Here is a 57671-nt window from a genome sequence, read left to right as displayed (position 1 = left end):
GCCTGCGGCCACGATGCGGGTGCCGCTCCCCTCTGCCATCGACACCAAGGCGCGCCGCAGCCTCCGCACCGCCTCCGCCGCCTCGTGGATGTCCGCGCAGACCGGAGTCCCCACTTCGACCACGCTCTTGTGGAGCTCGGGCTTGATCTGTTCCCCCAGATGGGCCCCCGCGGCCAGCATTTCCTCGATGTGGCTCTTCAGCAGGCGCGTCCCGGGGTCGATGATCTGGAACTCCTCTTCGATCCCGAGCGTGAACCGGTTGGGCATGGCGGGAAGGCTCTTCGTGATTGTATCAGCCGGGCTCGGACCGGTCATGAAGAGCTGCGGCGGGGAGGTGCTTGCAGGCACTCTCCTCCCCGAGGTATTGAGGAGGAGGAGGTGCGGCCATGACCCTGTCTCTGACCTCCCCCAGCTTCGCCCCCGGGGGCTCCATCCCGTCTCGCTTCACGTGCGAGGGCAAGGACGCTTCACCGCGCCTGGTTTGGTCGGGGGTGCCCCCCGATGCCAGGAGCCTCGCCCTCGTCGTCGACGACCCGGACGCCCCCGATCCCCGCGCCCCGAAGATGACCTGGGTGCACTGGATCCTCTACAACCTGCCCCCCGGGGCCACCGGTCTGCCGGAGGGGGTGCGGCCAGGGGACCTCCCGGGCGGAACGCGGGAGGGGGTCAACGACTGGGGACGGACCGGCTACGGCGGGCCCTGCCCGCCCGTCGGCCGTCACCGGTACTTCCACAAGCTCTACGCACTCGATCTGGTCCTGCCCGACCTTGTCCGCCCCACCAAGCCCAAGCTCGAAAAGGCGATGGAGGGCCACATCCTGGCCCGGGTCGAGCTCATGGGCACCTACGAGAAGAGCGGCGGCTAGGGGGGCTGTGCAGCCGACCGGCGAGCGCGTGGTGGGGGCCGCTCAGGCCGCGCCGTAGACCTCGGCGGGCAGGCCGAGGGCGCGCACGCGCTCCGCGATCTCCTCCAGCCTGTCATCGCCAAGGGCGCCCACCCGGGGGTCCGCCGGCCGGCGGGCTACCGTGTAGACCTGCACCCTATCGATGCGGCCCCCCGCCCCCATGAGCGCGCGCAGCCGATCGCAGTAGGCCACGATCTCCCCCGCCTCCGGCCCCCGCCCCTCAAAGGTCAGGAACAGGCTCTGGATCACGATCGGGCGCGCCCGGGCCACGAGGAGCAGGTTGTCCAGGATCCTTTGCAGGGGGAGGCGCGTGCCGTCCACCAGGTGGAAGTAGCCCTCCGTGCCCGCATCCAGCTTGCACCAGACCTCGTCGAAGTGAGCGAGGGCCGTACGGACGCGCTCTTTCTGGAAGAGGGTGGCGTTGGTGAGCAAGCGGAGGGGGACAGAGAGCCCCCGACGGTCGCGCGCGACCCTCACCGCCCGCGCGGCCTCCGGGAATTCGGGGGGGGTGGTGGGCTCGCCGTCTCCCGCGAAGGCGATGTCGGCCACGCGCCGGAGGGCGGGCAGGACGCGGTCGAAGGGGGCCGCGTCCCAGAGGACACCGCCCGTGACGCGCTCGAGCAGGTCATCCAGCTCGGCCACGAGGTCCTCCACCCCGACCGCCGAGGGCCCCCCCGGCGTCGTGCGGTCCACCTGACAATAGGGGCAGTCGAAGTTGCAGACCTTGTCCGGGTTCAAGTTCACGCCGATGGAGAGGCCGCGCGCCCGCCGCGACACCACCGCGTAGACGTACCGGTTTGCGCCCAGGTCGCGCCGATGGTCCTTGAAATCGAGAGTCCGGAGCATCACGCCATCGTAACCGATGGGGTGCCCGACATCCTGGGGCGGGACCGGGTTCAGGCCGGACGGGTTCGGGGTCGGGCCAGGCGGGTGAGACCGAGGCCCATAAGCACCGCGCCCCCCGCGACCAGCACCTCGCGCAGGGTGGCGCCGAAGGCCACGAGGGCGATGCCCAGGGCCAGCGTGGGCAAGGCGAGCCAGGCGTGTCCGGGCCGGAGACCGCGGTCCCCGCGCCGGGCCAGCACCACGAGGGAGGCTGCCGTCACCCCGTACTGCATGAGCACCGCGATGCTGGAGAGCGCGAAAAGCTCCCCCAGGTCTCCGGCCTGGACGAAGGCCGTGACCAGGGCCCAAGTCACGATCAGGGCCCGCATGGGCACGCCGTTCGGGGCCAGCCGGTCGAGGTCGAAGAGCACGCGCTCGCCGCTGGCCAGGGCGGACAGGTAGCGTGGGGTCGTGACCATCATCCCGAGGGCGATACCGAGGGCAGACACGCTCGTACCCACGCCGACCAGCCGCGAGAAGTCGGGCCCCCCGTAGACCCCTGCCGCCTCCGCCAGGGGCGCTCCCGCCCCGGCGAGGTTGGGAAGGGCCGTGACACACACCCAAACCAAGCCCACGTAGAGAGCCATGGACAGGATGAGGGAGCCCACGGTGGCGACGGGTATGGCCTTCGCCGAGGACCGAACCTGGCCCGCAATGACGGGCACGATCTCGAAGCCCTGGTAGGCGAACATGACGGTCAGGCCGGCGCGCAGCCAGGAGACCTCGGAGCCTCCAAGCGCCGAGGGTGAAGCCGGGGCGCCCCGGAAGGCCAGGAAAACGGCCAGCAGGGCCAGGAGGGGGAGGAGCTTGAGGACGGTCAGCGTCGTCCAGACCCGGGCGGAGATGGAGATTCCGGAGGCCACGACCAAGGCGAGGATGGTGACGAGGGCGGTGGCGGCGAGGCGCAAGGCGAGCGGGCTCGTGAGACCGAAGGAGGGGGCGGTCGCATTCGTGAGGCCCACCATCACCGCGGAGGCGGAAAGGAACGCGCTCACGTATGCCACCCAGCCCACTAGGAAGGAAGCGAAGTCGCCAAAGGCGGCCCGCGCGAACACCACCGGCCCTCCGTCCTCGTCGAAGCGCCGGCCCAGAACCGCAAAAGCCAGGGCCACCGGCAGCAAGGCCAGGCCCGTGAACGCGAAGACGAGGACGTTGGCCAGCCCGGGAGCCTGCTTGGCGACGGTGGCGGGGGCGAAGAAGATCCCCACCCCCACGATGCCATTCACGCCCAGGGCCAGGAGCTGGAGGGCCCCCACCGGGCGCTTTTGATTGAGGCCGGGGGCTCCCGTCACGAGCTCACCTCGGCTCCACGAGGAAGGAAGGGACTTGGCCTCCGCCCGAGGTCACGTTGGCGAGCGAGGTGCCGGAGAGGCGGGTCAGGAAACCCTCGACCTCGCCGTTGAAGACGTAAGGGTCCAGGTCCACCACGAGGTCGCGGAATCGAAGCTCCGGGGCCAGCTCGGGGAAGCTCTGCCGCCGCAACTCCACCCTGTCCTGCACCACGTAGGAGGACTTGAGGGCCTCCGCGAGCGCGGCCTCCCACTCCGTGGCCGAGAGCTCCCAGCCGATGAAGACCCCCTTGCCCCCGTACTCGTCGTTGGGCTTCATGACCAGCTGGTCCCGTTGATCTCGGATGAAAGCAGGAAGATCCACGGCCTGGCCGTGGCGGAGCGTCCGCCCCTCGCGCACGCGCCGTGTCCAGGGGATGTGGGCCTTGATCGCGGCCCGCTCATCGTCCGTGAAGAGCGGCTGCAGCTCGTCGTCGGTGAGGACCGCGAAGATCGACTTCTTGTGGAGGGGCTTGCATCGAAAGGGATTGACCATGATCACCGCCCGGTCTTTCACGGCCTGGACCAGGGCGGGGAGCTCCTGGATCCGTTCCAGGAGCTCGTTGACGAGGAGCCGCTTGTAGACGATGTCCACGGCTTGACCCTGCCACCGCAGGACTCCTCCCTCATAGGTGAGCTGGCGGGGGTCACACACGAGCGCGGAATGGCCGCGGCTCGCGAAGAACTCTCTGGCCATGTGGTGCTCGGTGCGGGTGGGCACATCGTCGTAGTCCACGATCGCGATGGTGGGGCACTCTTTCCCGCCCCCCGCCTCCCGATAGCAGGCGAGGAGGGTCTCGAGCAGCCGTTGCTGGGTGTCAAAGCGGCGGAGCCGGTAACGCTCCTGGAACTTGCGGAGGATGGGCAGCTCCAGGAAGACATCGGCCAGGACCTCCGCGTAGCCGGCCCCGGCTGGGGTCTCCGCGTTCAGCTCCACGAACTGGTAAGCGGAGGTGGTGAGGAAGGAGTCGAGGCGGGAGGTGGGAGAGGAGCGTCGGTAGCCGGGGTCGAGAGCGACCAGCGCGCGCTCCTCGGCGGTGAGATCCACGCGGTCCCAGAGGTCGCGCCCGAGCGCGGCCTCCACCTTTTCGATGGCCCGGAAGATCCCGCGGCAGACCCCCCGGATCTGGTCATAGACGGCGGGAGAGACGAAGTTCGGCCGCGGGAACGAGCAGAGCATGCGCCCGCCAAAGGTCAGATTGGCGTCGCGCATCCGGTCGAAGAAGCGCTCCTCCAGCTCCTGACCCAGGCCCTTCTCGTCGCGAAGGAGGGAGTGGTAGTCGCGGATGGCCTGGTCGGCAGCAGAGTCCATCTACCAGCCGGCGATGGCCCGCTCTCCCCGTACGTCCGCGCCCCCGAAGAGGGTGCCCGTCTGCGGATCGATTCCCACCGCCGTGACCGCGGTGGGCATGCGGAAGGGGCCCACGATCCGCAGGTCGTGGCCGCGCCGGCGCAGCTCCTCCAGCACATCCCAGGGCACCCGGCTCTCGATGGTGAGCACCCCGGGCTGCTCTCGATGGTCCCGGAAGGACTGGCGCATGTGCTCGGAGTTGATGCGGGGCGCCTCGATCGCCTCCTGGATGCGGAGGCCAAAGTCGATGTGGGCCAGGAGCACGTTCAAGTTCTGCTGGTCTTGGCTGTCGCCCCCGGGCGTGGCGAGGGCGAGGTAGGGTCGGTTGTCCTTGAGGAGGATGGTGGGGGTGAGGGTGATGCGTGGCCGCTTCTTGGGGGCCACCACGTTCGGGCTCTTGGGGTCCAGGCTGAACTGCTGCATGCGCTGGGACAGGGGCACACCGGTGTCGCCGGCGATGAAGGCCCCGTCCAGCACCCAGGCCCCGGAGACCACTGCGGAGAAGAGGTTGCCCGCGGCGTCCACCGCGTTGACGGCCGTGGTGTCGCCGGTGGCGCCCGAGGGGGGGCCGGTGAGCGTGGACCCCAGGGCGGGCGGGTTCGCCCCCCCCGGGCTGCCCGGCCGGTGGGCATGCGAGGCCACCCGGGGATCGATCAGGTTTCGCCGCGACGCCGCGTATTCCGTAGAGAGCAGCCCCTCGGTGGGCACGGGTACGAAGTCGGTGTCCGCGTAGTAAGCGTCGCGGTCATCGAAGGCGAGCTTCATGGCCTCGGTCACCGTGTGGAGGTAGTCCGCGGATTGGAAGCCCATGGCCCGGAGGTCAAATCCCGAGAGCAGATTGAGGGTCTCGAGCATCACCGGCCCCTGCGTCCAGAAGCCGGCCTTGTAAACGTCGTAGCCCCGGTAGGTGGCCTTGGCCGGCGGCTCCACCCGACCCCGGAAGGTGGCGAGGTCCTCGGCGGAGAGGAGGCCGCCCCCCTCCCGGGTCGCGTTCACCAGCCGCCGGGCGACGTCGCCCTGGTAGAAAACGGCGCGTCCCGCCTCCATGGCCTTGGCCCGGTCCTTCGAGCGCTTGAACGCCGCCTCCTCCGCGGAGGCAATGGCGCGCAGCGTGCGGGCCAGGTCGGGCTGGCGAAAGATCTCGCCGATCTCGGGGACCCGGCCTTTCGGGTAGTAAACGGCCATGGTCGACGGATAGCGCTCGCAGTTCTTGCGTTCGCGGACCAGGGCGTCATGGAGGATGCCGTACATGGGAAAGCCGTCCGCGAGTTCGATGGCGGGGGCCAGAACCTCGGAGAGGCGCTTGGTGCCGAACTGGGTGAGGACGATGGTTACCGAATCCAGCACCGCGGGCACGGTGGCGGCGCGAGGGCCGTGGAAGTCAATGTAGGGCTGACCGGCCCAGACCTCGGGTTTGGCCTCGGCGGGGGCCACTCCCTGGCCGTTCACGACCAGGACCCGCCGGCTGCGAGCATCGTAGAGCACGACCGGGGCCTCGCCCCCGAACCCGAAAAGCTGGATCTCGCTCACGCTCGCCGCCAACACCGCCGCTACCCCCGCGTCGAAGGCGTTGCCACCTTCGCGGAACATCCGCATCCCCGCTTCCACCGCGAAGTGGCGTCCGGCCGCGATGGCGTAGGACTTGGCGTTCACCTCCGCCCGCATGGTCTGGGCGGCAGGGGCCGGCGAGGTACTGGCCAGAAGCAAGACAAGGGAGGCGGGGGGGGCGCAGCGGGAAATGGTCACGGGCAATCCCTCCGAGGTGACGGGGACGGTATCACGGCGCCCCGGCCTGGTCCAGCCCGCGCCGGCCCCGGTGGTGGACGTCAATCGGGCATCGGCGATGCTGTCGGGGTGTCCGCGTCGGCCTCGACGATATCGACGCGACTCCCCATCGCGAGATGCTCCTCGGCAAGCTCACAGAAGCAAAATGGCATCTCGACCGCGCCCTCAAGCATGGTTTGTCGCCGGCCCAGCAGGTCCTGGCCGAAGACCCTGGCTTCGCGCTCCGAGGGAGCTACCCGGCGCGGGACCCCTAGTCTGAGTTCGCCCGCGATACTTGTTAGCCCTATCGGTGAGCGGATCGTCCGGTCGGCGGCCGTCGGCGTTGGGGAACCTCGATCAGGCCAGTCGGGGAGATCCGGGTGCGCAGGCGGCCGCGCGTTCGAGGAGGAGGGTGCGCTCGCGGGCATTGCGCGTAAGCGATGCCGCCCGCTCGAACTCCGCCCGGGCCTCGTCGAAGCGGCCGAGCTTGGCCAGGAGGTCTCCGCGCACGCTCGGCAGGAGGTGGTAGTTCTCGAGGGAGGGCTCGGAGGTGAGGGCATCGACCCGCGCGAGGCCCGCGGCGGGACCGAGCGACATTGCGACCGCAACCGCCCGATTCAACTCCACAACCGGGGACGGCTTGAGCGCGGCGAGCGAATCGTAGAGGGCCACGATGCGCGCCCAGTCCGTCTCCGCCGGGGTACGGGCCCGAGCGTGACAGGCGGCGATCGCGGCCTGCAGAGTGTAGGGGCCGGGGGCTCCGCGGAGCGCCTCCGCGCGCTCGAGGGCGGCGAGACCGCGGCCGATCAGGACGTGATCCCAGCGTGCGCGGTCTTGATCGAGCAACAGAACGGGCTCCCCCGACGGGCCGACGCGAGCGGCTGAGCGCGACGCCTGGATCTCCATCAGGGCGACGAGGCCTTGGACCTCCGGCTCCTGGGGAGCGAGCTGGGCCAGGATGCGCCCGAGACGGAGGGCGTCCTCGCAGAGGGCGGGTCGCATCCAGTCGTCGCCGGCGGTCGCCGCATAGCCTTCGTTGAAGACGAGGTAAATGACTTCGAGCACCGAGGACAGCCGGGCGGCGCGATCTGCCCCCCGGGGGATCTCGAAGGGGACGCGGGCCGCGGCCAGGGTCCGCTTGGCGCGGACGATGCGCTGGGCGACGGTCGGCTCCGGCAGCAGGAATGCGCGGGCGATCTCCGCGGTGGTCAGGCCGCCGAGCAGGCGCAGAGTGAGGGCGACGCGCACCTCCGTCGAAAGGACCGGATGACAAGCCGTAAACATGAGGCGCAGGAGGTCGTCGCCCATGTCGTCGTCGACGGCGACCTCGAAGTCGGCGACGGCCAGCTCCTGCCGGGAGTCGAACTCCCGAGCCAGCTCCTCGTGCTTGCGCGCGAGCCGCTTGTTTCGACGAAGCTGGTCAAGGGCGCGATTCTTGGCGGTGGCCATGAGCCAGGCCCCCGGGTTGTCCGGGACGCCCGACTCCGGCCACCGCTCGAGCGCGACGACGAGGGCGTCTTGGGCGAGCTCCTCGGCGAGGCCGATGTCGCGCACGATCCTCGCCAAGCCGGCAATGAGCCGGGCGGACTCGATCCTCCAGACTGCATCGATCGCGCGATGGGCGTCGGTGGCCGTCACCGCCACCGATCACATCATTTTGAAACCGTCACCGCAAGGCGGAGTCAGGCGCGGTGACGCCCCGGGGATTCGCGGAGCCATCCCGAGCGATCGCGCTACCCCTCCCTGACCGCCCGAATCAGCGCGTCCGCAGCGGGATGAGAGCCTTCAGACGAGGCTCGCGGAGGTAGAGGCCGAGCCAAACGAAGAGTCCCACCATGATTTGGGCGAAGAACGGATCGCCCACCCGCCAATGGGTGCAGATCGCGCCCCCCATGTAGCCGGCCAGGAGAATGGCACCCAAGACCGACGTCGCGGGAATCACGTAGATAAGGGTGCACGAGATTTCCAGAATGGCGAGGGGCACGATCATCGACTCCGGCAAACCCAGATGCGCCAGCCCTTGCCGCAACTCGGGCCCGCCCTTGAGCTTCATGAAGGCACTCATGAGAAGGACGAGAACCGGCAGAGCCGAGATCACCCGCCCGACCCATACGATCTTTCCGCTCGCTGCCGCCATTCCATTTCTCCTTCGGATAAGGTAACGAACTTTGGTGTGTGTCGTCGCCTCGGGCGAGCCTAGAGCGGCGCGCCCGAGGCGCTCCAGGGTTAACGCTTCGCGTTTTTCGCCATCTGGGCGGACACGCGTTCCTCCGCCTCTCTAAGCCCGGGCGTGAGCACGGGTCCGAAGTCCGACGCCTCGAACACTTGGCGAATCTCAACCTCGGACTCGCCGGGGAAGGGATTGGGGGCGCGCTTGACCCATTCGATCGCTTCTTCCTTGGATCTCACTTGGATCAGCCAGAAGCCGGCGATTAGCTCTTTCGCCTCCGTGAAGGGCCCGTCGATCACGGTCCGCTTCGTTCCCGAGAACCTCACGCGCGCGCCCTTCGAGCTCGCCTGTAGCCCCTCCGCCGCGAGCAACACCCCTGCTTTCGCAAGGTCCTCATTGTACTTGCCCATTTCGGCGAGGAGCTTCTCCTCCGGGAGAACTCCCGCTTCCGAGTTCTTGTCGGCCTTGACCAGGATCATGAATCGCATCGTCCCATCTCCTTGTGGCTTGGGGTTCGGAGCCGGGCTTCCGGAAGGTCTCGCCCGCGCGCGAACCCACCTCTACTGTTGCGACGAGCGGCGGCCGGCCAGATCGACATGGGCAGACATCTTTTCTTCTGAGCCTCGACGTCGGGGAGAGTGATCCAGGCCGACCGTAACGTCTTTGCTTGCAATAGAGTGAAGGGTAACTAATGGGTGAGTTTCAAGACCTTCGTGCTTCCAGGGAGAGTCGTGGCCGCAGCTACGTACCCGATGGCTCCGGGGTTTTCCGCGACGAAGGCCGTGACCTCCTGATCCGAGGCCTTCACCGGTGGAGGTCCTTCTCGACCCTTGGCAATCTCTTCCTGCCAGTAGGCCTGGATCGCCACCACGGGCTGATCGAACACTTCTTTCGAGAAGGCTATTCTCGCGGGAGAGGTCAGCGACTGATCCACGGGCAGCGCGGGAGTTCCGTTGTCCCACTTGGTCACATTCTTCAAGAAGATGCTCGACAGCCGCTCGGTGGAAATAGTTGTTTCTGGATTCGCGGCGTTGACGATGACCTTGCAGGTCGGCTTGTCCGTGGCCGCCCGGAGTCCCGGGGTGAACAGGCCTCCGAGCCCAAACGCCAGAATTCCCACCGCACTTATGGGGGGCCTTTCCATAAGAAGACAGCGGTATCCTACCAGAACCGCCCCCGCTCGAACGTTCATTCTCTCGGGGAACGCGACCGAGATCAGCGGAGGCCGAGGGTGCGGATCCCCGGCGGAACAGGTGCGATGGCCGTGGTCGCATCCCGGCTACGCCCCGGGGTCGACCCCACCGGTCGCTGTCCAGCGAGGCTTCTCAAGAAGGCGATGAGGTCAGACTTCTCCTGTTGGCTGAGGCCAAGCTCGAAGATCAGGGGTGATTTCTGGGGGTCCGAATCGCCCCCACGATCATAGAAGTCAACGACCTCCTCGAGAGTCTTGAAGGCCCCGTCGTGCATGTAGGGCGCGGTCAGGCAAACATTCCGTAGGGTTGGCGTCTTGAAGGCTCCGCGGTCCTGATCGTGACCGCTGACCGCGAATCGCGGGACATCCTCGGGGCCCGGGGTCCTTCCCTGCACACCGAGCCGATGGAAGCGGCTGTCCGTGAAGGTGGGGCCGTTGTGGCACTGGACGCAAGCCGCCTTGCCGATGAACAGGGTCAGGCCACGCTTCTCGTTGAAGGTGAGCGCGTCCTTCTTGCCGCGGGCATACGCATCGAAGGGGGCGTTGGGGGTGATGAGGGTTCGCTCGAAGGCGGCGATGGCCCTCGCCGCGTTCTTCAGGGTCGGGCTCCCCCCAAAGACGCCTTGAAACGATCGGTTGTATTCCGGAATGGCCCCGAGGCGGGCGCCCAGAAGGTCTGCGGACATATTCATCTCCGCCGCCGCCAACAGCGGACCCTCGGCTTGCTGTTCGAGACTGGAGGCCCGGCCGTCCCAGAACTGGTGGTTGTTGTACGCGGCGTTCAGAACACTCGGAGACCGGCGGGCCAATTGCCTCCCCTCAAATCCCACCGCGCGCGGCCTCCCATCAGAAAAGCCCTTCTCCGGGTCGTGACAGGACGCACAGCTCTGGGCGCGGTCCCGCGAGAGGCGGGCGTCGAAGAAGAGCCTCCGACCCAATTCGACCTTGGCTTCGTCTTGAGGGTTGTCCGCGGAAACCGGGACGGGCGGAAGCGGACCCAGGTCGCCCGGAAGCCGCGTCATCCCATCCAGCATGTCGATGGTGATTGCGACCGGCACCGGTGGCGGGGATTCGCTGGAGCCGACGGGGCGGACGAGTGCCTGGGCGCCGGTCACACAGGCGAGCAGGGCCCACCGCCCGATCCGCCACGCGTGCGGAGTAGGAGTAGCCGCTCCGTCCCCTCCCGCGCTCATTGCGCTCTGGCCAAGGAGAGCCCGAGGATGAGGTCTCCATTCTGGGGGACGCTGATCCACTGCTCGAGCTCCGGAAAGCCCTGCGCCCAGGCATGCAGGCGGTAGGCGCCCGCGGGGACGTTCGCAATCTGGTAGCGGCTCCCGATCGCGGTGAGCGCATAGTAGAAGTTCGGGACGACCACGATTCTCGCCGTCATCCGGCGGTGGATCGAGCAGCGGATGTCGACCGTGCCCACCTGATCGAAAGTGACCTGCCTTGTCCCGCCCTTGGGGTAGATGCCGAGGTTGAACGGCTTGGCCGAAGAGGAAGAGTAGACGTTGTGGGCCACGTCGTCCTCGTTGGGCATGTCCACCGTCTGGCCGACCACGACGACGATCAGGGGCGAGGAAAACTGGACGTTGCTTTGCGAGAGTACCGGTCTCTCCGGGGGGAGGGCGGAGGCCCTGGGCCCGTCAATCCACACGGCCGCGGGGAGGGGGGGGTGGAGCTCGGACGAGCCTTGCTTGGCCGACGGCGCCTCCACCGTGACGAGCCCTTTGATGGTTCCGGCCCCCGCGGGGCCGGCCATACCCACGAGAATCGCCGCTGAAATGGAGCACAAAGTCCGCCGGCGCCTGCCCGGCCGGTGACCCTCAGATCGAAAGTGCATCGCCTACTCCCCGTGGCTGGGTGCCTCACGGAGCGCCCCCGCTCTCGCGCCCCAAGGAGCAAGCGATATGCCAACCAGGAAGCCTCTTTCTAAAGGCTTTAGCTCAGCGCTTGAGCGCGGGGACGGGCGGAATTCCTGCCCCTGGACCGGCGTTTTGCCCTGCCCGGAGCGACGGTGGGGGGGCCAGGGCCGAAGGGGTGGGCGTGCCACCCTCGGGGAGGACCGTCGGCTCCGACCACACCTGATTTACTGGCGCCGCGGGCTAGCGGGCGGGATCCCACCGACGCGAGGGGGCAGGGGTGGACGAATGCTCCGGGCGGTGGGAGCACCGATGGGTAGGTTTGATATCATCGAAACTAGGAGGTCTCTCGCCACGATGGTGGAAACGCGCGAACCCCTGGACCAGTTGATCACGTCTCCCCGGCGCTTCACCGCCGAGACCACGTTCCCGCGGGCGGGGGAGATCCGGCTCTACGACACGACCCTCCGGGACGGGGAGCAGACCCCGGGGGTTGCCTTCACTCCCGAGCAGAAGTACGAGCTGGCGGGCATGCTCTCCGACGCGGGCATCCACATCATCGACATGGGCTTCCCCTCCGCCGCTCCCTCCGAGCGGCGGGCGCTGGAGCTGATCCTGGAGGGGAAGAAGAGGGGGCGGATCCGGCCCGACCTCGAGATCATCGTGATGTGCCGGTCCAACGCCCGCGACATCGACGTCACCCTCGACACTCTCAAGAGGATGGGGGCCCGGCCCTCCGACTGCACGTTTTTCATCTTCACCTCCGGCTCCGACCTGCACCTGAAGTACAAGATCGGCAAGACCCTGCTCCAGCTCGAGGGCCGGCGGCCGGAGGAGTGGCTGGACCTCCCCGTCTCCTTCTACCGCGAGGCCAACATCAAGATGGCCTGCGCGGCCATCGCCCACGCTCGGGACCGAGGGGTAACGGAGATCGAATTCGGGGGCGAAGACGGGTCGCGCGCCGACGTCAACTACTTGATCGAGCTGGCCCGGACCTGCTACCGGGCGGGGGGCACGCGCTACTCATTCCCGGACACGGTGGGATTCTTCGCTCCTGAGGGTGTGGACTACTACATTCCGAGGCTGGTGGCCGCCTTCCCCGACAAGCCCCTGGTCGTCCACTTCCACAACGACTTCGGGCTGGGGGCCTACAACACCGTGCGCGCCCTCCACCATGGGGCCACCGTACCCACCTGCACCGTGAACGGCCTCGGGGAGCGGGCGGGAAACGCCCCCCTCCACACCACGGTGATGATCCTGAAGGAACTGTACGGCATCACCATTCCCGGGTTTCACTACGACATGCTCTGGGCCCTCCGGCGGAAGGTGGAGGAGTTCAGCGGCCTGCCCGTGGCCGCGGGCGAGCCCATCATCGGCCACAACGTGTTCAGCCACGAGACCGGCATCCACACGGCGGGGATCACCATCCACCCCGCCATCTACCAGGTGATCGAGCCGGAGTCCGTGGGGGGGCACCTCCGATTCCTCTTCGGGAAGCACTCGGGGGCCCTGGCCATCGAGGCGATCCTGGAACGGCACAAGGATGAGCTGCAGGCGGGGGGGGTGCAGATAACTCCCCGCCTGGTGCAGGTGCTGCTGCGACTGGTCAAGGGGGTCCGGGAGAAGAAGGCCCTGGTCTCTCAGCACCTGGACGGTGTCCGCAACTATTACTCTCACCTCGAGCGTCTGGGCCTGACCGAGCAGGACCTGCTGGCCTACGCCCTCGTGCTCGGTCGGGAGTCGGAGCCGGGCGCCTGACTTCCGGGAAAGCGAAGCAGGACGCGTCCCCAGACACGCCGAGCGGAGGTCCGATCGTGGACATCCGCGTGCGCTGGAGGGCGGGCCAAGTGGCCTTGGCCCTGGCCGGGATCATGACGGCGGCGGCCCTCCTGCGCCCCCTGGGGCCCCACGCCTCCCCAAGGCTCCGGCTGGCCGTCAGCCTGGGTCTCGGGCTGGGGGTCGCGGGCACCGCGCTCCTGGCCAGCCTGCGCGGCCACGGCAAGTCGGAACCGCTCGCCTTCTACGCCTTCCTCACCCTCTGCACGGACGCCCTCGGCCAGCTGTTGGCTCCGCTCGGCTGGCCGGTGTGGCCCCTGCTGGTCCTGCTCGTGGGCGCGGTGGCGGTCGCGGAAACCCTGCCGGTGGCCCTGGGCGTGGCCGCTCTCGCTACGCTCCTGACCGCCGCCGACGCGGCCACGACGCACTTCGCGGTCTGGCGACCCGCGGCCGCCGCCGGCCTTGGCTACGCCGCGTTGGTGCTGGCCCTGAACCGGGCCCTCCTCGGGGAGAAGCGGCGGCTCTCCGCCACCCAGGCCGAGCTGGCCCGGCTCAAGCACGGCATCGACCAGCTGGACGACCTCGAGCCGGGGGCGGCCGCGGTGCGCCCCCACACCGCCGCCCACGCCCTCCGCCAGGTGTCGGAGGAGGGGCGGCGGGCCCGTCAGATGGACCGGGCCGTGGAGCTCGACGAGGCCCTGGCCCGAGTGGTGCGGGTAGCCCACGAGGCCTTGGGCGCCCACGCCGTTCTCTACTTCGACGTGGACCGGGAGCGCGAGGTGGCCTACCTGCGGGCCGCGCAGGGGCCGCCCTCTTTGGTGACGGACAGCGCCCTCCCCCTTTCCACCGACCCCTTCTCCTTCATCTTGGAGCGTGGTCAGGCTTTCTACGCCACCGACTTCAAGCGGCTGCTCTGGGCTCTCCCCTACTATCGGGGCGAGGTGAGAATCGGCTCCCTCTTGGCGGTGCCGGTGCGGATGGCGGAGGTGGTGGCGGGGGTGCTCATCGCGGATCGGCTGGAGGTCCAGTGCTTCACGGGAGGGGAGCCCGGGCTGCTGGAGTCGTTCGCGGGGATGGCCGCGGAGGCCATCGTTCGCACCCGGGCCTCGCTCCGCCGCGAGGAGCTGGACGCGGAGTTCAAAGCCGTGTACCCAATCTCGCAGAAGCTGGCCACCATCAGCAACGAGTCCGAGGTCCGCGAGCTGCTCCTGCGCTCGGCGCGGCACCTGGTCGCCCTGGAGGGAGCGGCGGTGGTGATGTCCGACGAGCTGCAGACCCGGTACGTCGTGGAGGAGTGCTTCGGCTGGGCCACCGAGTTTGCCCAGCGGGAGGTGGGGCTCTCCGAGCGCACGTGGGCGGCCTGGGTCCTGCGCAGCGCGGAGGATCCCTACCTCCTCGACGACCTGGCGGACCATGGGGAGCGCATGCCGATATTGGTCCTGGACGAGGGAGCGGTCCGGGCGGCCTCCCTCCTGGCTGTCCCCCTCAAGGCCCGCAACCGCACCCTGGGCGCCCTCATCCTGACCGGGGCCCGCGGCTCCTTCGACGCCACCTCCCACCGCGTGCTCGGGATCCTGGCCAACCAAGCTGCGGCCACCCTCTCCCTCATCCGAGACCGCGAGCAACAGAAGGAGCTCGCGGTCCGGGACGGGCTCACCAACCTCTACAACCGGAGGGCCTTCAACGAGTTGCTCGTCCAGGCCCTGGCCCGGGAAGAGCGGCAGGGGGGCCGCCTCGCCCTCATCCTGCTCGACCTCGACCACTTCAAGAAGCTCAACGACACCTATGGCCATCCCGCCGGGGACGCGGCTCTCCGGGGCACCGCCCGGGTCCTCGTGCAGCACCTGCGGAAAGGCGACCAGGCGGCGCGCTACGGCGGCGAGGAGTTCGTGGTCATCCTCCCCGGCACCGACGAGGCGGGTGCCCTTCATCTGGCGGAGCGGGCCCGGGACGCGATCCAGCAGCACCGCCTGGTGTTCGAGGGGGCGAGGATCTCCTTGACCGCGAGCTTCGGGGCCGCGGTCTGGCCCACGGATGGGCAGAATGCGGAGGCCCTCATCTCCGCCGCGGATCGCGCGCTCTACGCCGCCAAGCAAGCGGGCCGGAACCGGGTGATCGCGGCCAGCTCGATCACGCCCGCGGCGCCGGCGATATAGGGGGAGCGCCGACTCTTCCCAGGCCCCCCAGCAGACCCAAGGCGAGGGCCGCGAACAGCGCGCTGTCAATCCAATAGATCCCGAGGAGATTCCAGTGGGCCAGGAGCCCCGCCACGGAGGGGGAGACCGCGCCTCCGAAGAGGGCGGCGCCGGAGAAAAAGCCGAAGGCGGTGGCTTTGGCTTCCCCCGGCACCATGAGGCCGCCCATCGTGTAGCAGAGGGTGAGGGCCCCCCCCGAGGCGAGACCTAGCAGGACGGCTAGGACCAGGAACCCGCGGAAAGAAGGCACCATAACCATGGGCGCCACGGCCAGGGCGCCGCCGGCGAGGCTGGCCAGGAGCAACTGGCGGGGAGAGAGCCGGCGCGTGGCCCGGCCGAGGAGGGTCGCGGAGAGCGCGGCCGCCAGGGAATAGACCGCGATCAAGGCTCCGGTAGAGGACGCGAGCCGGGCTGCGGGCACCCCCAGCCGCTCCAGATGCAACGGCAGGATGGGGGTGAACGAGCGGCCCACAAAGCTGACGAGAAACAGCACGAAGATGAGGGCGGGCACGCCCGGCAGCTTGAGGAGGCTGAAGAACGCGGGGCCGGCCACGGGATCGACCCCGGAGGGCGCGGGCAGGGGGGGATTCCGGTAGTAGAGAGCGACGAGGCCGACCGCGACGGCGCAGAGCATCGCCGTGACCAGGAAGGTGCGGCGCACGCCGATGGTGTCGGCCAGGAAGCCGCCGGCAAAGGGTCCGAAGGCGGCGGAGAGGATCTGGGCCGCCTGGACCAGACCCACCGCCCGGCCCGTCTGCTCGCGGGGCGCGAGAGCGGTGGCCATGGCCAACCCCAAGGGGCCGATGCCCCCAAAGAGGCCGATCCCGACGCGACAGAGGAACAGCTCCCAGACGTTGCCGACCGCGGCCGACAAGGCAAGAAGGACGACGTAGGAAAGCAGGGCCCGCAGCGCCATCTGCTTCTGGCCGTAGCGGTCAGCCAGCCGGCCCCAGAGGGGGGCGAGGAGGCCGGCGAGAAGCGGTGCAATTCCGATCAGAACTCCGGCCCAGAGAGCCGCCCGCTCCCGGTCGGGGACCCCGAGCTCCCGCACAAAAAGGGGAAGAAAGGGGAGAACGAAGGCGAAGGCGGTGTAGACCACGAAGACCGTGGCGGTCATCACGTACAGATTGCGCCGCCAGGCGGGGTTCGGCGGGGGGCCGGTCACGAGAGCAGCTGGACCTGACCGACGGCGAGGGGGCCGCGGACCTCCAGGCTGGTGCGGGTGCGACCGCTGCCGCCCAGGCTCCGGGCCACGTCTGCCGCTCGGCCCTGGAGGTCGACCGAAGGCGGGGGTCCGAGGTTCACCACCACGTCCCGCCACCGTACCCCCCGGCTCCAGCCTGTGCCGATCGCTTTGCTGGCTGCCTCCTTGCCGGCAATGGCAAGGGCCAACGCTCGCGCGCGGTCCGGACCCGCCGGGAGGCGCGCCGCTTCCTCGGGGGTCATGAGCTTACGGACCAGGCGGTCCCCCCAACGCTGGAGAGACCGCGCCACGCGGGCGGTCTCTACCAGGTCCACTCCGAGGCCGACGACCAGAGGCCCCCCTCCCCGTGAGGCGGTGGTAGCTCGCCTCCCCTCCCCCGACGAGGACGATAGCACACGGGCGTCCTCAGGCACCCCGCTTCGCCCGAACGACCACCGCCAGCCAAAGTGATCCCGGGCACTACACGCATCCCGCCCGGCTCTCCCCTGGGCTATAATCCGTAAGGTTTTCTGTAGGAGGTCGTCATGCGCGTCTTTTACGCTGTGGCCCTAGCGACGATCGCGCTTCTCCTTGTTCCCCCGCCGTCTCCCGGGCAGAGCCTGACCGAGGCCGCGGCCAAGGAAAAAGAGAGGCGGAAGGCCGCCCAGAAGGGCAAGAGCTTCTCGGACGACGACCTGCGTGGGGGCGGTGGAGGCTCGGTCAGTACGGAAACGGCGTCCGGCGGGAGCTCTACCGCAAAGCCGGGCGAGACCGGCAAGTCCACCGCGAAGCAAAAGACGGAGGACGAGGTCAAGGCGGAGCAGAGCGCGGCCTGGAGAAAGAGAGTGGAGGCCGCCAACAAGAAGGTGACTGTTCTCCAAGAGACGATCGACAAGATCCAGCTGGACCTCAACGACATGAGCGGCGGCGTCTACTCCAGCCGGCGCGCCACCCTGCTCAGTCTGCTCGACGACACCAAGAAGCAGCTGGCGGCGGCCCAGCAGTCGGTGGCCGATCTCGAGGACGAAGGCCGGAAGAATTTCTACCGGTAGGTTCCCGTCCGGCCCTCAGCCCCGCTCCAACTGCACGAGCAGGGTGAGGTCGCTGTTGACTTCCACCCTGCGCGGGGCGCTCGCCGATTCCACCGTCCAGCTTCCGCCCTCGGGAGACAAGGTGACCGTGAGCGACTCCCGGCCGCCCTCGTGGGTGACGCCGATCTGGAGGGGCACCGGCCCGGGAAGGTTGCGGGGGCGGACCTCAATGGTGGTGCGAAATCCCCGCGCCGTCTTCTCCGTTCGGTGGGACACCTGCAGCACCGGGAGCGCGGTGCCGTAAACCCACTCCCGGAAATAAGGCTCCAGGTTCTTCCCGCTGGCCGTCTCCAGCGCTTCCCGCAGGTCGTCGGTACCCGCCTTGGCGTAGCGGTGTTGGGCCTGGAACTGGCGCATGGCCCGCGAGAAGACTTCGTCCCCCACGATGGCGCGGAGCATGTGGAGCACGTAGGCCCCCTTGTCGTACACCACCGCTCGATAGATCTGCGGATCTCCTTGGAGGTGGCCCAATCGGTGGCCGAGGTTGATGGGGCCTTGAGCGCTGTGGTGCAGGGCCCAGCGGCCAATTCGCGCGAGCAGGGCGCGGAAGGCTTCCTCGCCCCGGCTCCGCCGCACCCACAGGGCGGCCGCGTACTGTGCCGCCCCCTCGGAGAGCCAGCGTTCGCGGTAGTTCTGACCAGCCACCCCCTGCCCCCACCACTGGTGGGCCAGCTCGTGGGCGAGGAAGAAGCCGGGCACGTCGCTGAAGTTCGCGGGGTCGTCCCGGAGCCCGTGCTTGAGTAAGAAGGAGGGCCGATCCTGCATGAGGACCATGCCTGGGGGGCTGTGGCCCCCCGGGGTCTGGCCCTCCAAGACGGCCAGGTTAAGAAACGAGTAGGGACAGGGCCCGAACTCCTCCGCGAAGAACCGAAGGATGTCCTGCGCCAGGGGGAGCAGCTCCCGCGCGATCCCGCGCGTGCGGGGGAGCCCGAACCCGCGGACGACCAGGTCTCCGTCCTGTCGCATGCCGACGTCGTCGAACCGCCCCACGGCGGCGGTGATGTACTTGCCCGGCTGCTCCTGGCGGTATTCCAGGCGGGTGCGGGCTCCCTCCACCCGCGCCGAGACCCTCTCTCCCCCCGTGACTACGGAGAAGCCGACGGGCACGTCGAATCGGAGCCGGGCCCGGGCGTAGTTGTCGTTGTTGTTTCGGGGGTACCAGGCGGTGCGGTTCGTGTAGACGACCGCGGTCTCAATCCGTACATTCTGCTCCTCGGTGTCGGCCGTGGGCTTCCCGGTCTGGAGCAGCTCCTGGTCGATGGGGGCGGGGTTGTGGATGCCCGCGTAGCGCACGGTGAGGGCGACCTCCCCCAGGACCCCGGACAACGGGCCCAGGGATACGACCAGGCTCCCTTGGTCACGCACGCGGAAGAACAGATGGTTGCCCCCCTCCCGCGAGGTGACGGAGGCCACCTGAAAAGCGTCGTCCAGCCGCAGACGGAGGTTGGAGGTGGGGACGAGCACGCGCAGGCGGACGGTGTCTTCCGCGGAGATTCCGTAGCGCTCGGGATCGAAGCGAACTCGCAGGTCGTGGTGAAGGATATCCACCGCCTGGTTGTCGTCCTCGCTGTAGCGGGTACTGCGGCCGCCCGAGGGGTACGTGCAGATCTGGAGGTGCCGCGCCCGGTCGAAAAGGCTGATGTCCTCGGGATCCCCGGAGCTGTTGGTCAGAGTGAGGGTGCCGTGCTTGCGGGTGGCGAAGGTCACGACCACGTCCCCCAGGGAGGGGAGGAGCCACCAGGGGGACCGGGGAAGGGTGGTATCGAGGACGAAGGCTCTCTGGACCTGATCGCGGTAGAAGCGCTGGGCTTCGTCCCAGCGCTCCTTCGCCCCCGGGTCAAGCTCGAGCTGGGGGGCGTCGAGGATGCGGTGCAGCCCGGCGGGATGGAGGCGCACGAAGGCCGCTCTCACCTTTTCCTTGAGCTCCCGCTGGCCGCAGAAATGCCGGAGCTGCTCCTGCTCCGCGGGCGGGCGGGGCGAGACGCGGACTTCTCCCTCCCCCACGAAAACGAGCACGGTGGGCCCGAGAAGGGGGGGCGACATGAAGAGGGTCCCCCGGATCATCTTGAGCTCGAAGTCCTCCAGGTGCAGGGTCAAGCCATCGGAACGGTATCCGGTAGGGTCGAGGGAGAGATGGACCAGGCCCTCGACCTGACCTTGATCTTCCCGGCCGGTGAAGACCCAGCCCGCCTCGCGCTTCTCCAGTTGCAGACGCCACTGCTCCACCCGCGCCCGCGGCTCGGTGACGGTGAAAACCTGGGCGTCGGCGTGCAGGCTCTCCGCCCCCTCCGTCACGGGGGGGCGCTGGAGCTGGAGCAGGCTCTGCTCGGCGTTGAAGTGGATGGTGGCCTGCTCCTTCTCCTGCGCCAGCTCTTCCCCGCGGGCGGGGTCCCAGAGCGAGAGGTACCCGGCCACATCCCTCGCGGCCCAGGCCGCCTCCAGACGGTCCAGGAGGGCCTTGGGGTCGGGGGGCGGTGGGGCGGGGGTGGAACGGCGGGGCACCAAGGCCAGGACGAGGAGGGCGGCCGTCCTGGGCCACCGGGCCCTCACGCGTGCACGGTCTGCGCCCGCGGCCCCGGGGGCCAGCGGGGCAGCCGCACCAAGAACACACTCCCTCGGCCGGGTCGGCTGTGGACGTCGATCCGGCCGCCGTGGAGGCGGACGATCTCGCGGGCCAGGTAGAGGCCTACCCCGGCTCCGCCCTGGCGGCGGGTGAGGCCGCCCTCGACGGTGTAGAACTTCTCGAAGATTCGGGGGAGGTGCTCGGCCGCGATTCCGGCCCCCGCGTCCTCCACTTCGAGCATGGCTTCCTCGGTCTCCGCCCGGCACCGCACCACCACCCGCGTCCCCGGGGAGCTGTACTTGAGGGCGTTCTCCACTAGGTTGCGTACGAGGTGACGGAGCATGGAGAGGTCCCCCTGGAGGGCCAGAGGCTCCCGGGGGAAGTCCAGGGCGAGCGTGATCCCCTTCTTCTCCGAGAGACCGCGGAGGGGCTCCACCGACAGCGCGGCCACCTCCCGCAAGTCCAGGCCTCTCAGCTCCAGGATCCGCGTTCCCCCGCCCTGCTCGATTCGGCTGACCTCGATGAGCGTGTCCACCATGGTAATGAGCTGGTCGCAGCTCTCGACGAGGATCCGCATCAGATCCGGCAGCGAGGCTTCCGCGGGAATGCCCTCGGTCATGAGGTGCTCCGCGTAGCCCCGGATCACGGTCAAGGGGGTGCGGAACTCATGGCTTACATTGCGCAAATACTGGATGCGCAGGCGGTCCAGCTCCTCCAGCCGGGCTTTGGCCTCGGTGACCCGGCCCAGGTGGGAGAGGGCGTCGTCTTGCATCCCGCGGGCCAGCGTCGCCGTGTCCGCCAGCTCACGGTTCTTCGCCTGGAGCTCCCGGTTGGCCTCGCTGAGCCGGCCCTGAATCCGGTGGAGGTACGAGCTCGTGGTCCCGCCCAGGAAGGCGCAAAAGAGCAGGGTCAGGGCATGCAGGTTGCCCAGAGGCTGGTGGGGGGTCATGAGGGTGAGGACGAAGACGATGAGGGTGTCCAGGAGGCCCATGGCCATGGCGTAGCCGAGGCCCCCCCGAACCGAGGCGCCGACCACGTGGGGGTAGAGGAAGAGCCAGAGGGGGCTCTCCAGCCCTCCGAGGAAGGCCGCTCCCGCGCCCACCGCGAGGGCGTCGAGCACGTCGTGGATGACCTTCAGCGATCGGCGTCCACTCGGATGGCGCTGTACCCACGCCCAACTGGCCCCCCAGAAAATGCAGTAGGCGAGCCCCACGGCGAGCGCGGGCAGGGGTCGGGTTTGGGGGCTGCTCCATAGGAAGAGCACGGCCGCCAGGGAAAGCGCCAAGCAAAGGCCGCGGGCCAAGGCGGCGATGAACGTCCCCCGGCGATACAAAGCGGCGTCCGTGATCCCGGCCTCGAGGGTCGTCATGGTGTCTGGCCTGAAGGGCCTAAGTAGACCACACGGCAGAGGCGGGGTCCACGCCGGGCTCCCGCCCGCCCCTCCCCTATAATGTCCTGGTGAGTGCTGGAGTTCCGCCGGGTCGGGCGACCGGCTCCATTTGAGGCGGGGCGCGGGAGCCTCGGCTTTTGAGCGCTCCGCGCTCGAGTGCTGCCCATGAGCGTGTTCGACCGTCGGCGCCTGCCCCCGTCCGTCTTCAAGCTGGACGTGGAGCGGATGCGGCAGGGTTGGTACTCGGACAAGTACTTCATCAACATCGCCAAGACCCTGGCCAAGTTGGCTGCCCAGGGCTATCGCTTCGGAGGTTCGGCCCCCGACCTCTCGGACCTGGAGGTGGACCTCCGCAACGTGGACGTGGGCTCGATCGAGGTGGAGATGCAGTGGTTCCCCCGCCGGGCACCTTCCTGCGTGGCGGTGGGCGTGGACAAGGCCCTGGCCATGCTCCAGGAGGGAACGGGGTACTTCGACGACCGCGGCCAGTTCGTGGGCACCTTTGACCAGATGGAGGTCTGGGCGGTGCAGGACGGCACCGAGGCCGCCTTCGACGGGGACATGCTGAACGTGAGCCCAGTGATGAGGGTGCGGGGGCGCTATCGCGACTTCGCCATCCTCGAGACCCCCACCCTGGGGGCCCTGACGCGGGGGAGCCGGGTGGCCACGAACGTCTATGAGGTGCTGCAGGCCGCGCGGGGGAAGCAGGTGCTGTTCTTCCCCGCCCGCTTCGACGCCCACGAGGTGCAGGCCGCGGATGGCTACGCGTACCAAATCGCGGTGCAGCTCTTCAACCAAAACTACGGCAAGAGCCTGTCTGCCTACGTCTCCACCGACGCCCAGGGGGACTGGTGGGGGGGAGCGGGCGGGGGGACGGTGGCCCACGCCGCCATCGCGTGCTTCCTGGGGGACACCGCGGAAGCCACCATGGCTTTCGCGGCCACCCGGCCCGCGGACATCCCGCGCATCGCCCTCGTGGACTTCCGCAATGATTGCGTGGGGACCTCGCTGCAGGTGATCCGGACGATGTTCCGCCGCTACTTGGAGCTGGTCAAGGGCGGCCGGGCGGAGGAAGCGCGAAAGTACAAGCTGTTCGGGGTCCGTCCCGACACCTCTTCCAACATGCGCGACATCTCCGTCCCCCCCCTGGGGGACCGACGGCTGGACTGCGGGGTGAACCCACGCCTGGTGTTCCTCATGCGGGAGGCCATCGACCACGAGTGGCAGAGCTGGAACCTCACGGGGGACGACCGCAAGCTCGCCGAACAGTACTGCCGTGAGGTCAAGATCGCAGTGACGGGGGGGTTCACCCCCGCCCGCATCCGGCAGTTCGAGGAGCTGCAGGTCCCGGCCGATATCTATGGGGTCGGGTCCTGGCTGCTCTCGTCCTGCGACGTGTGCGGCACCAACAACGATTTCACGGCGGACGTGGTGCGCGTGAAGATCGAGGGGAAGTGGTTTGACCTGGCCAAGGTCGGACGCAAGGCCTCGGACAATCTGATGCTGGAGCGGCTGCGCTAGAGCCATGAGCGGCGACTCCGTCTCCCTCCTGACCGCTTTCCTGGCCGGCTTGATCTCCTTCCTGTCCCCCTGCGTGCTCCCAATCGTGCCCGGCTACCTGTCCTTCATCAGCGGCGTGAACGTAGCCGAGCTGAAGCAGGCGGAGGCCCCGGCCGGGCTCGCCCGTCGGGTAGGGCTCACGAGCGTAGCCTTCGTCCTCGGTTTTTCCACCGTCTTCGTGGCCCTGGGGGCGGCGGCCACGCTGATCGGCTCCGTGTTGCAGGAGCACAAACGGGCGCTGGGTACAGTGGGAGGCGCGGTCATGATCGTACTCGGCCTGCACACCGCAGGCCTCCTCAAGATCGATTGGCTGCTCTACGAGAGGCGGGCCGAGGTCAAGAACCGGCCCTTGGGCCTCCTCGGTGCCTATGTCGTGGGCCTCGCCTTCGCTTTCGGCTGGACACCCTGCATCGGCCCCATCCTGGGCGCGATCCTCCTCTATGCCTCCCAGGAGGAGACGGTCCTGAAGGGAATCGTGCTCCTCTCCGCCTACGCAGCCGGCCTCGGGATACCCTTCATTGCCTCCGGGCTGGCCGTGAACGGCTTCTTCACGGCCTTCCGGCGGCTCCGAGGCTGGATGCGGCCGATCGAGTGCGTCTCCGGGGCGCTCCTGGTGGGGGTGGGGCTGCTGCTCCTGACGGACCGCCTCACCCTGCTCTCCCAGTACTTCTCCCGCCTGTTCCCTTCCCTGGCTCGGCTGGGCTAGGGGCCATCCCGCGCAGGCCTGCGGGCGGGTGGGGTCCAGCCGTTCCCGCTCCGTTATAATGATGAGGTGAGGGTGCACGTTCTCGTCGTCGCCGCCCTGCTGAGCAGCACCTGTGCCGCTGCGCCGAAGGTCGAGCTGGGCGCCGCCCCCCCCTTTGACCTGCCCGATCTGGCGGGGGGGAGGGTCAGCCTCGCGTCCTTGAAGGGTAAGGTGGTGGTGCTGGACTTCTGGGCCACGTGGTGCGGGCCCTGCATCCAGGAGATCCCCGAGTACGCCGCTTTCTGGCGGAAGAACCAGCCGCGGGGGATCGAGGTGGTGGGCGTGGTCGTGGACTCGGGGGCGCCCCAGGAGATCCAGGACTTTGTACGGGAGTACCGGATCCCGTACCGACAGCTGCTGGGCGACGACAAGGTCCAGGAGGCCTACGGCGCCACCCAGGGCTATCCCACCACCTTCGTCATCGACGGGCAGGGGCAACTCCGTTCCAAGGTGCTGGGAAGCCCACCGAGCAAGTTCCGGAGGCTTCAGGAGACGGTGGACTCCGCCCTCGGCTCCCGCTGAGGGCGGTCCCGGGCGACATAGAGCGAGGTAATCACGGTGAGCGTGTCAAAAGACCAGGTCCTTTCGGTGCTGCGGACAATCCAGGATCCCGACCTCCACAAGGACATCGTCAGCCTGGGCTTCGTGAAGGAGGTCAAGATCGAGGGCGAGGAGGTGGACTTCACGATCGAGCTGACCACTCCCGCTTGCCCGGTCAAGGACCAGATGAAGGCGGAGGCGGAGGAAAAGGTGGCCGCCCTGCCCGGGGTCAGAGTGGCCCGGGCCAAGATGACGGCCGAGGTCCGGGCCCGCGGTGGTTTCGGTCGGCAGGCGGTGCCCGGCATCCGCAACATCCTGGCCGTGGGGGCGGGCAAGGGCGGGGTGGGCAAGTCCACCACCTCCGTCAACCTCGCGGTGGCCCTGGTCCGGAAGGGGGCGCGAGTGGGCCTTATGGACGCCGATGTCTACGGCCCCAACATCCCCCAGATGCTGGGGAGCACCGACCAACCGGAGGTGAGCGAGGACAAGAAGATGATCCCCCCCGAAGCCCACGGGCTGAAGGTCATCTCCATGGGCATGCTCGTCCCCCCGGACCAGCCGGTGATCTGGCGGGGACCCATGCTGCACGGGGCGGTTCAGCAATTCATGCGGGACGTGGCTTGGGGCGAGCTGGACTACCTGATCGTGGACCTGCCTCCTGGCACGGGGGACATCGCGCTCAGCATGGCCCAGAGCGTGCCCATGGCGGGGGCCGTGGTCGTGACCACCCCCCAGGGCGTCTCCGTCTCCGACGTGCGCAAGGCGGTCGCGATGTTCCGCCAGCTCAACATTCCGATCCTGGGCGTGGTCGAGAACATGAGCTATTTCGTCTGCGGCCACTGCGGGGAGCGGACCGACATCTTCGGCCACGGAGGGGGGTCGCGGATGGCGGAGGACATGGGCATCCCCTTCCTGGGCGAGGTTCCCATCGACACCCGCGTTCGCTCCGGGGGGGACGAGGGCCAACCGATCGTGGTCGCGGCCCCGGAGGCACCCGCCGCGCGGGCCTTCGTCGACGTGGCGGGCAAGGTCGCGGCCCAGATCTCCATCCAGGCCATGCGGGTGCTCAAGGTCATACAGACCGCCTAAGGGGCGGTCGCGCGCGCGGGCGCCTTCGCCGGGAGCGGGGCAAGAGCGAGACCGTGCGGCGGCCCGCCCCCGCGGGCTTCAGTCCGGCTCGAAACAGCCCCGGTGGGGCTGGCACGACTCCGGGCTGCAGTACACGTCGTCGGGCCCGAGGACGGTGGCCGTGCGCGAGCACCAATACTGCGCGGTCGGCGAGGAGACCTTGAGGTCCACGTGGTCCCGGCCCAGGACGTAGTACATCTTGGTTCGCAGGCGCTTGCAGACGGGAGTGTCTTCGACCTCGGCTGGTTCCATGGTCTGTCCTCAGGCGAGAGACAGGAGGGTCCGGCGCATGAGGGTCTGCACCAGCCCGACCTTGTAGCCGTTGTCCGACAAGGGCGCCGCCCCCACGATGGCGGCCCGCGCGGCGGCGGAAAGGGTTGCCTCGTCCAGGGGCTTGCCCAGGATCGCCTGCTCCGTCCGCGTTGACCGCCAGGGGATCGGCGCCACCGCGCCCAGGACCACGCGGGCGTCTTTGACGGCTCCCCCTTCCGTGCGCAGGGCTACGGCCAGGGAGACGAGCGGCCAGTCGAAGGCGGTGCGCTCGCGGATCTCCGTGTAGGTGGACTTCATCCCCGCCGCCGAGGGGACACGGATCTCGGTCAGGACCTCGCCCGGGGCGAGGACGTTCTCCCGCTCCGGGTCCTTGGTGGGGGGGACGAAGAACTCGCCCGCGGCCACCGTACGCGCGCCCTTGGGCCCGTCCAGCACGAAGGAGGCCCCGTAGGCCAGGAGGGCCACGGCCGCGTTCGAGGGGTGGGGGGCATACGATGGCCCGCCCCCGAAAATGACGTGATAGCGGTTCTCACCCCCCACCGCGAAGCAGACGTCCCCGCCCTTCTTCAGACACTTGAATGACTCGAGCCGGTAGTACCAGCAGCGTGGCCGCTGGAGCAGGTTGCCTCCAATCGTGGCCACGTTGCGGATCTGCGGGGAAGCGGCCTCTCCGCAGGCCTTGGCCAGCGCGGGGTGCGACTTCTGCACGCCGGGGTGGCCGGCCACCCGGGCCAGGGTGGCCAGGGGGCCGATCTTCAGGCCGGAGTCGGCCTCCACCGTGATGCGGTCCAGGCCGGGTATCGATTTCAGGTCCACCACCCGCGAGGGTTCGAGGAGGTGCTCCTTCAGGTGATCCAGGAGGTCGATGCCGCCGGCCTTGAGCACGCTCCCCTTGCTGTCCGCGAGGAGGTCGCGCGCCTCGGCCACGCTCGTCGCCTTCGCCAGCTCGAAGCCATGCATGGTTATGCCCTCCTCCGCTCTTCGGACAGGGCCGCGAGCATTCGGTCGGGGGTGATGGGCAGGGTCCGCACCCGGGCCCCGGTGGCGTTGTAAACGGCGTTCGCGATGGCGGCCAGGCTGGGGACGAGGGGTGGCTCGCCGAGTCCGGCCGTGGACGTGTTGTTGCCGGCGTTGGCGATCGGGGTCAGGATCGAGACCGCCTCGAACATGTCCTTGGGGGAGAAAATCTTGTACGACTCCAGGTTGGGGTTGACCATGGTCCCCACGTTGCGGTCCAGGATGCGGTTCTCGAGGAGGGCCCAGGAAGCCCCCTGGATCATGGCCCCGATGACCTGGCTCTCGGCGGTGAGGGAGTTGACGGGGAAGCCGCAGTCGTTCACGGAGACCATCTTGATGACCCGCACCTCTCCCGTCTCCGTGTCCACCTCGACCTCCGCGAACTGCGTCCCTGCCAGGTCGCCCCGGAAGGTCTCGTACTGCTTCTTCCTCTCCGCCACGCAAGCGACCACTTCTCCCGGCATCTTGGCCGCCGCTTGCTTGAAGGTCACGGCCCGGGAGGGCGCCGCGGCCACGAAGATCCTGCCCTCGGCGGCCTGGAGTTCCTCGCGCTTGACCCCGAGGAGGCCCGCGGCCAGATCGAACACCTTCCCCCGGGCCTCGTGGGCGGCCAACCGCACCACGGGGGCCACGGAGTTCGTGGTGTTGCTGCCGCCGGACCCGGGGCCCTCCGGGAAGCGGGTGTCGCCGACGTGAGTCTGGATGTCCCGGACCCGGAGCCCGAGCTCCTCCGCCGCCACCATGGTCATGGCGGTGCGGAATCCGGAGCCGATGTCCTGGGCTCCCGAGAACAGCTCGACGCTGCCGTCGCGATGGACCTTGATCTCCGCCCCCACCCCGCTGCCCCGAGCGATCACGTACCAGTTGCCGTTGGCCATGCCGAGGCCCCGCTTGCGGGGACCGGCGCCCTCGCCCGGCTTCTTATGGCGCCGCTCCCAACCGATGGCCTTGGCCCCGATGTCGTACTGCATCAGACGCACGGGGCTCGATTCGTTCTTCCTCCGGACTTCGAGGGGGTCCAGGCCCAGCTTGTAGGCCAGCTCGTCCACCGCCGACTCTAGGGCGAAAGCCCCCTGGGGATGGCCGGGGGCGCGCAGGGGTGCGGCCGGGCCCGCGTTGGTGAAGACGTCGTGCTCCTCGATCTTCAGGTTGGGGCAGTTCTGATAGAGGCTTCCCGCCGGCCCCCCCGTCCCCGCCCCTCCTGCGATGCCCGCGGAGCCGAAGGAGCGGTAGTGGACGGCGGTAAAGGTACCGTCGCGGCGGGCCCCCAGGCGGACGGTCATGACCGCGCTGGGAGCGTTGCCGGTGCAGAGGTGCTCCTGCTTCCGGTCCAACATGAGCTTTACGGGCGCCCCCGCCTTCTTGGCCAGGCGACAGGCCACCACCGCGAAAGCGCTGCCCACCGCGGAGGGGGCGAGCTTGCTGCCGAAGCCGCCCCCCATATGCTCGGTGATCACGCGGACGTTCTTGCGGTCGATGGCAAGGGCTTCCGCCATCCCGTCGCGGACGGTGAAGATCCCTTGGGTGGAAGCGTAGACCGTGAGTTGGTCCCCCTCCCAAAGGGCCACGACGCCGTGGCTCTCCAGGGGCGAGTGGGTGTGCACCGGGATCACGTAGGTCGGCTCGACCGTGACCATGGCCTCCGCGAACCCCTTCTCGATGTCGCCCCGCGCCCCGCCCCGGCGCGGGCTCTGGGGACCAAGGATGTTCCCCTTGCGCGGGATGTCCTTGGAGCCCGGAACCTGGTCGGGCTCGTAGACGAGGGGGGCGTCGGTCTCCATGGCCTTCTCGATGTCGGTGACGTAAGGCCTCTCGTCGTAGGTGACCTGGATGAGCCGCGCCGCGTCCTCCGCAACCTCGGGCGAGACCGCGGCCACCGCGGCCACGTCCTGGCCCGCGAAGCGCACGGTTCGCGACTCCGTGGTCCAGACAGCCTTGACGCCGGGCAGGGCCTCCGCCCGGCTGGTGTCGACTTTCACGATCTCGGCGGCGGGCACGCTGGCCCCGACCATCCTCCCCCAGAGCATGCCGGGGAGGCTGATGTCGAAGGTGTACTTCGCCCGGCCTGTGACCTTTTGGGGTCCCTCCAGGCGGGTCTGGCGTCCCTTGACAATCCGGAGCTGGGAGTCGAGGTCCCAGGGCTTGATATCCCCTTCCGCCGCGTGCACCTCCAGCGTCTGGGGAGCGCCCGGGATGCCCGCTTTCACGTTGAAGGTGACGGTCGGTCCATCCTTGGTCGGCGTCTGCTGGGCCATGGCCTACCCCTTCTTTCGCGCGGCCGCCTGCACCCGGGCCGCCTTCTGGACCGCCTCGAATACGCGGCCGTAGGTCCCGCACCGACAGAGGTTCCCGGCCAGGCCGTCCTTCACCTGCTCCAGGCTCGGGTCCGGGTTGTGGGAGAGGAGGGCGGTGCCCGCCACCACGAAACCGGGCGTGCAGAAGCCGCACTGCAGGGCGTCAGACTCCACGAAAGCGGCCTGCAAGGGGCTCATCTTCTCGGGTGTGCCCAGGCCTTCCACGGTCGTGATCTCGTGGCCGGCGGCGTCGGCGGCCAGCATGAGGCAGGAGCAGACCGGCTCCCCGTCTAGGAGCACGGTGCAGGCGCCGCAACTGCCCCGGTCGCAGACCTGCTTGGCCCCCGTGAGGTCCAGGTGGTTGCGGAGCGCGTTCAAGAGCGTGACCCGTGGCTCGACGGTCACGGTGCGCAGGGAGCCGTTGACCTTCAGGCTCAGGGGTGCGGCCTCGCGGCCCAGGACGGTGGCTCCCAGGGGCCGCGACTCCACGCCCACCAGGCCGGTGGCGGCGGCCCCGACGCCGGCCGTCTTCAAGAAAGCGCGCCGGGAGAATCCGGGGCTGGGATTCTCGTCCTCGCGGGAGGGAGGCTTGCGCATGCTTGCACCTCGCGGGATCGGCCGGGCTTATGGGGCCACCGGCCGGAGACCCGAATTGTGGTTCCGCGCCTGCACCGCCGTCAAGGGTTTCGTGGGTCAAGAGATGTTAACGCCAACCGTGTCCGGGGGAGGGCGTGGATTCGGGCCTTTGTCAAACGGCGGACGCCAACACCTTGACATTCGATGGAACGGTTTACAGGAATCCTGCGTAGTGTTTGGAAATGAAGCGGAATTCCCCGGCGGGCGGGGCGCTGGACCCCGTGGACCGGAGGCTCGTACTCGCGCTTTCCCGGGACGGCCGGCGGACTGCGGCCGACCTCGCCAAGGACCTCGGTCTATCCCGGCAGGCCGTGGCCGAGCGCATTCGTGACCTCGAGCGGAGGGAGGTCATCCGGGGCTACCGGGCCGATGTGGACCCCGCCGCCCTGGGCCTCGGGGTCCGGGCGCAGGTCCGCCTGACCCTTGACGGGGGCGTCTCCCGCGAGAAGGAGAAGGACGTCTTGCGCCGGCTCACCGGGAGCCCCCTGGTAAGGTCCGTCTACCGAGTGAGCGGCGAGGACTGTTTCGTGGCCCAGATCCAGTGCCGCCAGATCGAGGACGTGAGCGCCCTGCTCGCCGACCTGCAGGCTACCCGCGCCCTTCAGTCGTCCCGCACCGCCTTCGTGCTCGAGACCTTGGTCGAGAAAGGGCCCCTGGGGCCGGTGGAGCCGGCCCTCCTACCGTGACCATGGCTTCCCCTCGCCGAGAGCTGCTGCCCTGGCTTTCCCTGCTCGTCATCTACGTCGTGTGGGGGTCGACCTACTTGGGCATAAGGATCGTGGTGCGGGAGATGCCGCCCTTCCTAGGGGCTGCCCTGCGCTTCTCGGCCGCGGGTTCGGTCATGGCCGTCATTGCCTTCTTCGCCGACCGCTCCCGCGCCCGGCCGGACCGCCGGCAGCTCTTCGACTACGCCCTTGTGGGGATCCTGCTTCTGGCCGGGGGCAACGCACTCGTCATGTGGGCGGAGCGGACGATCCCGAGCGGGATCGCGGCCCTAGTGGTGGCCACGGTGCCGCTCTGGCTCACCCTGCTGGATGGCTTGCGACCGGGCGGGCAGGCCTGGACGGCGCGCGTCTGGCTGGGCACGCTGGTCGGCCTGGGGGGGGTCGCTCTCGTCGTGCGCCCGGAGGGAGGCGTGCCCGCCGGCCACTGGCCCGGGATCCTGGCCCTGGAGATCGCCTGCGTGTCCTGGGCGGCGGGCTCGCTCTACGCCCAATCCGTGCCCCGCCGGCTGCCCCTCCTGACCGCTTCCGCGGTCGAGATGCTGGCCGGCTCGGCCCTGCTCTTCGTCTTGTCGCGCCTGCTAGGAGAGGACCTCGGGCTCCTGGGCGCGGCCTCCGCCCGGGCCTGGGTGGCCCTGGTCTACCTCGCGGTCTTCGGCTCCCTCCTGGCCTTTACTGCCTTTGCCTACTGCCTGAACGAGTTGCCCGCGAGCACGGTCGGCACCTACGCCTACGTGAACCCCTTGGTCGCGGTGGCCCTCGGGTCGGCGATCCTGGGGGAGCCGGTTTCCGCAACTCTCGTGGGGGGGGCGGCGCTGATCCTGGTAGCGGTGGTCTTGACCACCTCCCGGAGGACGCCCGCGGGGGCGGGCAAGCCAGAAGCGGTCGCGATACGCGAGGAGCCGTCCTCGGCTACGTGATGCGCGCGGCCAGGATGCGGTTGCGGCCGGAGGCCTTGGCCTCATAGAGGGCCTGGTCGGCGGCACGGATCAAATCGACACTGCTCCCCGCGTCGCGAGGGAAGCTCGCGACTCCTCCGGAGATGGTCAGAGCGCCCAGTGGCTGCAGCTCGCGGTGGGCAAAGGCGAACGATTCCACGGCCCGCCGCAGGCCCTCCGCCAGGCGCAGGGCCAGCTCCTTGCCCGCCCCCAAATAGAGGACCACGAACTCCTCGCCTCCGTAGCGAGCGGCCACGTCGTCCTCCCGGATCGAGCCCTTCAGGACTTGGCCCACTTTCTTGAGGACCTCGTCCCCTTCCAAGTGTCCGTTGGCATCGTTGTAGTTCTTGAAGTGGTCGATGTCCAGCATGAGGAGGGTCAGGGGCACGCCCTCCCGCTGCGCCTTCTGCAACTCATCCTCCAGCCGCCTCTGGAGGTGCCGCTTGTTGTAGACCCCGGTCAAGGAGTCCACGTTAGCGGCCTCCTCGGTGGCGCGTAGGCGGGTGATCTGGGCCAGGGCGACCGCGGTCACGTCCGCTACCATTCGCAGCAGGGCCTTCTCGTGGCCGCGCCCGGTCCGAAGGCCTCCCACGCACAGGACGCCGATGAGTTCGCCCTCGTCTTCGATCGGGGCCAGGAGGTCCGCGCGCAGGCCGGGGGTGACGGTGGCCTCGAGATGACTCTTCAGGAGGGGGCTGGCGGCCGCGAAGTCCGCCTCGTCCATGACCACCCGGGCCTCCGCCACGTGGCCCACGCGACCCTGCCCGTATTCAAGTTCGAAGCCGGGGACGAGAGAGGCGGGCAGCCCGTGCCCCTCGGCCAGGGCCAGGCGGCGCTGGGCGGGCCGGGCCATGAAGACCGCGCATTGCTCCGGGCGCAGAAGCTGCTGTACGAGGCCCAGGGCCAGGGGCGCGGCCCCCCGGCGGCCTGGAACCGTGAACATCTGGTGAAGCAGAAGGGGAATGAGCCGGAATATCTCGGCTTGCTCCCGTGCCTGATCCTCGATCCTGGCCAGCCGCCGCTGGAGGTCCTCGAGGGCGGGGTGCCCGTCGTCGTCGGTTCCGCGGCTGCGGAGGGAGGAGATGAGGAAGGCGATCACGCCCCCGAGGATCACGGCGAGAGTGATGAGGGCAACGGGGTCAGCGGCGGTCAGCAGACGCTCCTTGCGTGGCCCGGGCGTGAGGGACGCCCGGAGAGGGGGAGGGAAGTCGGAGTCTATCAGAAGCTCCGCCCCCCCGTTCAAGGAATTCAATACAAAAGGAAGGGGGCCCGACGGCGCCGGAAGCCAGCCGCGTCCGCCCGGAAGGCCCGGGCCAGGAGCCGGGGAGACAGGCCGCGCTCGATCGTCTGCCGAACCCGGCCCGTTCCGCAGAGGATGTCTATGGGGCGCTTGACGTACTCGTATTCGTAGGGAGGATCGCGCCAGGCAAAACGGGACTGGTCCTGGCGGCGGGCGTGCGCGATGAGCAGGAGGTAGGTCAGATAGGAGGAGAAGCGCCCGCGATCCTGAACATGAACCTGCACGCCGCCGCACAGCCGACCGGCGTGCTTCTGGAAAGTGGGGGTGAAGAACGCGGGACGGAAGCGGACTCCGGGTAGGCGCTCGCGTGCCATGTCCCGGGCCAGGACCCAGGGATCGAGCCAGGGCGCCCCTACCATCTCGAAGGGCCGGGTGGTGCCCCGTCCCTCGGAGAGGTTGGTACCCTCGATCAGGCACCCTCCCGGGTAGACGAACGCGGTGTCCACGGTGGGCATGTTTGGAGAGGGCAGCACCCAGGGCAGGCCCGTCTCCTCGAAGTGCATCGGGCGCCGCCAGCCCCGCATGGGCACCACCCGAAGATCCACCGGGAGGGCGAGCTCGGCCTGGAAGAGGAGGGCAAGCTCGCCTATGGTGAGGCCGTGGCGCGCCGGGAGCGGGTGAAGCCCCACGAAGGACCGGTATTCGGGCTCGAGGACGTTGCCCTCCACCGTCACCCCTCCCAGGGGGTTGGGCCGGTCGAGGACCACGACGCGCCGGCGATCGCGAGCCGCCGCTTCCAACACGTTCAGCATCGTATAAATGAAAGTGTAGTAGCGCGAGCCGACGTCCTGCAGGTCGAGGACCACCGCGTCCAAACCCTCGAGCATGGCGGGGGTGGGGACCCGGTTCTTGCCGTAGAGGCTGTGGACGGGGAGGCCGGTGGCGGAGTCCCGGCTGTCCTCCACCTCGACCAGGTCTTGGGCATCGGCCCAGATCCCGTGCTCGGGGCCGAAGAGCGCAGCCAGCCGGAAGGCCCGGGAGGACTTGAGCGCTAGCGAGGCATGCTCGAGATCAGGGGTGACGGAGGCGGGGTTGGCCACAAGCCCGATGCGGAGGCCTCGCAGGTCCCCGGGGCGGGCCAGCAGCTCCTCGAGGCCGGTGCGGACGCGGCCCCTACTCAACGTATTTAAGGGAGAAGCGTCCGCCGGCCGCCTTGTCCGCGGCCCCCCGCTGGATCGTCCCCGTGATCGAGTCACCCTGGAAGCTGCCGCTGAAGAGCCGCGGCGAGCCCGAGACCTCCACCCTGAAGCGCAAGGTTCCCCTCTCGTAGACGATCTCCCGGAGGGGGGTGGCCATCTCGATGCCCCCCTCCCCCGCGGACAGCGAGCCCGACAATCGCGGGCCCTCCAAGCGGAAGCGGATCCGGATCTCGCGCGGCCCTCCCCCTCCTTCTTCCATGGTGCCGGCCCAGCGCCCCTCCAGCGCGGCCGTTGCCCGCGCCTGGCCCTCGGTGGGCAGCAGGAGCGCCATCTCACGCAGGGCCCTGGAGAGGGAGACGCCCAAGGGCTGGACGATCCGACTCGGCACGCCCGCCCCGGACCCGACCTCCCGCAGCGCCTCGGAGTAGATTTCGCTCAGGGCCTTCCCCCGCGGCGACAGCTCGATGACGCGCAAGGGTCTCTGGCCGCGGAGGAAGAGGGTGAAATAGTCCTGCAATAGGGCGGTCCAGTAGTTGGCCAAGCTGCGGGGGGAGGCGCGTCCTGAGCTCTTCTGGCCGGGATCCCAGGGCTTGTCATAAGCAGCGGCATCGGCCGTCCCCGCGATGAGGAGCGGGACGGGGTTGCCGACCACGGCCACATTGGGGGCCGGTTTCTCGCGGAACTCGAACGTCGGCGGCCTGGTGGCCCCGTTCTCCACCAGAGTATTCAGGGTGCTCGCCAGGTGCACCGCCCTCTCCGCGGTCGAGGTGGCCTCCCCCTTTCCGGAAAGGACGAACAGCGGACCAAGCTCACTGGAGACGAAGGCCAGGTCTTCGCCCGGGAACTCGGCCACCGGCGTCGCGAAAAACCGGGGAAGGAACGTGCCCGCCGAAACCCGCTTGAGCACGAACAGGGCGGAGGTGGTGGAGGCGCTGCCGTGGGCTCTCACCACCACCGGGACTTCGGTCTGCGTCGACGCCCCCACGAGCCCGGGGGCTGAAACCGTCATTTCGGCAGCAGAGGCCGCGAGCACCAGGGCCGGCTGACCGCCGAAAGTGACCACGTTCCGGGAGGGCTCGGCGTCGAAGCCCCGACCCCGCACGATCACGCGGTCGCCTGCCGATCCGGATGATGGGGACAGCTGTAGTACTAGGGGAAGACGGCCCAGGATCAGCTCGCCCGGTTTCGCCGAGTCGGGCCCGATTTGGACGTAGACCGGAGTCGTGCGTCCCTGGATCACGGGGACATCGGGCACGACTACGCGCAGGGCCTCCGGCTCTGCCTCCTTGACTTCGGCGGTAAGGCCGCCCACGACCACGATGAGCGGCTTGCCACCGAGGTTCTGGCCCCGCAGCACGATCTCCTGCCCGGGCATGCTCACCTCCGGCTCGATGGCGAGAATCTTCGGCAGCCGGTAGACCTTCAGCGTGAGGGGTTGGGACTGGCCGCCCCGCGTCTGCACCCGCACGGGTAGGTCCTGGGGCCCGGCGTCGGCCAAGGCTGCGGGCACGGTAACGGTCAGTTGGGTCGTGCCGGCGGAAGTGACGACGCCGAGCTGGCTCCCGATACGGACCGTGTTCCCGGCCGGCTCCGTCTCGAAACCGGTCCCGGTCAGGGTGACGGTCTGGCCCGGCTCGACCTTGGGGGGCAGGACGGAGGAGAGCACGGGGCGGGTCTTCCAGAAGCGATGGAACGCGTAGTAGCCGCCCGCGGCCAAGACGAGCGCGAGCAGGCCGAGGATCAGCGCGGGGGACAGAGGCGCGCGCGCCCGGACCTTGGGGATGACTGACGGTTTGGGCTTGCCGACGGTCGGGGGAGGGACTTCCAGGGGCGCCCGCGCGCGCTCATCTCCGATGGAGGGCAGGTCCGTCGTGTACTCGGGCCGCGGGGCGGGCTTCTTGGCCTCTGTCGGCGGGGGCGGGGGCGGAGGTGGCGGCGGCGCGGGTGCGGCCTTGGGGACCTCCACGGGCGGGGAGGGGGGAGGAGGTGGCGGGGGGGGGAACGCGGCAGGAGCCGCCGGCGGTGGGAGGGGGGGAGCGGAAAAAGGACTGGTCGGCCCGGGCGTGCTCTCCGGAGCGTGGTCCGGCTTGACCAGGATTAGAGGTTCGGCGTCGGTGTCAACGACCTCGCTCCCGTCGGTGGAGCCGGCGGAAAGGCCACCGCCTCCCGGTGGCAGCCGCACCAGCATCTTCGCGCTGCCTTTCGAGCCCGGTGGCCCCAGGCAGATGCGATCGCCATCGTTCAGCAGGTGGTCCGCGCCGATCTTCTCGCCGTTGACGTAGGTGCCGGTGGCGCTACCGCCGTCCGAGAGGAGAAGGCCCCGGGGGTTGCGCGTCAGCTTGGCGTGAAAGGGCTCGACGTTGCCGAGCAGGACCTGGATCTGGCAGTCGCTGCTGGACCCCAACAGGTTCTGGGCAGCATCGGCCACGAAGACGGTCCCGTCGAGGGGGCCGCCGGTCACGACCAACGTCGGATGGGTCACGTCATTAGAGGAACCGGTCACGGCGGGCCGCCCCTAAAAGCCACAAAATCCTAGCAAAGAATGAGCTTAACTCGGGCATTCAACCACAGCCTTGAGCGGGCTGTCAACGCGGCGAGCCCTCGCGGGCCGATGTGACGGGGGACCGTTGACAGCCTCGCGCGGGGGATGCTAGCCTGATCAAGGATCCCAAGATGCCAAAAGCCGTGCTCCCCAACGCCGAGGAGGGAGTTCCTCCCGAGAGCGTCCTGAGGAAGCTACGGATCCCGTTTGTCCGACGGGCCACCCTCACCCACAAAGGCGGCACCCAGGAAGAGGTGTTCGTCATCGATGTCGGCCTGTCCGGCGTCTTCATCGAACGGGCGGAGCCGCTGCCCGTGGGAACGGAGATCGAAATCCGGGTTTCCCTTCCCGGAAACGAGATCCCGTTCGCGGCCAGTTGCCGGGTGGCCTGGTGGCACCCGGCCGGCCAGCCCCTGCCCTCCAAGGAACTGCCCGCGGGGGCCGGCCTCGAATTCGTGACGCTCTCCGAGATGGACCGTGGTCGGCTGCGTGAACAGCTCGAGGACTATTGCCGCCAGCATCCCCGTGTGCGTCGCTTCCTGCGTCATTGGCCGGAAGCGGAGCGGAAGGGAGACGATCCATGAAGACGATCGGTGCCATGGTGGCGGGCCGCGAGGTCTACCACGTCCGTTGCGACCAGACCGTACGTGAGGCCGCCCGCTATCTGACTGAGCGCCGGGTGGGGGCGGTGGCGGTTCTGGAAGGGGACCGCCTGGCCGGCATTGTTTCCGAGCGCGACATCATGAGCCGGGTGGTAGCGCCCGGCCTGGACCCCGACGAGGTCATGGTCCGGGAGATCATGAGCCGAGACCTGGTGGTGGCGGCGGTCAACGAGTCCCACGAGGACGGGCTCCGCAAGATGAAGCAGGCGGGCTGCCGCCACCTGCCCGTCGTGCACGGAGACCGACTGGTGGGGATGTGCTCCCAGAGGGACCTCCTGCAGATCGACCTCAGCGAGAAAGACGAGGAGATCCGCTGGCTCAACGCCTACATCCACTACACCCCCCCCGGGGCCTAGGCGGGCTTGCCCCGGGTCCGCATCGTCCTGGTCCGGCCCGAGGGCCCCGCCAACGTCGGCGCCTCCGCCCGCCTCGTGCGCAACGCGGGGCTGGCCGGGCTTGACCTTGTGGCTCCGGGCGACTGGCGCACCGTCGAATGTTGGCGCACCGCCTGGGGCGCCCAGGATGTGCTCGAGCAGGCTCGAGTCTTCCCCGATCTCGGGGGCGCCGTCGGTGACTCCGCGCTTGCGGTCGCCCTTTCCAGCCGGGGAGAACGCAAGGCTCCGGTCCTCGACGTCCGGGAGGCGGCGGCCCGTGTGGCCGCCTTGGGCGAGGGCGCGGTTGCCTCTCTCGTTTTCGGCCCTGAAACGTCGGGCCTCACCGCGGACGAGCTGGCCCGCTGCGGCCAGCGGGCGACGATCCCCACTCATCCCCACCAGCCCGCGCTCAACCTCTCCCACGCCGTCGCCATCGTGGCTTACGAAGTCTTCCGTGCCGGCCGGCTTCCCTCTTCCCATCCACGGTTGGCCACCCACGAGCTGAAGGAAGCCATGCTCGGCCTGCTGTGCGAGGGACTGCAGGCAGTGGAGGCCCTGCCGAAAGTCAACGTCGAGCGGTACTTCCGCGAGTGGCGCGCTCTGTTCGCCCGGGCAGAACTCACGCCCAAGGACGTCCGCCTGCTCGAGCACATGGCGCGGAAGATGGTGCGAACCAGGGTCGGCCGCGTCCCTGCCGGACACCTGCACTCCCGGGAATGACGATGGCCGACACGCAAGAGCCCTTCGCCGATGTCCGCATCCTCGGTGACGGGTTTTCGATCCCGGCGCTGAAATGGCGGGAACTGCTGTTCGTTGGCGCCATCCGGGGGGAGGAGGGGATCTTCATGCGTGACCCCGCTCGTCCCCTCCCGCCCTTCCGCCTGCCCGACCTCTTTCCGGAAGGCGTGCGCCTCCAGGTCGAGCGAAAGGGAGGCCGGGTGGTGATCCGCCCCCTGCGGGTATAATCCCCGAGTGGAAGCCACTCCCGGGAACGTCGCGCCCAAGATACTCGCCCGCGCCCAACACGTCATCTCCCGCAAGAACATCGACCCCGACGCCCTCAAGGTGCTCTATCGTCTAAAGAACCACGGGTTCGTGGCCTATCTCGTGGGCGGCGGAGTGCGCGACCTCCTCCTGGAGCGCCGGCCCAAGGACTTCGACATCGGTACCTCAGCTCATCCCCAGCAAATCAAGAAGTTGTTTCGCAACTGCTTCATCATTGGCCGTCGCTTCCGCCTCTGCCACGTGCGCTTCGGCCGGAAGGTCGTCGAGGTGTCGACTTTCCGCCGGCAGGCCCAGCCCGAGGAGGGCGACACGATCATCCGCCGTGACAATACCTTCGGCACGCCGGAGGAGGACGCCTTCCGCCGAGACTTCACGGTCAACGCGCTCTTCTACGACATCGCCACTTTCTCGGTCATCGACTGGGTGGGCGGTCTTGAGGACCTCCAGAGGAGGGTGATCCGCACCATCGGCGACCCCGCGGTGCGCTTCCGCGAGGATCCGGTTCGTATGCTGAGGGCGGTGGCCCTGGCCGCGCGCTTGGGCTTCACGATCGACCAGGACACGGTGGAGGCCATCCGCTTCCTGCGGGGCGAGATCGTACGCAGCAGCCCCGCCCGCATCCTGGACGAGTTCTACAAGATCTTGCGCCAAGGAGCGTCCCGCGAGACGTTCCGGTTGCTCCACGAGATCGGTCTCCTGACCTATCTGCTCCCGGAGGCCGACCAGGCGATCACGGAAGGGGGGGAGCGCCTCCTGGGCAGCCTCCAGCGCCTCGACGACTACCGCAACGCCGGCCTCTGCCCCCCTGAGCAGCTCACCAACTCGCTGCTCATGGGGACGCTGCTCGTTCCCCTCGGCGTGCCCCTCCGCCGCGCGAGCAGCGCTCCCACGCGCCGCGACGAGGCACGGGAGGAAGGCCCAACCGAGGACGTGGCCACGGAGATGGCCGTCCTCGGCGAGGTCGAGGAGCCGCCCCCCTCCGAGGCGCCCCCGCCCTTCACCCTTCCTTTCGCGCGGCGTGACCTCGATCGCCTGCGCCTTATTCTCCTGTCCCAGCGGCGGCTTCGGGAGGTCCAACGCTCGCCCGGTCTCAAGCAGGTTCTGGCCGGCCGCGGCTATTTTGAAGAAGCCCTGCGTTGGCTGGAGATCCACGGCGGGGCCGAGGGGCCCGCCTTGGCCGCCCACTGGCGCGACCTCGACGCGGGCGACGTCAAGGTTCTGCCCGGGGTGCCGCCGCCCGCCGGGCCCCCCCCTGCCGGGGAGGAGCGGCGACCCGGCCGGCGCCGCCGGCGACACCGCCGACGACGGCCCCGTCCTTCCCCCGCCGCTCCCGCGTGACCGCATAGCCGGCCGAGGGAACGTCCACGACGGAGGTCCAGATGGCGCGCCTCAACCCACCGGAGGCCCGGGAGCGGGTTAAAGCCTTGCCGGGCTGGGAGCTTCTGGGGAGCGAGCTCGAGATACGGAAGACATACGTCTTCTCCGACTTCAAGGGTTCCATGCTCTTCGTCAACCGCGTGGCCGAGCTTGCGGAGGCGATGGATCACCATCCCGACATCCTGATCAGCTATCGCCGCGTGACCTTGACCCTCACCAGTCACGACAGCGGCGGTCTCACCGACCGTGACTTCCGCCTGGCGGGCCGGATCGACGGGTGAAGGCACTTGTGGCGGGGGCCGCGGGCCAGCTCGGTCGTCAGCTAGTGCTCCAGTTGGGGGACGAAGTGGCCTGGGCGGGGGGCCGGGCAGAGCTGGACGTAACGGACGCAGAGTGGGTCAAAGCCACCGTCCGGCGGGTGGCACCGGACGTCATCTTCAACGCCGCCGCCTACAACAAGGTCGATGGGGCCGAGACCGAGACCGCCCGCGCCCTGGAAGTGAACGCGCTCGGCCCTCGCCTGCTCGCCCAGGCGGCAGGGGCGGCAGGTGCGCTGTTCGTCCATTTCTCCACCGACTACGTCTTCGACGGCGCTCTGACCCGTCCCTACCGTGAGGATGACTGCCCCCGCCCGCTCGGCGCCTATGGGGTGTCCAAGCTGGCGGGCGAGGGCTTCGTGGCCGCTTCCCGCGCCGAGTGGCTCATGGTGCGCGCGAGCGGCGTTTTTGGTCGCGGGGGGAGCCGGCAAAAAGGAGGCTCCTTCGTGGAGCGAATTCTGGAGCAGGCCCGGGCCGCCAAACCCCTCCGCGTCGTCAAGGATCAGGTCTTCTCACCTACCTACGCGCCTGACCTGGCGCGGGCCACGCTGGCCCTGGTGCGCGCACGGGCCCGCGGCCTGTTCCACGTCGCGAACGAGGGTTCGTGCAGCTGGTACGAGCTAGCGGTGGCCGGCCTCGCCCTGGCCGGGGTGGAGGCCCCCGTCACCGCCATCGGGGCCGCGGAGCTCAGCAGCCCGGCCGCTCGCCCGCCCTACTCCGCGCTGGACACGGGGCGCTATCGGGGTCTGGGCTTGCCCCCCCTGCGCCCCTGGCGTGAGGCACTAGCGGAATCCCTGGCTCCGTGATCCCTCTCCGCGACGACGTCCCTTCGCGGTCCTTCCCCTTCGTCAACATCACCCTGATTCTCGCCAACGTTTTCGTCTTCATGATGGAGTTGGGGATGGGGGCACGCCTCGACCGGTTCATCTTCCGGGCCGGGGTTATCCCCGCCCTCTACACTGGGCCCCGGGGCACCCTGGGCCCCCTAGAGTTCGTGCTCAGCGTCCTCGACCCTGCCCTGGACTCTCGAATTCTTGTGAGCATGTTCTTGCACGGGGGGTGGGCTCACCTCCTCGGGAACATGCTCTACCTCTGGATTTTCGGCGACAACGTCGAGGATCGCATGGGCCACCTGCGCTATCTCGTTTTCTACCTGATCGTCGGGTGGGGCGCTACCTACACCCACATTCTTGTGGAGCCCGCCTCCCAGATCCCCTCTATTGGCGCTTCGGGTGCGATCGCTGGCGTTCTGGGGGCCTACTGCGTGCTCTACCCGCGGGCCCGGGTCGTGGTCGCGTTGCCGCCTCCCCTGCTCTTCTTCTTCCCGCTCTTTCAGGTTCCGGCCGTCATTGTCCTCGGCTTCTGGTTCCTGCAGCAGTTCATCCTCGGGAGTCTCAGCCTTCTCTCCGGGCCGGGGGGAACCGGAGGGGTTGCCTGGGGGGCCCACGTCGGCGGGTTCCTGTTGGGGCTCGCCCTAGTGGGCTTCTTCCAGAAGCCGACCCGACGCCCTGCCTCCCGTGACCTCTGGTGGGCCGAGCGGGAGCGCGGCCGCCGCCCCCGCGGATGGTGAGTTCAGCGTGGAGGTTTGACGAAAAACCGGGTTTCCAGTAGTCTCTCAGTTTGTCCCGCCGGGCGGTTAGCTCAGCGGTAGAGCACTGGTCTTACAAACCGGGGGTCGCAGGTTCGAATCCTGCATCGCCCACCAGAGTTTCCGTATGACGACCGCCTCTGCCCGGTCGTGTCACCACCAGCGGGGTGGTAGTTCAGTTGGTTAGAACGCCGGCCTGTCACGTCGGAGGTCGCGGGTTCGAGTCCCGTCCACCCCGCCATTCACCCAAGTCGAGGGCTGAAGACGTTGACGCACGACCTTAGATGGACGCCCTCGTCACCAGCCACGCCGAGTCCCGCGCGCTCTGTAGGATAGCTAGGGCGCGTGTGCGAACCTGATCCGGGCGATCTGGACTGAGAGTCTGGTTCATCGGCCGCACCTACCGAACGAGCGTACCTGCACTCTCGAAACCCCAGTTGCGCGCCAGAATAGGGCAGCTTCGGGACGAGACTTAGTTGACACACCAAGAGTGAAATGTTGACAGCTCAAGAGTGCTCGCAGTATTTTTTGTTGCTCCGATAACGTCCGCCCCCCACCTGGGCCGCTCGAGGCGGAGCCCTGCTCTGCGGCAGATAGTCCAAACGGCAACGGTGGATCCTGTAAGTCCTCGTGGATCGAGCCGACGGTGAGGGCACCGACATCAACGATCTGCCGAGCCCCTCGCGGCACGATAAAAACGTCCGCGGGAGCGCTCTCAGTGGTGGCGCGAGAGGATGTAGTGGGGGACCCTCTCCAGGGCTTCCCGGTAGCTCGACGGCCCGAAGGCGCCGAGGTCCTGGCGTGCGGACTCCGCGTAGCGCTCCGCGGCGGCTGTGGCCTGGTCGAGGGCGCCGTGCTCACGCACGAGGGACACGATCTCCTCGCGCGAGACGTGGTCGAAGGCACGGTCCCGGAGGATGGTCGAGACCGCCTCGATCCCGCGCGCTCCCGCGCGTCGCATGAGGTAGATCGCTGGCAGGGTGACCCTGCCGTCCCCGAGGCTGGAGGCGGCCGCCCTGCCCTCTTCCCTCCCGTGAGCCGTGAAGTCGAGGATGTCGTCGACGACCTGCAGGCACATCCCGACATTCAGACCGTAGCTCGCCAGCGCGTGCTCCCGCTCCTCCCCAACGTTGCCGAGGATGCCGCCGATGCGCAGGCAGGCCGAGAACAGGTCCGCGGACTTGCGCCGGACGATGTCCAGGTGGTCGGCCTCGGGTACATCGGGGTCGCCGTAGCGCTCCCGGTCCAGAATCTGGCCCTCGACGATGCGCAGGGTGACGTCCAGGAGCAGGCGCGGGATACGCAGGTCGTCCTGCGAGAGCGCCATCGACACCCACTTCACCTGGAGGAAGTCGCCGAGGAGCACGGTGAGATCTTTGCCCCAACGGTGGCCGAGGCGGCAGGCCGCGCGCAGCGGGACCTCGCCGATGATGCCGTCGTGCAGGCGGGTGGCGGTGTGGATGAGCTCCACCGCCACTCCGAGCGGGGCCGCCCGGTCGCCGTTGTACCCGGTCAAACCGCAGCCCAGCAGCAACAGGGCGGGGTGGAGGCGCCTTTCCCCACGTTCCTGGAGGAGGTGCCCGACGTCCTCTTGGGGGAGCAGGCCGGAACGGAGCTGCTCCTCCAGGAGGACCTCCACCGCGGCCAGATCGTGCTCGACGATGGAGACGATGTCGCGGAGGGTCATCACGCGCCTCCGTCCCGCCGCGCGCGCCCGGGCCATGGTAGCTACAGGAGCCGCTGCAGGCGCACGAGCCCCGCCGCGCTCATGGACAGACGGGTACCATCTGTCAGGACGGCCATGCTGCCGCCGCGTCGTCCTGCTCGATCTCCGGGAGCCGCTGGACGTTGACCAAGCAGTCCTCGTGGATGCTCACGAAGCGGGCGGGACCCAGGGGCGCCTCCTTGTCGGCCAGGCTCCGGTCCTTCAGGTACTCTTCGGCGCCCTGGCGCAGTAGGACCCGGTCCTCCTGGGCCGAGATGTAGTCGATGTCGTCCACTCCCAGCAGGCGGACGCGGCTCCCCTGGCGGACGAGCACGCGCTCCGGGCCGGCGCTCTTCGCGCCCGCCTCCAGCCGCTCGGGCTCCCCCGGCTTCACCAGGTAGTCGACCGCATGCATCTCCAGCACCCTCGCCGCGTGATCGTCACTGGCAGTCACGACGACGTCGCCCACCTCACGGTCGGTCCTGGAGATCATGGGATGGGCGCCCTTCGCACCGGGCTGATTTGCTCCCGACCTGCCCTGCCTCGCAAGCCACAGCCGTGGCTCAGGGTGTGATCTCGACTTGGACCTCGAGATCGGTGAGGCCGGCTACGCGCGCGGGGTCCGCGAGGGAGATCCACACCTCCACCACGCGGGCGTCGCTCCTCGCCGCGGGATCGGTTCCGAGCGCGTCCAGCCTAGCGACCTTCATGCCCACGCGCTCGACGACGCCCGCCAGCGCGTCCCTGAGCGCCGCGCTGCGGACGATCGCCTGCTGGCCGGGACGGACGCGGGCGACATCGGTCTCGTAGACCTCCGCCACCGCGTACATGAGCCCGGTCTCAGCCAGCTCCAGGATCCCGGCGGGGCCGACCTGCTCGCCGGCATGGGCGATCACCTTGACCACCAGACCGCCGACGGGGGCTCGGACGACGGCCCGGGCGAGCTCGCCCTGTGCGCCGCGGAGGTCCGCTTCGGCCAGGGCCAGCGCCGCCTCGGCCTCTTTGAGCGCCGCCCGGCCGGCTTCGACCCGGCTGGCTGCGTCCTCGCGGACAGCGGCGGCGGTCACTCCCTCTGCGTGCAGGCGTGCCTGCCGTCGCTCCTCGGCCTCGGTCATCGCCAACTCGGCCCGCAGGCGATCGATGGTGGCCCGCCGCACGGCGATGCCCGCCCCGCCGCGCTCCACCGCGGACTGCCGCGCGGGCAGGGTGTCGAGCTCGGCCAGGACCTGCCCGGCGCGCACGGACTGGCCCTCCGCGACGCGCAGGCGAGCGACCACGGTGACGGGGTCGGAGGCCCCGGCGATCCGCTGAAGGCCGCCTCGCGGCTGCAGGCGCCCGCGCGCGGCCACGCGCGCGGCGGGAGCCGGCAAGGACGGATGCGCCTCGGCCCGGGCGTCCCCGTGGGCGCCGCAGCCGGCCGCACCGAGGACGGCGAGGAGCCACAGAGCGGCGCTCCCGAACAACCGAAGAGCCGCCGCCCTCAGTCGAGACTCCAGAGTCGAGAGAACGGCGACGCCCTGCCGTGCACGTGAACGTGTCCCGTCGGTCGGCCCGAGGATCGCCGCGTCGGGCGACGATTCTCGGGAGTAGCAGAACAGGGGACGCGAGGTGGGGGACGGCGCAGAACTCATAGCAGATACTACCGCTTTTCTCGGCCGAGCAGCATGGTCCGACCGGCCTGCGGCGGCGTCACGTCTGGCCGTGCCGGGGCGTCGTCCTCATAGGCGAGGTAGGTCCCGGAGACACATGTCATCACGTCGCGACGTCGCGCTGGGTGCGTTTCATGGTCGTCCACGTCTCCAGGATCACGCCCAGCCGGCCGGTGAGCTCGCGCGACAGGCGCTCGTCGGCCTCCCCGAAGGGCTGCCCGCCGATCTTGTTCAGGAGCTGCAGCACCGCGAACACGCCGCCGGCTGCGTTCACGATCGGGATGGAGAGCAGCGAGCGCGTCCGGTAGCCTGTCTCCTCGTCGACACGCCGATTGAACAGTGGCTCCGCGTAGGCGTCGGGGACGTTCCGAGGCTGCCCTGTCCGTGCCACGAAGCCGGCGATCCCGGCGGCCAGGGGGACGCGGATCTCCACGTGCTCTTCTCCCGACCTCGACCACAGCTCGGAGGAGGCGGCGTCGACCACGAAGAGCGTCGCCCTGTCCGCCGACATGAGCCTGCCGATCTTGAGCGTGAACGCGTTCAGCACTTGGTCGAGCATGCTCTCGAAGGCGTGGTTCTGGCTCAGGGACAGCACGCGCAGGAGCTGCTCGGACTCCGCGGTGACTTGCTCGAGCAGGGCCGAGAACGAGGCCAGCGGCATGTCCTCCACGCGCTGCACGAGGTCGCCCTTGCGGGTGTTGCGAGCGAGCGCCTCCAACATGCGCTGGGCGTCCGTTGTGACAGCCGCCGTGAACGACGACAGGCGGCCGTCCTCCATGTGTACGACGCGGTCGGCGACGTCCAGGATGCGGTTGTCGTGGGTCACCAGCAGGACGGCGCAACCGTTCCCCCGCGCCAGATCGTGGATCAGCTGCACGACCTGGCGCCCCGACTCCTTGTCGAGGGACGCGGTGGGCTCGTCCGCCAGCACGATCCGCGGCTCTCCCACCAGGGCTCGGGCGATGGCCACCCGCTGTCTCTGCCCGCCCGAGAGCTGGGCCGGGCGTTTCTCCACGTGCGCCTCCAGGCCCACCGCGCGCAGCATGGCGGATGCCCGGCCCGCCATCTCCTGGGAGGGACAGGCGTGCTGGTGCACCAGGGACATCTCCACATTCCGCCGGGCGGAGAGCGAGTCGAGCAGGTTGTGGGCCTGGAAAATGTAGCCGATGCGCCTCCGCACCTCGAGGAGGTCGCCCCGAGCCGCCCCCCGCAGCTCGCGACCGAGCACGCGCAAGCTGCCGTCCTGGGTGGAACGCAGCGCGCCGATCAACGAGAGCAGCGTCGTCTTCCCCGACCCCGAGGGGCCGGTCATGATCACGATCTCGCCAGGCGAGACCTCGAGCGTGATGTCGTCGAGCACTCTCCGGGTGTCCGCGTCGTACGCATGGCACACGCCTTCGGCCCGGATAATGGGCGGGGCCGGGGAGCTCAGCGGAACATCTCCGCCGGATCGGCGGTCTCCAGCTTGCGTAGCGCCAGAAGCCCCGCGGCGAAGCACATGAGCACGGTGAGGCCCAGGACGAGGCCCGCCCTCGTCGGGTCGAAGACCATGGGCAGGCCCGTCATCGCCACCACCAGCCGGTAAAGCAGGGCCGAGGCGCCCACGCCCGGTACGAAGCCGAGACACGCCATGAAGAAGGCCTCCCAGAGCACGACCCCGTAGAGATAGCGGTTACCGAAGCCGATGGCCTTCAGCGTCGCGTACTCGTCGAGGTGGTCCGTGACGTCGGAGAACAGGATCTGCGCCACGACCACCGCCCCCACTCCGAACCCCACCAGCACGCCGAACCCAAAGACGATGCCGATCGACATCGACGTGTCCCAGTAGTGTACCTCGCGGTCCATGTACTCCTTCCTGGTGAGCACGCGCACATCCGGCGGAAGCGTCCGCACCAGGTCGTCCCGGACGAGGAGGGGGTCGGCGCCGGGAGTCAGCTGCACGAGGCCGATCTCGATCAGGCCCGGCGGGTGCCCGGGTACGAGACGGAGGAAGTTCAGGTCGCTGGTCACCACCGTGCCGTCGATGGCGAACGAGATGCCCAGCCGGTAGAACCCCGCCACCTGCACGCGGTAGCCGTTGATCTCCACGGCGGGGGAGGTGCCCCCGTTCATTCCCGGCGCCTGCCGCCTGGGGGGCTGGTCGCCGGAGATCCCAAACTCGGGCCGGGAGCTGAGGTCGAAGAGGACCGTTTCGGGCAGCTTCAACCGGTCCAATTGTGCGTTCACCTCGGGCAGGTCGAGGGCGTGCGCGCTGGGGTCGATGCCCACGACAAAGATGTATCGGCTCCCCCCCTCGTCCAGGTTGGTCCAGGGCAGGAGTCGCGCGTTGACCCCGGTCACCGCGCGGACGCCCGGGACCGCCCGCGCCTGGTCCAGCCGGCGGCGCGGGAAGCCGGCGACGTCCGCCAGGACGTTGGTCCGCGGATGCACAATCACCACCTCCGCGGCGAGGACACGGTGCAGCCGGACGGCGCCGTCGAAGGCAGCGCTCCGGAACCCGAGCTGCACGAGCATGAGGATGACCGCGAAGCCGACTCCGGCCAGGGCCATCGCGAACCGGGCCCGCTCGCGCACGAGCTGGCTCCAGGCCAGAGCCCAGGGTGCACGCATGTTTGTGGTGCCCAGGCGTCCCACGACCACCTCAGACCTCCCTGTCCGCCAGGCGCGGCCCGCGTCCAGGGGCTCGCCGCCGTGGCGCCAGGATAGCAGGTGATGGCGTCCATATCGGGTTCGTGCCGCGCTATCTTTGCCAGGAGGTGCATGAACTCCTCGCGGCAGCCGGCGAACAGCCGCAGGCTCGGGTGCAGCGCGTCAACGCCCCCCCGACGCCGGCACAATTTCGTGCACTCTGCGCCTTGGACGCGTCCTGGCCCCAGGGGTTTCGTCCGCTCGCGAGCCCCGACTTCGAAACACTGCACGCATCCGTCCACGGTCGATGAGGGGTGCGACGACGCCCTTTTCACTGTGCACTGGGTGTGTCACTAGAGGCCGTCCAAGCGGGTCTCTTCGTGTCGCCCTGTGTCGGCGCTTGTCGCCGGAACTCGCTGAAGAATCTCGGGAAGTCGTTGAGGGGCTCACCTACTCTTTTCGCCTGTCACGTCGGAGGTCGCGGGTTCGAGTCCCGTCCACCCCGCCAATTCCTTTAGACACAAGCGTTTCCGGTCCCTCCTGTTCATCGCCGTCGTCCTCGGGCGCCGGTGTGTCAGCAGCTGTGTCACTGAGGAGCACCTGGGCGATCAAGTCCACCGCATTTCCTCTCGGTGGGCCAATAATACCGAGATCACTCCGAGCGATCCTACGGTGAGCGATCGCGCTGGGGGTCGGCCCGACAAGGGGAGAGTTCCAGTGTCACGGCGAGAGCAACTGATCAATGAGATCGAGGCGGTCGAGGCCGTGCTCGCACGACTGGCCGGCGAGGAGAGTCAAGCTCGTGGCCGGCTCGCCGCCCTGAGGGCCGAGTTGGCTTCCGTCGATGCTACGCAAACAAGAATCCGGGTGCGTCTCCCCGCCAGCAGCGCATTGGCCACACCCACGACGGCTGAGCAGAAGGTGAAGCTGTTCCGGCAGCTTTTCCGCGGTCGACAGGATGTCTTTCCCACGCGCTTCGTCAACAAACGGACCAGCAAGCCGGGGTACGCACCGGCCTGCCGGAACAAGTTCGTGCGGGGAGTGTGCGAGCTTCCGAAGATAAAGTGCGGCGAGTGCCCGAACCAGGCGTTCGTCCCGGTGGATGACGCGGCCATCCTGGCGCACCTGCGAGGCCAGCATGTCATGGGCGTGTACCCCCTTCTGGAAGACGAGGCCTGCTGGTTCTTGGCTGTCGACTTCGACAAGAGGAACTGGGCCGAGGACGTCGCCGCGTTCATTGCCACCTGTCGGGAGGTCGGCCTTCCTGCTTCGGTCGAACGCTCACGTTCGGGCAACGGAGCGCACGTATGGTTCTTCTTCAGCGAGCCCATCGCCGCGGCAGCCGCCCGAAAGATGGGCTGTTACCTCATCACGGAGACGATGTCTCGCCGTCATGAGCTCAGCTTGGACTCCTACGACCGCCTGTTTCCGAGCCAGGACACGATGCCCAGGGGTGGCTTCGGCAACCTGATCGCGCTACCGCTCCAGCATGGACCACGGCAGCACGGGAACTCGGTCTTCCTCGACGACCACCTCCAGCCGTACCCCGACGACCGGCAGTGGGCACACCTGGCCGGGGTGCCGCGGATCGACCGACGTACCGTCGAAACCATCGCCGGCGAAGCGACCCGGCGCGGCTCGGTCATCGGTGTTCGGGCTGCCGAGCCAGTGGAAGAGGACGAGTTAGCCCCGTGGACATGTCCCCCTTCCGGCCGGGCAGAATTCGTTCCGATCCTAGGGCCGCTGCCCTCGCGAGTCCGCGCGGTTCTCGCTCAGCGGTTGTTCGTGGAAAAGGTCGGTCTACCGTCGCCATTGCTCAACCAAATCAAGCGGCTCGCCGCGTTCCAGAACCCGGAGTTCTACAAGAAGCAGAGCATGCGGTTATCGACCGCAATGACGCCGCGGGTGGTCGGCTGCGCCGAGGAATTTCCACAGCACATCGGTCTACCACGAGGGCTTGGGCCCGAGCTCAAGGATCTGCTTCGTCAGCACTCGGTCGCGCTGGAGGTTGAGGACCAACGCGAGAGCGGAAAGGCTGTCAGGTTCCATTTCCAGGGCAGTCTGGCGGGAGTGCAGAAAAAGGCGGTGGGAGCCCTTCTCGCGCACGACATCGGGGCCTTCGTCGCACCACCTGGAGTCGGCAAGACGGTGGTCGGGACGTACCTCGTCGCGGAGCGCGGTTGTAGCACACTCATCCTCGTGCACCGCCAACCTCTGCTCGATCAGTGGCTCGCTCAGCTCTCTCTCTTCCTGGGAATCGACGTCAAGGAGATCGGACAGATTGGGGCGGGGAAGCGATCGGCGAACGGCCACTTGGACGTCGCCATGATCCAGAGTCTCGTCCGCAGCGGCAAGGTTGCCGACCTCGTCGCCAATTACGGACAGGTGATCGTGGACGAGTGCCACCACGTGCCCGCGGTCTCCTTCGAACGTGTGTTGGCGGAGGTGAAAGCCCGATATGTCGTCGGGCTGACAGCAACGCCGCAGCGACGAGACGGCCACGATCCAATCATCGAGATGCAGATCGGCCCCGCTCGCTTCACGGTCGACCCGAAGGGCCAAGCTGCGCGGCGGCCGTTCGAGCACCGCCTCATCGTGCGAGAGACGCGCTTCAAGGTTCCGCTCCGCGACAGAGCTCCAAGTATCCAGGAGCTCTACGCTGCGCTGGCGAGGAACGAAAGGCGCAACGAGCTGGTGCTCAACGATGCGATCGCTTGCCTGGAGGAAGGGCGGTCACCGATTCTGCTGACTGAGAGGCGGGACCATCTCGACTACTTCGCCGAGAAGTTACGGAAGTTCGCTCGGCATCTCGTCGTTCTTCACGGTGGCATGACGTCGGGCGCAAGAAAGGCAGTCAAGGATCAGCTTTCAGCTATCCCGCCCGAGCAAGAGCGACTCGTCCTGGCGACCGGGCGATACATCGGAGAGGGGTTTGACGACCCTCGGCTCGACACGCTCCTTCTGGCCCTACCCGTTTCGTGGAAGGGGACGCTCGTTCAGTATACGGGCCGGCTTCATCGGCTGCACCCAGGAAAGACAGAGGTTCGCATCTTCGACTACGTGGACCGCGAGGTGCCGATGCTGCTTCGAATGTTCGAACGTCGGCTGCGTGGTTACCGGGCTATCGGGTACGCTCGAGAAGACGCACCGCTGGGCCTTGTCGAGGCAACGCAAGAAGAGCGGGTCGAGGACGCCGGCGGCCGTCGTCCCACCGGGGACTTTCTCGATTTCTCCTGAGAATGCCTTGGTGGCGTGCGGGCGAGGGCCCGAGGATCTGGGTGGGTACAGCCGGATCGCAGCAAGTAGCGCCGGCTGATGCTTTCTGCGGTCAGGAGGCACCTGGACCGCGAACTTGAGGCACAATACGGGCTGGAGGAGCCCCTGCCTAAGCTGGATTCACGTAACGAGCCCGCCTACTCGATCACCGAAGCCGGCCGCTACTTGAGGCTGTCGCCCGCCACGTTGCGGTCCTGGTTCTTGGGACGGCCCTACCCGACGGCCAAGGGGCTCAGCCAGTTCGCCCCGGTCTTGAGGCTGGCGAAGAGGGACCCGGCGACGCTTTCCTTCTCGAACCTGATCGAGGCTCACGTCCTGCGAGCGCTCCGGACCGAGCACGGCGTTCCGCTCGTCGAGGTTCGCCAGGCGCTCGCGTACGCTCAGCAGAAGCTGAACATCGACCAGCTACTGTTGCGGGAGGAGCTCCGGACGGCCGGCGGGAAGTTATTTCTCGACCGATATGGAGAACTAGTGAACCTCTCCGCCTCAAGCCAGCTCGCGATGCGCAAGGTCTTCGAAGCTCACCTCACGCGTGTCGAATGGGGGAAGCTCCGGTCCGCAGTTCGCCTCTACCCGTTCGTGGTTTCAGAGGGTGTCGACGCCAAGCCTATCATGATCGACCCGCAGATCTCCTTCGGCCGTCCGGTGGTCGGCAAGGCGTTCATTTCCACACGTATCATCCTCGACCGGATCGATGCAGGGGAGAAAGTCGAGAATGTCGCGCGCGACTACGACCTCACGAACGCGGCGGTTGAGGAGGCCGTCGTCTTCGAGCGGGCGGCTTGACACTCGTCTTCTTCACCGATCGCGACCTCGGCAACGCCTTTCCGGAGATCCTGAAGCGCGCGGGGTTTGCCGTCGAGCGACACCGCGAACACTTCCCGCCCGACTGTCCCGACGAGGACTGGTTGGCGGAGGTCGGCAAGCGTGAATGGGTCGCTCTGAGCCACGACACCCGGATCCGGTACAAGCCGAACGAGCTCGCGGCGGTTATCCGGCACCAAGTGCGACTCTTGGTGATCGTCGGCAAAGCCCCGTTCCCAGACCTGGCCGCGTCGTTCGTGGCGACCAGAGAACGCATCGAGGCCTTTCTCGAGGACGCACCTGCGCCGGTCATCGCAAAGGTCTACCGGGCAACTCCAGCGCAGCTCGCCGAGAGCGCAGGCGCGGCTGGCCGCATCGAGCGCTGGTATCCGAAGTAGAGAGACATTGCCATTGCGCAGGAAACCAAGCACCGACAATGGAGTAGGTGTGCCGTGGGCGAACGGACGTTCTGACGTGCTGGCCCGAGGTCAGGACTGTGCACTACGCGTGTCACTTCGGGCCGTCTAAAGGGGTCTTTTCGTGTCGGCGCGTGTCGGGGCGTGCCGCCGGAACTCGCTGAGGAATCTCAGCAAGTCGTTGAGGGGCTCGCCTACTCTTCTCGCCTGTCACGTCGGAGGTCGCGGGTTCGAGTCCCGTCCACCCCGCCATCCTTGAGCGGTCCATTCGTGTCGCCCTTTGTCGGCGCTTGTCTCCGGAACCCGCTGAGGGGTCCATTTAGGGGACGCCTGAGGCCGGCCCAGAACCAGTGAGAGCTGGCTCTCAGCCCACAGGACCTCGCGCGACCCCTCGGGATCACCGGTGCCGATTTCAGCAGAAGTCAATTGGCTCCTAGGCCTCATTTCTACCCTTGGGAAAATAGTGGAAAAATAGCGAAAAAAGGTTGACAAGGATTGTAGTTATTGTCGAAAATATGAAGTATTTTCTAGGTGGGAAGGGCGATCAATGTGGAAAACGGGTTTCGCCGGACTTTGCGCTCTGTGCCTCTGGGGCTGCAACCAGACGCTTCTTACCGAGGTGGTCCCCACAAGGCCGAACCCCCCTGTGGTCGCGCCCCTTCCGGGCACAACCCCAATCACGATCAACCCTGTGCCGTCAGCGAAGCCGACCCCCGCCCCCGCTCCGGCGCTCGCGCCCACCCCGACACCAAACACTCCCCTACCTTCTCCCACACCAGCACCTGTGACCTCTTCTTGCCCCCTCAAGGTGGATGGAAACCATTATGTGAAAGTAATAGTCGCCAGCTTTGGTGGTGGTCACTACACGGAGAGCACTCAGTTGTGTGTGAATTCCCCTCCCAATGACATGCCCTTGGGACATTGTGGGACCCGTTGTTGCTACATCGGAGTGATTGACGTTCCTACTTCCTACGCGACGTGCGATGACGAACTATTCGGTGGTCCTCCCACTTGGACCGTGTCCGGTCCAGCTGATATTACTGTTGATCCCTCGCAGCCCTACAATGTGCTGGTGTCCCGTTCAGCAAACGGAACGGTTACCTTGTCCGCCTGTGGGAGCAAGGGACCCTGTGGGAGTGCGGATGCCCCTTAATCAGGTTTCCTACTAAGTCACTCTCTCCCGGGACCGGTTCATCCGTCTTCCTGCACCAACTCCATTCCTCCGCTTCTCGCATCGCCCGTCTCCGCAACGCAACGTGGCGACAATCGAACATCACAAGACACTCACACGCGGGCCCCCGACCGGAAGGCTCGTTAGAAGTCGCTCAAAGGCTTGGACCCTCTCGAAGTGGCAGAAGCGGGTGGGAGTCGAATCTGCTGAGGCGGTCTAGTCCGTACTACTACGCACCTCAAAGGACCTAGGGACCCCCTGTCCAGTCTGTCGACACCGTGCCAATTGGGAACCCGGACCACTTGCAGGGGGGTAGACGACTTCGCTCGAGTCCAGAGGAGCCGGTCAGTCGCGAGCTAGGCGGCGTTATGGGTACCGACACCTAGCCTCTCGCTTTGCGCCCCTGACCGGCTACGGCCGAGGGCCGTAAGTCCCGTCTTTCGTATAGCCGCTACGGGCCTGCGGTCGCCGGCAGGTTCGGAACGACGCCCGCGAGCTGCTTCTCCGTCAGCAGCTCGTTGAACTTCACGAGGTCAGTCGAGAAGACTTCGTCCAGCGCCTTGCGGGATTTCGCCGCCTCGTCGTGCAGGAGCTGGTGCACCTCGCGCTGCGCCGCGGTCGGAGCGAAATCGCTCTCGGCGACACGGCCTAGCAGGTAGAGCAGCTGCTCCGCCATCTTCATCGGCCAGCGCAGGATGTCCTGGCCGCGGCCGGTGACGCGCATTTGGAACAGCGTCTCCTCGACGGCCACGATCTTCTTGTCGAGCGCCTCGGCCGCGTCCTTCACGTTCTTGTGAAGCGGCTCCTTCCCGTCCTTCTTCTCCCCGAGCCGCACCTGGAGCCCCGCGAGCTGCCCGCGCGCGTTCTCGGCCTGGTTGATGGCTTCGATCGTCTGCTTCACGTCGTCGAGCAGGTCCTTGACCAGGTCTCCCTGAGCGCGGACTTCAACCTCGCTGCCGCCTGCACCCGGATCCTTGAGGAGTGTGACGGGCTGGGCCAACTCGCGGTCGCCGACCCTGATCTTGAGCTTGTACTCACCGATCGGCGCGAGGACGGCTAGCCGCTGGACGCCCGGCGCGGGGACCCCCTCGACGCCCACCGTGATGTACTTCGCGCTGAGCGGGCTCGTACGCAGCCGCGCCTCGAGCGTCTTGTCGAAGGCGAGATCCCAGTACGCGCGGTTCAAGCCCGCCTTCGCCGGCCCCTTGAACGTCCGCACGACGGTTCCCGACACGTCCTCGACCTTGATCTCGATCTCGTCCCTCTGCTCGCCGCTCTCCTTGTCCTTTTCGCCCTTGATCGCCGACGGCAGCCAGTAGTGAATCGGCACGCCGTCTTGCGGATTAAAGCCGGCAACCGGATCGTAGAAAGCCGCATACGGAGCTTCGGCGCCGCGGAAGCGGTAGGTCGGCCGCGGCGGCAGGAGCTGCGCCTCTTTCGGCGCGCTGCCGGCGAACTGCCGCAACGCGGTCAGGTCGTCCAGGATCCAGAAGCCGCGGCCGTAGGTGGCGACCACGAGGTCACCGAAGCGCTCCTGAACGGCGAGGCCGTAGACGGGCGCGTGCGGCAGGCCCGACTGAAGCTGCTGCCACTGCGCGCCGTCGTCGAATGACACATAAACGCCATTTTCGGTTCCTACGTATAGCAGGCCGCGGCGCGACGGATCCTCGCGTAGTACGTGGGCGTAGGAGAGCGGGCTGTGTGGGATCCCGGCGACGATCGGCTTGAAGGTGCGGCCGTAGTCAGAAGTCTTGAAGACCCACGGCTCGCGGTTGTCGACCTGGTGCAGGTCGTAGACGACGTAGGCTGTACCTGCGTCGAACCGCGAGGGCTCGATCCAGCTCACGGTGCCCCACGCGGGCACGCCGGGCACATGAGCGGTGACGTTCGTCCAGTTCTTGCCGCCGTCCTGCGTTACATGGAGCTGCCCGTCGTTGGTCCCGGCCCAGATCAGCCCCGCCTTCGACCGCGACTCGGCGATCGCGAACACGACGCCCGCGTACTCGACGCCGATGTTGTCGGGGGTGAGGCCGCCCGAACTCTGCTGCCGCGCCTTGTCGTTCAGCGTGAGGTCCGGGCTGATCACCTGCCAGGTGGTGCCGCCGTCGGTCGTCTGATGGACGTGCTGACTGCCGACGTAGATCCGGTTGTGGTCGTGAGGCGAGATCGTCAGCGGGAACGTCCATACGAAACGGTACTTCAGATCCGCAGCCGGCCAGCCGATAGTAGCGCGCGGCCAGACCTCTACGCTACGGGCTGTGTTGGTGCGCGCGTCGTAACGGGTGACGATCCCGCCGACGCTGCCGAAGCCCGACGCGCTCGACCAGACGATAGACGGTTCTTCGGGGTCGGGGGTCGCCCAGCCGCTCTCGCCACCGCCGACGCCCATCCACATGCCGCGCGTGATGTTGGGCTGATCATCCTTGACGCCGAGCTTGCTGTTGCTCGGACCACGGCTCGACGGCCCGTCCTGGCGGTTGCCGTAGACCCAGTACGGGATCCGGTCGTCTACGGCCACGTGATAGATCTGCGCGATCGGGAGCTGGACTTGGAGCCACGTCTTCGCGCGGTTGGTGCTGATCGAGACCCCGCCGTCATGGCTCACCGCGATCCGGTTGCCGTTGGTCGGATCGATCCAGATGTCGTGGTGGTCACCCCCGGGCGCATCGAGCGGCGGCGGATCGATGATTGTCTTGCCCCCGTCGCGCGTCTTCGCCCACGCTGCCGTGAGGAAGTACGCCTCGTCTGGATCGTCGGGCTCGACGCCCATCCTGTTGTAGTAGTGTGTGCGACCAGCGACCTGGCGGTCGGGGGTCATGAGCGCCCACTTCTCACCGCCGTCGTCCGAGCGCCAGAGGCGCCCCGTAGGGGTGTCGTTCCCCTTCCACGGCTGGCCGTCGCCCACTTCGAGCAGCGCGTAGACGCGGCCCGAGTTGGCACGCGTCATGGCGAGGCCCACCTTGCCCCACGGCTTGGGCGGGAGGCCGGTGCCTTCGACCGGCTTCCAGGTCAGGCCGCCGTCGCTCGATCGATACATGCCGCTGCCCGGCCCGCCGCTCTCGCGGCCCCAGGTGTGGATCTCGAGCTGCCACATCCCGGCGAAGAGTACTCGCGGGTTGTTGGGATCCATCACGAGGTCGGAGCAGCCGGTCCTCTCGTCGACGAACAGCGTTTTCGCCCACGTCTTGCCGCCGTCGCTCGTCCGGAAGACGCCGCGGTCGGGTTGGGGGCCGTACGCCGTACCGAGCGCGCAGGCGAGCGCGATGTCGGCATCGCGCGGGTCGACGAGGATACGGCTGATTCGTCCCGTCGCCTCGAGCCCGGCGCGCGCCCAGGTGCGGCCGGCGTCGACTGACCGGTAGACGCCCCAGCCGATCGAGATGTTGCTGCGGATGAAGGCCTCCCCCGTTCCCGCCCACACCACGTTGGAATCGGACGGAGCTACGGCCAGCGCGCCGATTGACGACACCGATTGGTCGTCGAAGATGGCCTGCCAGTGAACGCCGCCGTCGCTAGACTTGAAGATCCCGCCGGAGGCGGCACCCGCGTAGTAGACGCTCGGATCGCCGGGAATGCCCGCAATGGCGGAGACACGATTGCCCTCGGGGCCGATGTAACGGAACTTCAGGGCCCCGAAGGGGCCGCTAGCAGGAGCGGCCGGGGACGGCGAGGCCTTCGGCGACGAGGTCGCCGCGGGCTTCGCTGCGCCCGGCGGCCTCTCCGCCGCACCGAGCGTCGCGCTCATCAAGACCGCAAGCCCGAGGGTCAATTGGGTTGCCTTCACCATCGCCACCTCCCATCCCCCAGAAAATCGCGGCCGAGTGTACCACCGACCTCGAGCGGAGAACGGATCGGATGGCCATCCTGCATACCGGAACGCGTTGAGGCGTCACAGGGAGTCGTTGACCGACTCCGAGTCCCGTCCACCGCTATTCTTTAACAAGCTATGGTCGTCGGCTTCGTCTGCGGGGGCCGGCCCGGGGTCCGGATGGGTTGCCCTTGGGCGTAGATGGTCGGCGGTTCAGCTCCCGTGCTACCCTTTCGCCTGTCACCTGGGAGATCGCGGGTTCGAGTTCTCTCCACACCGCCACTCTTGAACAAAGTTAGCTTGGGCTCGGTAGGCGGCCGCCAGTCTCCGCGGCGGCCGTGAGCAGCAGCCCGCGCTGAGGCGAGCCGTGCAAAGCGTCCATCAGGTCGTCGACCACCGGTG

At 68.3% G+C, this 57671-nt stretch carries 51 protein-coding genes and 2 tRNA genes (2 of these 53 running past the window's edge); 23 read left to right on the top strand and 30 right to left on the bottom strand.

The genetic code is table 11. From position 1 onward, the window contains the following. Nucleotides 1-267, bottom strand: partial view of a carboxylate-amine ligase gene (locus VN461_17400; protein HXB56552.1) — the 5' portion only. 834 nt of this gene lie to the left of the window's left edge; 267 of the gene's 1101 nt are visible here — the first part of the coding sequence; its start codon is at nucleotides 265-267; the stop codon falls past the left edge of the window. A gap of 119 nt (nucleotides 268-386) precedes the next feature. Between VN461_17400 and VN461_17395 the strand changes: the two genes are divergently transcribed. Further along, a complete protein-coding gene (locus tag VN461_17395) occupies nucleotides 387-866 on the top strand; it encodes a YbhB/YbcL family Raf kinase inhibitor-like protein (GenBank protein HXB56551.1) in 480 nt (159 codons plus the stop codon). Between the two features lie 42 nt (nucleotides 867-908). Here the strand turns inward: VN461_17395 and VN461_17390 are convergent, their stop codons facing one another. The 11 genes from VN461_17390 to VN461_17340 form a co-directional block, all read right to left on the bottom strand. Continuing rightward, the gene (locus VN461_17390; protein ID HXB56550.1) at nucleotides 909-1751 is read right to left on the bottom strand and encodes a radical SAM protein; all 843 of its coding nucleotides are present in this window, start codon (nucleotides 1749-1751) and stop codon (nucleotides 909-911) included. Between the two features lie 50 nt (nucleotides 1752-1801). Continuing rightward, nucleotides 1802-3082, bottom strand: a complete 1281-nt coding sequence (locus tag VN461_17385; protein ID HXB56549.1) for an APC family permease — start codon at nucleotides 3080-3082, stop codon at nucleotides 1802-1804. A gap of 4 nt (nucleotides 3083-3086) precedes the next feature. Then, nucleotides 3087-4430 carry a hypothetical protein gene (locus tag VN461_17380; protein ID HXB56548.1) on the bottom strand — a complete coding sequence of 448 codons (1344 nt, stop codon included), beginning with the start codon at nucleotides 4428-4430 and terminating at the stop codon, nucleotides 3087-3089. Further along, entirely contained in the window at nucleotides 4431-6215 is a 1785-nt protein-coding gene (locus tag VN461_17375) for a gamma-glutamyltransferase family protein (GenBank protein ID HXB56547.1), read from the bottom strand. A gap of 80 nt (nucleotides 6216-6295) precedes the next feature. Continuing rightward, a complete protein-coding gene (locus tag VN461_17370; protein ID HXB56546.1) occupies nucleotides 6296-6427 on the bottom strand; it encodes a hypothetical protein in 132 nt (43 codons plus the stop codon). 163 nt (nucleotides 6428-6590) lie between these two features. Continuing rightward, nucleotides 6591-7871 (bottom strand): RNA polymerase sigma factor, encoded by a 1281-nt coding sequence (locus tag VN461_17365; protein ID HXB56545.1) that lies wholly within the window; start codon nucleotides 7869-7871, stop codon nucleotides 6591-6593. A 118-nt stretch (nucleotides 7872-7989) separates the two neighbouring features. Then, nucleotides 7990-8370, bottom strand: coding sequence for a DoxX family protein (locus VN461_17360; protein ID HXB56544.1), 381 nt, complete (start codon nucleotides 8368-8370; stop codon nucleotides 7990-7992). Between the two features lie 89 nt (nucleotides 8371-8459). Beyond that, nucleotides 8460-8891: a YciI family protein gene (locus tag VN461_17355; GenBank protein HXB56543.1), complete on the bottom strand. Its 432-nt coding sequence runs from the start codon at nucleotides 8889-8891 to the stop codon at nucleotides 8460-8462. A gap of 200 nt (nucleotides 8892-9091) precedes the next feature. Next, nucleotides 9092-9547, bottom strand: a complete 456-nt coding sequence (locus VN461_17350; protein ID HXB56542.1) for a substrate-binding domain-containing protein — start codon at nucleotides 9545-9547, stop codon at nucleotides 9092-9094. 71 nt (nucleotides 9548-9618) lie between these two features. Further along, entirely contained in the window at nucleotides 9619-10653 is a 1035-nt protein-coding gene (locus tag VN461_17345; protein HXB56541.1) for a cytochrome c peroxidase, read from the bottom strand. 131 nt (nucleotides 10654-10784) lie between these two features. Further along, nucleotides 10785-11363: a hypothetical protein gene (locus VN461_17340; GenBank protein ID HXB56540.1), complete on the bottom strand. Its 579-nt coding sequence runs from the start codon at nucleotides 11361-11363 to the stop codon at nucleotides 10785-10787. Between the two features lie 451 nt (nucleotides 11364-11814). On the opposite strand from VN461_17340, the gene VN461_17335 reads away from it, so the two are divergent. Both VN461_17335 and VN461_17330 read left to right on the top strand, forming a co-directional pair. Beyond that, nucleotides 11815-13215, top strand: a complete 1401-nt coding sequence (locus VN461_17335) for a hypothetical protein (GenBank protein HXB56539.1) — start codon at nucleotides 11815-11817, stop codon at nucleotides 13213-13215. 56 nt (nucleotides 13216-13271) lie between these two features. Then, nucleotides 13272-15389 (top strand): sensor domain-containing diguanylate cyclase, encoded by a 2118-nt coding sequence (locus tag VN461_17330; protein HXB56538.1) that lies wholly within the window; start codon nucleotides 13272-13274, stop codon nucleotides 15387-15389. Here the strand turns inward: VN461_17330 and VN461_17325 are convergent. Together VN461_17325 and VN461_17320 are read right to left on the bottom strand one after the other, a co-directional pair. Next, nucleotides 15364-16593, bottom strand: coding sequence for an MFS transporter (locus tag VN461_17325; GenBank protein HXB56537.1), 1230 nt, complete (start codon nucleotides 16591-16593; stop codon nucleotides 15364-15366). The two genes, VN461_17330 and VN461_17325, sit on opposite strands and share 26 nt — an antisense overlap. Beyond that, nucleotides 16590-16946 carry a 4'-phosphopantetheinyl transferase superfamily protein gene (locus tag VN461_17320; GenBank protein HXB56536.1) on the bottom strand — a complete coding sequence of 119 codons (357 nt, stop codon included), beginning with the start codon at nucleotides 16944-16946 and terminating at the stop codon, nucleotides 16590-16592. Before VN461_17320 ends, VN461_17325 begins: the two co-directional genes overlap by 4 nt. A gap of 210 nt (nucleotides 16947-17156) precedes the next feature. Here VN461_17320 and VN461_17315 point away from each other — a divergent pair, with 210 nt between their 5' ends. Further along, nucleotides 17157-17663: a hypothetical protein gene (locus tag VN461_17315; GenBank protein ID HXB56535.1), complete on the top strand. Its 507-nt coding sequence runs from the start codon at nucleotides 17157-17159 to the stop codon at nucleotides 17661-17663. Nucleotides 17664-17678: 15 nt separating this feature from the next. Here the strand turns inward: VN461_17315 and VN461_17310 are convergent, their stop codons facing one another. Together VN461_17310 and VN461_17305 are read right to left on the bottom strand one after the other, a co-directional pair. Further along, nucleotides 17679-20252 carry a M1 family aminopeptidase gene (locus VN461_17310; protein ID HXB56534.1) on the bottom strand — a complete coding sequence of 858 codons (2574 nt, stop codon included), beginning with the start codon at nucleotides 20250-20252 and terminating at the stop codon, nucleotides 17679-17681. Continuing rightward, nucleotides 20249-21634 (bottom strand): HAMP domain-containing sensor histidine kinase, encoded by a 1386-nt coding sequence (locus tag VN461_17305; protein HXB56533.1) that lies wholly within the window; start codon nucleotides 21632-21634, stop codon nucleotides 20249-20251. The genes VN461_17310 and VN461_17305 overlap by 4 nt, the downstream gene beginning before the upstream one ends. A gap of 186 nt (nucleotides 21635-21820) precedes the next feature. On the opposite strand from VN461_17305, the gene VN461_17300 reads away from it, so the two are divergent. The 4 genes from VN461_17300 (at nucleotide 21821) to VN461_17285 (ending at nucleotide 25589) form a co-directional block, all read left to right on the top strand. Next, on the top strand, nucleotides 21821-23176 hold the full coding sequence (locus VN461_17300; protein HXB56532.1) for a nicotinate phosphoribosyltransferase: 1356 nt from the start codon (nucleotides 21821-21823) through the stop codon (nucleotides 23174-23176). Nucleotides 23177-23180: 4 nt separating this feature from the next. Further along, nucleotides 23181-23921: a cytochrome c biogenesis protein CcdA gene (locus tag VN461_17295; GenBank protein HXB56531.1), complete on the top strand. Its 741-nt coding sequence runs from the start codon at nucleotides 23181-23183 to the stop codon at nucleotides 23919-23921. Between the two features lie 66 nt (nucleotides 23922-23987). Then, nucleotides 23988-24482 carry a TlpA disulfide reductase family protein gene (locus tag VN461_17290; GenBank protein ID HXB56530.1) on the top strand — a complete coding sequence of 165 codons (495 nt, stop codon included), beginning with the start codon at nucleotides 23988-23990 and terminating at the stop codon, nucleotides 24480-24482. 36 nt (nucleotides 24483-24518) lie between these two features. Next, nucleotides 24519-25589 carry an Mrp/NBP35 family ATP-binding protein gene (locus VN461_17285; protein HXB56529.1) on the top strand — a complete coding sequence of 357 codons (1071 nt, stop codon included), beginning with the start codon at nucleotides 24519-24521 and terminating at the stop codon, nucleotides 25587-25589. A gap of 78 nt (nucleotides 25590-25667) precedes the next feature. Here the strand turns inward: VN461_17285 and VN461_17280 are convergent, their stop codons facing one another. The 4 genes from VN461_17280 to VN461_17265 are packed head-to-tail and all read right to left on the bottom strand — an operon-like array spanning nucleotide 25668 to nucleotide 29809. Next, on the bottom strand, nucleotides 25668-25880 hold the full coding sequence (locus VN461_17280; GenBank protein HXB56528.1) for a hypothetical protein: 213 nt from the start codon (nucleotides 25878-25880) through the stop codon (nucleotides 25668-25670). Between the two features lie 9 nt (nucleotides 25881-25889). Continuing rightward, nucleotides 25890-26861, bottom strand: coding sequence for a xanthine dehydrogenase family protein subunit M (locus VN461_17275; GenBank protein ID HXB56527.1), 972 nt, complete (start codon nucleotides 26859-26861; stop codon nucleotides 25890-25892). 2 nt (nucleotides 26862-26863) lie between these two features. Continuing rightward, nucleotides 26864-29173 (bottom strand): xanthine dehydrogenase family protein molybdopterin-binding subunit, encoded by a 2310-nt coding sequence (locus tag VN461_17270; GenBank protein ID HXB56526.1) that lies wholly within the window; start codon nucleotides 29171-29173, stop codon nucleotides 26864-26866. A gap of 3 nt (nucleotides 29174-29176) precedes the next feature. Beyond that, complete coding sequence (locus VN461_17265) at nucleotides 29177-29809, bottom strand: (2Fe-2S)-binding protein (protein ID HXB56525.1); 633 nt, start codon at nucleotides 29807-29809, stop codon at nucleotides 29177-29179. Between the two features lie 221 nt (nucleotides 29810-30030). Between VN461_17265 and VN461_17260 the strand changes: the two genes are divergently transcribed. Both VN461_17260 and VN461_17255 read left to right on the top strand, forming a co-directional pair. Next, nucleotides 30031-30534: an Lrp/AsnC family transcriptional regulator gene (locus tag VN461_17260; GenBank protein ID HXB56524.1), complete on the top strand. Its 504-nt coding sequence runs from the start codon at nucleotides 30031-30033 to the stop codon at nucleotides 30532-30534. Between the two features lie 2 nt (nucleotides 30535-30536). Further along, nucleotides 30537-31490, top strand: a complete 954-nt coding sequence (locus VN461_17255; GenBank protein ID HXB56523.1) for an EamA family transporter — start codon at nucleotides 30537-30539, stop codon at nucleotides 31488-31490. Here the strand turns inward: VN461_17255 and VN461_17250 are convergent. From VN461_17250 to VN461_17240, 3 genes are read right to left on the bottom strand one after another with little or no spacing between them, the layout of a single operon-like run. Next, on the bottom strand, nucleotides 31483-32751 hold the full coding sequence (locus tag VN461_17250) for a sensor domain-containing diguanylate cyclase (GenBank protein HXB56522.1): 1269 nt from the start codon (nucleotides 32749-32751) through the stop codon (nucleotides 31483-31485). The two genes, VN461_17255 and VN461_17250, sit on opposite strands and share 8 nt — an antisense overlap. Nucleotides 32752-32756: 5 nt before the next feature. Beyond that, a complete protein-coding gene (locus VN461_17245; GenBank protein ID HXB56521.1) occupies nucleotides 32757-33929 on the bottom strand; it encodes a DUF1343 domain-containing protein in 1173 nt (390 codons plus the stop codon). Then, a complete protein-coding gene (locus VN461_17240) occupies nucleotides 33922-36450 on the bottom strand; it encodes an IPT/TIG domain-containing protein (GenBank protein HXB56520.1) in 2529 nt (842 codons plus the stop codon). Before VN461_17240 ends, VN461_17245 begins: the two co-directional genes overlap by 8 nt. A 170-nt stretch (nucleotides 36451-36620) precedes the next feature. Between VN461_17240 and VN461_17235 the strand changes: the two genes are divergently transcribed. The 10 genes from VN461_17235 (at nucleotide 36621) to VN461_17190 (ending at nucleotide 42053) form a co-directional block, all read left to right on the top strand. After that, on the top strand, nucleotides 36621-37073 hold the full coding sequence (locus tag VN461_17235; GenBank protein ID HXB56519.1) for a PilZ domain-containing protein: 453 nt from the start codon (nucleotides 36621-36623) through the stop codon (nucleotides 37071-37073). Beyond that, the gene (locus tag VN461_17230; protein ID HXB56518.1) at nucleotides 37070-37507 is read left to right on the top strand and encodes a CBS domain-containing protein; all 438 of its coding nucleotides are present in this window, start codon (nucleotides 37070-37072) and stop codon (nucleotides 37505-37507) included. The genes VN461_17235 and VN461_17230 overlap by 4 nt, the downstream gene beginning before the upstream one ends. A 6-nt stretch (nucleotides 37508-37513) precedes the next feature. Next, on the top strand, nucleotides 37514-38245 hold the full coding sequence (locus tag VN461_17225; protein HXB56517.1) for a TrmH family RNA methyltransferase: 732 nt from the start codon (nucleotides 37514-37516) through the stop codon (nucleotides 38243-38245). A 2-nt stretch (nucleotides 38246-38247) separates the two neighbouring features. Next, nucleotides 38248-38490, top strand: coding sequence for a hypothetical protein (locus VN461_17220; GenBank protein ID HXB56516.1), 243 nt, complete (start codon nucleotides 38248-38250; stop codon nucleotides 38488-38490). Nucleotides 38491-38497: 7 nt separating this feature from the next. Next, entirely contained in the window at nucleotides 38498-39868 is a 1371-nt protein-coding gene (gene pcnB / locus VN461_17215) for a polynucleotide adenylyltransferase PcnB (GenBank protein HXB56515.1), read from the top strand. A 41-nt stretch (nucleotides 39869-39909) separates the two neighbouring features. Continuing rightward, complete coding sequence (locus VN461_17210; protein ID HXB56514.1) at nucleotides 39910-40188, top strand: 4a-hydroxytetrahydrobiopterin dehydratase; 279 nt, start codon at nucleotides 39910-39912, stop codon at nucleotides 40186-40188. Then, complete coding sequence (gene rfbD / locus VN461_17205; protein ID HXB56513.1) at nucleotides 40185-41030, top strand: dTDP-4-dehydrorhamnose reductase; 846 nt, start codon at nucleotides 40185-40187, stop codon at nucleotides 41028-41030. The genes VN461_17210 and rfbD overlap by 4 nt, the downstream gene beginning before the upstream one ends. Then, a complete protein-coding gene (locus VN461_17200) occupies nucleotides 41027-41794 on the top strand; it encodes a rhomboid family intramembrane serine protease (protein HXB56512.1) in 768 nt (255 codons plus the stop codon). Before rfbD ends, VN461_17200 begins: the two co-directional genes overlap by 4 nt. Before the next feature lie 60 nt (nucleotides 41795-41854). Next, nucleotides 41855-41929, top strand: a tRNA-Val gene (locus tag VN461_17195). Between the two features lie 47 nt (nucleotides 41930-41976). After that, nucleotides 41977-42053 (top strand) — tRNA-Asp (locus tag VN461_17190). Between the two features lie 474 nt (nucleotides 42054-42527). Here VN461_17190 and VN461_17185 read toward each other — a convergent pair. The 5 genes from VN461_17185 to devC all read right to left on the bottom strand — a co-directional run bounded on the left by VN461_17185 (nucleotide 42528) and on the right by devC (nucleotide 47806). Next, on the bottom strand, nucleotides 42528-43499 hold the full coding sequence (locus tag VN461_17185) for a polyprenyl synthetase family protein (protein HXB56511.1): 972 nt from the start codon (nucleotides 43497-43499) through the stop codon (nucleotides 42528-42530). A 103-nt stretch (nucleotides 43500-43602) separates the two neighbouring features. Continuing rightward, nucleotides 43603-44010 (bottom strand): LytTR family transcriptional regulator DNA-binding domain-containing protein, encoded by a 408-nt coding sequence (locus tag VN461_17180; GenBank protein ID HXB56510.1) that lies wholly within the window; start codon nucleotides 44008-44010, stop codon nucleotides 43603-43605. A 70-nt stretch (nucleotides 44011-44080) separates the two neighbouring features. Then, nucleotides 44081-44980, bottom strand: coding sequence for an efflux RND transporter periplasmic adaptor subunit (locus VN461_17175; GenBank protein HXB56509.1), 900 nt, complete (start codon nucleotides 44978-44980; stop codon nucleotides 44081-44083). A gap of 289 nt (nucleotides 44981-45269) precedes the next feature. Then, nucleotides 45270-46664, bottom strand: coding sequence for an ATP-binding cassette domain-containing protein (locus tag VN461_17170; protein HXB56508.1), 1395 nt, complete (start codon nucleotides 46662-46664; stop codon nucleotides 45270-45272). After that, on the bottom strand, nucleotides 46595-47806 hold the full coding sequence (gene devC, locus VN461_17165) for an ABC transporter permease DevC (GenBank protein ID HXB56507.1): 1212 nt from the start codon (nucleotides 47804-47806) through the stop codon (nucleotides 46595-46597). The genes VN461_17170 and devC overlap by 70 nt, the downstream gene beginning before the upstream one ends. Before the next feature lie 909 nt (nucleotides 47807-48715). On the opposite strand from devC, the gene VN461_17160 reads away from it, so the two are divergent. The 3 genes from VN461_17160 (at nucleotide 48716) to VN461_17150 (ending at nucleotide 52272) form a co-directional block, all read left to right on the top strand. Then, a complete protein-coding gene (locus tag VN461_17160; GenBank protein HXB56506.1) occupies nucleotides 48716-51031 on the top strand; it encodes a DEAD/DEAH box helicase family protein in 2316 nt (771 codons plus the stop codon). 78 nt (nucleotides 51032-51109) lie between these two features. Then, nucleotides 51110-51856, top strand: a complete 747-nt coding sequence (locus VN461_17155) for a DUF433 domain-containing protein (protein HXB56505.1) — start codon at nucleotides 51110-51112, stop codon at nucleotides 51854-51856. Continuing rightward, complete coding sequence (locus VN461_17150) at nucleotides 51853-52272, top strand: hypothetical protein (GenBank protein ID HXB56504.1); 420 nt, start codon at nucleotides 51853-51855, stop codon at nucleotides 52270-52272. Before VN461_17155 ends, VN461_17150 begins: the two co-directional genes overlap by 4 nt. A 1640-nt stretch (nucleotides 52273-53912) precedes the next feature. Here the strand turns inward: VN461_17150 and VN461_17145 are convergent. Together VN461_17145 and VN461_17140 are read right to left on the bottom strand one after the other, a co-directional pair. Continuing rightward, nucleotides 53913-57254: a sialidase gene (locus VN461_17145; GenBank protein HXB56503.1), complete on the bottom strand. Its 3342-nt coding sequence runs from the start codon at nucleotides 57252-57254 to the stop codon at nucleotides 53913-53915. 310 nt (nucleotides 57255-57564) lie between these two features. Beyond that, nucleotides 57565-57671, bottom strand: the 3' portion of a protein-coding gene (locus VN461_17140; GenBank protein ID HXB56502.1) for a LysR family transcriptional regulator. 847 nt of this gene lie beyond the right edge of the window; the window shows 107 of its 954 coding nt (coding positions 848-954); its start codon lies off the right edge, out of view; its stop codon occupies nucleotides 57565-57567.

The organism is Vicinamibacteria bacterium, assembly GCA_035570235.1.
GTDB lineage: Bacteria > Acidobacteriota > Vicinamibacteria > Fen-336 > Fen-336 > DATMML01.
The sequence above is the reverse complement of the archived record's forward strand: the minus strand, read 5'-3'. Positions and strand labels throughout refer to the sequence as shown.

Excerpts from the sequence above, each read along its gene's own strand:
- VN461_17355 (HXB56543.1), bottom strand. The coding sequence starts at position 8,891 with ATGCGATTCATGATCCTGGTCAAGGCCGACAAGAACTCGGAAGCGGGA.
- VN461_17370 (HXB56546.1), bottom strand. The coding sequence starts at position 6,427 with ATGCTTGAGGGCGCGGTCGAGATGCCATTTTGCTTCTGTGAGCTTGCC.
- VN461_17350 (HXB56542.1), bottom strand. The coding sequence starts at position 9,547 with ATGGAAAGGCCCCCCATAAGTGCGGTGGGAATTCTGGCGTTTGGGCTC.
- VN461_17155 (HXB56505.1), top strand. The coding sequence starts at position 51,110 with ATGCTTTCTGCGGTCAGGAGGCACCTGGACCGCGAACTTGAGGCACAA.
- VN461_17210 (HXB56514.1), top strand. The coding sequence starts at position 39,910 with ATGGCGCGCCTCAACCCACCGGAGGCCCGGGAGCGGGTTAAAGCCTTG.
- VN461_17275 (HXB56527.1), bottom strand. The coding sequence starts at position 26,861 with ATGCATGGCTTCGAGCTGGCGAAGGCGACGAGCGTGGCCGAGGCGCGC.
- VN461_17390 (HXB56550.1), bottom strand. The coding sequence starts at position 1,751 with ATGCTCCGGACTCTCGATTTCAAGGACCATCGGCGCGACCTGGGCGCA.
- VN461_17380 (HXB56548.1), bottom strand. The coding sequence starts at position 4,430 with ATGGACTCTGCTGCCGACCAGGCCATCCGCGACTACCACTCCCTCCTT.
- VN461_17270 (HXB56526.1), bottom strand. The coding sequence starts at position 29,173 with ATGGCCCAGCAGACGCCGACCAAGGATGGACCGACCGTCACCTTCAAC.
- VN461_17300 (HXB56532.1), top strand. The coding sequence starts at position 21,821 with ATGAGCGTGTTCGACCGTCGGCGCCTGCCCCCGTCCGTCTTCAAGCTG.
- VN461_17335 (HXB56539.1), top strand. The coding sequence starts at position 11,815 with ATGGTGGAAACGCGCGAACCCCTGGACCAGTTGATCACGTCTCCCCGG.
- VN461_17220 (HXB56516.1), top strand. The coding sequence starts at position 38,248 with ATGGCCGACACGCAAGAGCCCTTCGCCGATGTCCGCATCCTCGGTGAC.
- VN461_17180 (HXB56510.1), bottom strand. The coding sequence starts at position 44,010 with ATGATCTCCAGGACCGACCGTGAGGTGGGCGACGTCGTCGTGACTGCC.
- VN461_17315 (HXB56535.1), top strand. The coding sequence starts at position 17,157 with ATGCGCGTCTTTTACGCTGTGGCCCTAGCGACGATCGCGCTTCTCCTT.
- VN461_17255 (HXB56523.1), top strand. The coding sequence starts at position 30,537 with ATGGCTTCCCCTCGCCGAGAGCTGCTGCCCTGGCTTTCCCTGCTCGTC.
- VN461_17395 (HXB56551.1), top strand. The coding sequence starts at position 387 with ATGACCCTGTCTCTGACCTCCCCCAGCTTCGCCCCCGGGGGCTCCATC.
- VN461_17305 (HXB56533.1), bottom strand. The coding sequence starts at position 21,634 with ATGACGACCCTCGAGGCCGGGATCACGGACGCCGCTTTGTATCGCCGG.
- VN461_17265 (HXB56525.1), bottom strand. The coding sequence starts at position 29,809 with ATGCGCAAGCCTCCCTCCCGCGAGGACGAGAATCCCAGCCCCGGATTC.
- VN461_17260 (HXB56524.1), top strand. The coding sequence starts at position 30,031 with ATGAAGCGGAATTCCCCGGCGGGCGGGGCGCTGGACCCCGTGGACCGG.
- VN461_17295 (HXB56531.1), top strand. The coding sequence starts at position 23,181 with ATGAGCGGCGACTCCGTCTCCCTCCTGACCGCTTTCCTGGCCGGCTTG.
- VN461_17185 (HXB56511.1), bottom strand. The coding sequence starts at position 43,499 with ATGACCCTCCGCGACATCGTCTCCATCGTCGAGCACGATCTGGCCGCG.
- VN461_17230 (HXB56518.1), top strand. The coding sequence starts at position 37,070 with ATGAAGACGATCGGTGCCATGGTGGCGGGCCGCGAGGTCTACCACGTC.
- VN461_17360 (HXB56544.1), bottom strand. The coding sequence starts at position 8,370 with ATGGCGGCAGCGAGCGGAAAGATCGTATGGGTCGGGCGGGTGATCTCG.
- VN461_17280 (HXB56528.1), bottom strand. The coding sequence starts at position 25,880 with ATGGAACCAGCCGAGGTCGAAGACACTCCCGTCTGCAAGCGCCTGCGA.
- VN461_17235 (HXB56519.1), top strand. The coding sequence starts at position 36,621 with ATGCCAAAAGCCGTGCTCCCCAACGCCGAGGAGGGAGTTCCTCCCGAG.